Below are 54463 nucleotides of genomic sequence, written 5' to 3' on the forward strand. Positions count from 1 at the left end.
CTCTATGCGCGGGGCGGGCAGCGGGGGCGGGGCTAGACCGCGGCGCTGCCTGCGCCGGCAAGGCCGGCCCCTGTCGGCGCCGGCCTTGCCGGCGAAGGGCGCAACTCAATCCTCAAACTGGACCGGGCAATCAGCCGCCCCTTCCAGCTTCTGCAACTCCTCCACCACCTGCCCCCTCGCCCGCCGCAGCACCAGCTGACGCCCCTGCCGGCGCAGCCGCCGCGCCTCCTGGTGCAGCATCTCCACCCCCGAGTAATCGATGAAGTTGATCTGCCGCGCATCGATCACCACCACCGGTGCCTGGCACCGCTGCAGGCGCACCTGCAGATAATGGCTGGCGCCGAAGAAGATCGAGCCGAACACCCGCAGCACATCCGCTTCGCCTTCGCGCGACTGCTGTACCCGTGGCTGCGAAGTGCGCTTGAGGTAGAAGAACAGCGACGCCAGCACCCCGGCATAAATCGCCGTCTGCAGTTCCAGCAGCAAGGTGGCGACGCAGGTCAGCAGCATCACCAGAAACTCCGGCCGGCTGACCCGGTACAGCGCCCGAATCGCACGGTGATCCACCAGCCCCCAGCAGATCAGCAGGATGCTGCCGGCCATCGCCGGGATCGGGATGTGCGCGATCAGGCTGGCGCCCGCCACGGCGAACAGCGCCACCCACAGGGCCGAGAACACCCCCGCCAGCGGTGACTGCGCCCCGGCCTCATAGCTGAGCCCGGAACGGGTGAACGAGCCCGACGACAGGTAGCCGGAGAACCACGCACCGCCCAGGTTGGACAGGCCCTGGGCGCGGATCTCCTGGTTGGCGTCGATCAGCTGTTCGGAGCGGATCGACAGCGAGCGCGCAATCGACAGGCTGGTGACCAGCCCCAGCATGCCCACCGCCACGGCACTGGGCAGCAGGCGCAGGATCAGCTCCAGGTCCAGCAGCGGCAGCGGGCTCAGCGGTGGCAGCCGGCCAATGAACGCCGGCACCAGCGCCACATGGCCGAACAGTGCCGGCCACAGCCACACCAGCAGGCTGGCGCCGGCAAGGCTGATCAACAGCGCCGGCCAGCGCGGCCGTGCGAGCTTGATCGACAGCCCCAGCAGCAAGGTGCCCAGCCCCAGCAGCAGCGATGGCCAGTCGATGTCGCCGGCATGCTGCAGCAGGCCTTGCAGGGTTCTGAGGGCGGTGGCCTGGCTGGCGAGGTCGAGCCCCAGCAGGTTCGGCACCTGGCCCAGGGCGATCACCACTGCAGCGCCGAGGGTGAAGCCGAGCACCACCGAGTGCGAGACGAAATTCACCAGCGCGCCGAAGCGCAGCATGCCCAGCAGCCACTGGAACACCCCGGCCAGGAAGGTCAGCAGCAGGATCAGGCGGATGTAGTCGTCGCTGCCGGGCACCGCCACGGGGCTGATGCTGGCGTAGAGCACGATGGAGATGGCGGCGGTGGGCCCGCAGATCAGGTGCCACGACGAGCCCCACAGGCACGCGATCAGCACCGGCACGATGGCCGCGTACAGCCCGTACTCGGCGGGCAGGCCGGCGATCAGCGCATAGGCGATCGACTGCGGCAGGGCCAGGATCGCCCCGCTGAGCCCCACCAGCAGGTCGCGCCGCACGCTGGCACGGGTTTGCCGAGGCAACCAGGCGAGAAAGGGAAACAGACGGTGGCGCTCTAGCCAGGCCATGAAGCTCTCTATGCAGTGCGGTGAAGGCTCAGGGTGCAGGCTATGGCGGCCCGGTGCAAGTCAGGGGGCCTCGATGAAATTCACCTGTTCGCCAACATGCAGGTTCAGGTCCAGCAGGTCGGCAATGCCCGCAGCGATGCCTGCCAGGCTGTCCGGGTGCTCGCTCAGTGGCGTGTTGACCAACGTCCAGCGCAGGCCACCGGCCTGCAACAACTCCGCCAGCGGCGCCGCGCCGCCGCCAAACTGGCCCACCAGCACGATGCGACGCAGGGGCGTGCGGGCCATGCCCGCGAGCAGGGCCTGGGTCATCAGCCCCTGCCGCGAGAAGTCGCCGGGCGCCAGGCCGTCGAGCAGGCACACCACGGCCGAGCCGCCGGCGATGCTCTGTTCGGCCTGGTCTGCGCTGGCCAGGCCGCCGTTCTTGACGTGCAGGCCGGGGCGCGCCTGGGGCTGGTTGAGGTCGTCGAGGATCAGGGTCACCTCGTGCTGGCGCTGCAGCAGTTCGCTTACCAGCGCATCACCCAGGGTGCACTGGCCGCCGAGCAGGATCAGTTTGAAGACAGGTGTTTCGGCGTTTTTCACGATAGCGCTCCGGGGGTATCCTGATGGCCTTTGGACCTGCGGGAGCACCTGGGGGTTCGGTCGAATTCAGGAGGCAGCGTGCAACGGATAAAGGGGTATCACGCCCATGTGTATTACGACGCCGGTACGATGGAGCAGGCGCGGGCGCTGTGCGAGGAAGCCGCCACGCTGTTTGGCGTGAGCATGGGGCGCATGCATCAGAAACCGGTGGGGCCGCACCCGGACTGGAGCTGCCAGCTGGCATTCGGGCCGGAGATGGTGGGCGTGGTGCTGCCGTGGCTGGCGTTGTACCGCAAGGGGCTGGTGGTGTTTCTGCATCCGCTGACCGGCGATGAGCTGGCCGATCATCGGGACCATGCGATCTGGATGGGGGCCGTGCGGCCGCTGGATCTTTCGATGTTCGAAGGGGCCTGAAGCGGCGGTGAGGCTTTCGCCGGCAAGGCCGGCTCCTACAGGACTGCGGTGTCTGTAGGAGCCGGCCTTGCCGGCGAAAGAGGCGACGCGGTATCAGCCTTTGCGCGCGCCGCGCACACCTTCGGCCAGCGCCGAACACAGCGCCAGCACATCGCTTACCGCCTGCTCGCCCGTGCTGGCGTTGGCCACCTTGTCCACCAGCGCCGAACCCACGACCACACCATCGGCCAGCCGCGCAATGGCTGCCGCCTGTTCAGGCGTGCGAATGCCGAAGCCTACGCTGATCGGCAGGTCGGTGTGGCGGCGCAGGCGCTCGATGGCGCCGCTTACCTGATCGCTGGTCGCCGAGCCTGCGCCGGTCACGCCGGCTACCGACACGTAGTACACAAAGCCCGAACTGCGCTCCAGCACGCGCGGCAGGCGCGCGTCATCGGTGGTCGGGGTGGTCAGGCGGATGAAGTCGATGCCCGCGGCCTGGGCCGGGGTGGCCAGCTCGGCGTCGTGCTCCGGCGGCAGGTCGACGATGATCAGGCCGTCCACGCCCGCATCCCTGGCCTCGGCCACGAACTTCTCCACGCCGAAGCGGTGGATCGGGTTGTAGTAACCCATCAGCACGATCGGCGTGGTGGCATTGCCGGTGCGGAACTCGCGCACCATCTGCAGGGTTTTGGCCAGGGTCTGCCCGGCCTCCAGCGCACGCAGGGTGGCCAGCTGGATGGCCACGCCGTCGGCCATCGGGTCGGTGAACGGCATGCCCAGCTCGATCACGTCGGCACCCGCAGCCGGCAGGCCCTTGAGGATCGCCAGCGAAGCGTCGTAGCCCGGGTCACCGGCGGTCACGAAGGTCACCAGGGCAGCGCGGCCCTCGCGCTTGAGGTCGGCAAAACGTTGTTCAAGACGGCTCATGCCTGCTTCTCCTGCGCGGCCATATGGCTCATTACGGTTTGCATGTCCTTGTCGCCACGCCCCGAAAGGCACACCACCATCAGGTGGTCCCTGGGCAGGGTGGGCGCACGCTTGATGGCTTCTGCCAGCGCGTGGGAGGTTTCCAGCGCCGGGATGATGCCTTCAAGGCGGCAGGTGGCGTGGAACGCATCCAGCGCCTCGTCGTCGGTGATGCTCACGTACTCGACGCGCTTCACTTCGTGCAGGTAGGCGTGCTCCGGGCCGATGCCGGGGTAGTCCAGGCCGGCGGAAATCGAGTGGGCGTCGGTGATCTGGCCATCGGCGTCCTGCAGCAGGTAGGTGCGGTTGCCGTGCAGCACGCCGGGCACGCCGCCGTTGAGGCTCGCTGCGTGTTTGTCGGTGTCGACCCCGTGGCCGCCGGCCTCGACGCCGATGATCTGCACACTGGCGTCATCGAGGAAGTCATGGAACAGGCCCATGGCGTTGGAGCCACCACCCACGCAGGCGATCAGGCTGTCGGGCAGGCGCCCTTCCTTGGCCTGCAGCTGCTCGCGGGTTTCCTTGCCGATGATCGACTGGAAGTCGCGCACCATCGCCGGGTACGGGTGCGGGCCGGCCACGGTGCCGATCAGGTAGAAGGTGTCGTCGACGTTGGTCACCCAGTCGCGCAGCGCTTCGTTCATGGCGTCCTTGAGGGTGCCGGTGCCGGCGGTGACCGGCACGATCTCGGCGCCCAGCAGCTTCATGCGGAACACGTTGGCCTGCTGGCGCTCGATGTCGGTGGCGCCCATGTAGATCACGCAGGGCAGGCCGAAACGTGCGGCCACGGTGGCGGTGGCCACACCGTGCATGCCGGCGCCGGTTTCGGCGATCAGGCGCTTCTTGCCCATGCGCTTGGCCAGCAGCACCTGGCCGATGCAGTTGTTCACCTTGTGCGCGCCGGTGTGGTTGAGCTCTTCGCGCTTGAAGAAGATCTTCGCCCCGCCGCAGTGTTCGGTGAGGCGCTCGGCGAAGTACAGCGGGTTAGGACGGCCGATGTAGTCGCGCTGGAAGTACGCCAGTTGCTCGTTGAACTCGGGGTCGGCCTTGGCCGCTTCGTATTCACGGGCCAGGTCGAGCACCAGCGGCATCAGGGTTTCGGCCACGTAGCGGCCACCGAATGCGCCAAACAGGCCGTTGGCATCGGGGCCGCTGCGGAAGTTGGTCTGGGTCATGGGTCGCTCCAGGGCGTGGGTATGAGGTCGCAATGGGCCTACTCTACCCACGACACGCGCCGCTGAAAACCGATAAGATCGCCACAACCTGTCAGGAAAACTCACACGTCAATGGCCAGAGAACTGCCCCCGCTCAATGCCCTTCGGGCCTTTGAAGCCACCGCCCGGCTCAACAGCGTCAGCCAGGCTGCCGAGCAACTGCACGTGACCCACGGTGCGGTGAGCCGGCAGTTGAAGGTGCTCGAAGAGCACCTGGGCGTGAGCCTGTTCGTCAAGGAAGGGCGCGGCATTAAACTCACAGATGCAGGTGTGCGCCTGCGCGACGCCAGCAGCGACGCCTTCGAGCGCCTGCGCAGCGTGTGCGCCGAGCTGGGCCAGGACCGCGCCGACGCACCGTTCGTGCTGGGTTGTTCAGGCAGCCTGCTGGCGCGCTGGTTCATTCCGCGCCTTGGGCGCCTGCAGGCCGACCTGCCGGAGCTGCGTCTGCACCTGTCGGCGGGCGAAGGCGACCTGGACCCGCGCCGGCCGGGGCTGGATGCGCTGCTGGTATTCGCCGAGCCGCCGTGGCCGGCCGACATGCAGGTGCACGTGCTGGCACAGGAATGCATCGGGCCGGTGCTCAGCCCGCACTTTCCAGGGTTCGACCGCCTGCGTCAGGCGCCAGCCAGCGCCTTGCTGGGGGAAACCCTGCTACACACCACCTCACGGCCCCAGGCCTGGCCCGACTGGGCCCGCCAACAGCACATCGACCCGCAGGCAATGCGCTACGGGCAAGGTTTCGAGCATCTGTATTACTTGCTGGAGGCAGCTGTGGCCGGCCTGGGGGTGGCGATCGCCCCGCAGCCGCTGGTGGCCGATGACCTGCGTGCCGGCAGGCTGGCGGCACCGTGGGGCTTTGGTCCTACGCGGGCGTCATTGGCCCTGTGGGTGCCCCGGCGCGCCGCGGACGGGCGCGCCGAGCAGCTGGCGCACTGGTTGCGCGCCGAACTGGGGCGTCAGGCGCTTTAGTCGCCGCGCTTGCACAGCAGGTAGGCGGCCAGCAGGCCCAGTGCGCCCACGGCCACGCCGGCGGTGGTCCAGGGGTGTTGCTGGGCATAGTCACGGGTGGCGATGCCGGTTTCGCGGGTCTTGGTCTTGACCTCTTCATAGGCATCGGTGAGCAGGCTGCGCGAGTGACGCAGGGCATTTTCGGCATTGCCCTTGAGGCTCTTCAAGGTCTTGCGCGACTCGTCCGAAGCATCGTCTTTGAGGTTTTCCAGGGATTTGAGGAGACTTTCGATTTCCGCTTCCATGCTTTGCAACGAGGCTTTACGTAGCGAGCTATTGGCCATGGTGGCTCTCCTTCAGGGTTTGAGTGGCATGTGAAGAATGGGACTGCGCAGTGCCGCGAAAGTGCAGAGCAATCGAACTTTTGCCAGGTTTTTACCCACACAGGTAAACCTGCCTGGCGCTGCTAGGCTCAATGCACACCATTGATGGAGAGTAGTCATGTCTGATCACCACACGTACAAGAAGGTCGAACTGGTCGGCTCCTCGCCCAGCAGCATCGAGGACGCGATCAACAATGCCCTGGCCGAAGCGGCCAAGAGCATCAAGCACCTGGAGTGGTTCGAAGTGACCGAGACCCGGGGCCATATCAAGGATGGCAAGGCGGCGCATTTTCAGGTAACCATCAAGGTGGGCTTCCGTATCGCCAACAGCTGATGGCGGCCGGCTGGCCCTGAACCCTTTTTGATCTGAACAAGGAATGCGATCGATGAAGAAGCTGGTATTGGCGTTTGGCTTGATGACCCTGGCCGGGACTGCGCTGGCGGCAGGCAAGCCGTGTGAAGAATTGAAGAGCGAGATTGCCGCGAAGATCGACGCCAATGGCGTACCGCACTATTCGCTGGAAATCGTCGACAAGGGCGCTGCGACCGATGGCAAGGTGGTGGGGTCGTGTGAAGGCGGTACCAAGGACATCGTGTACAAGCGCGGCTGATCGGTGAGTCTTTTGCCAGCAAGGCTGGCTCCTACGTAGGAGCCAGCCTTGCTGGCAAAAGGGACTTCAGTTGCCCTTGATGACCTGAGACAGAATCTCGTAGGACCGGATCCGGTCCGCATGCTCGTACAGGTCGCAGGTAAAGATCAGCTCATCAGCACCGGTCTGCTCCAGCAGCACGTCCAGTTTGGCGCGGATCTTCTCTGGCCCGCCCACCATCGCCAGGCCCAGGAAACTTCCCACTGCCTCCCGCTCATGGGGCTGCCACAGGCCGTCCATGCTATCGACGGGCGGGCGCTGCACCAGGCTCTGCCCACGCATCAACGCCAGAATTCGCTGATACACCGAGGTGGCCAGGTACTCGGCCTGCTCGTCGGTATCGGCCGCCACCAGCGGTACACCCAACATCACGTAGGGCTTGTCGAGCACCGTCGAGGGCTTGAAGTGGTTGCGGTACACGCGGATCGCTTCATGCATCATGCGCGGCGCAAAGTGCGAGGCAAACGCATACGGCAAGCCGCGCATCCCCGCCAGCTGTGCACTGAACAGGCTCGAGCCCAGCAGCCAGATCGGCACCTCGGTGCCATACCCCGGCACGGCAATCACTTTCTGGTCGGGCGTGCGCGGGCCCAGGTAGCGCACCAGTTCCTCTACATCGTCCGGGAAGTCGTCGGCGCTGCCCGAGCGCTCGCGGCGCAGGGCGCGGGCGGTCATCTGGTCGGAGCCCGGCGCACGCCCCAGGCCCAGGTCGATACGGCCCGGGTACAGGCTGGCCAGGGTGCCGAACTGCTCGGCAATCACCAGCGGCGCGTGGTTGGGCAGCATCACCCCGCCTGCACCCACGCGGATCGTCGAGGTACCACCGGCCAGGTACCCCAGCAGCACCGAGGTGGCGGAGCTGGCAATGCCGTCCATGTTGTGGTGCTCGGCCACCCAGAAGCGGTTGTAGCCGAATTTCTCCACGTGTTGCGCCAGGTCCAGCGAGTTGCGCAGCGACTGGGCCGGGCCGCTGTCCTGGCGTACCGGTACCAGGTCGAGGGTGGAGTATTTGATGTCCGCGAGTCGCGTCATGGCGTGTACGCCTCCTGAATGGTTAGGCCGACAGCATGCCGCGACCTTTCTGACTCTGTATGGGCAGATCACAGGTATTCAATGCCTGCCCCTGCAATCGGGCTGAACTTGCCCGTGGTGACGCCCTCTGAATTGAACGCCAGGCGCGATCCCCCGCGCTCTCAGGCACTCAGGAGGCTTTATGAGTTCGATAAAAAAGACAGCATCGGCAATCTGGCAAGGCGACCTGAAGACCGGCAAGGGCCAGCTCTCCACCGAGAGTGGCGCCTTGAAGGCCAACCCCTATGGCTTCAACACCCGGTTCGAAGGCCAGCCTGGTACCAACCCTGAAGAACTGATCGGCGCTGCCCATGCAGGCTGCTTCTCCATGGCCTTTTCGATGATCCTCGGCGAAGCCGGCCTGACCGCCGAGCGTATCGACACCATCGCCGAAGTGACCCTGGACAAGCAGCCCGATGGTTTTGCCATCACCGCCGTGCACCTGATCCTCAAGGCCAAGGTGCCCGGTGCCGACAAGGCGAAATTCGAGGAGCTGGCCAACAAGGCCAAGGCGGGATGTCCGGTATCCAAGGTGCTCAAGGCCCAGATCAGCCTGGACGCCACCCTGGTGGACTGACGCCGGCGCAGATCAGAACGACGCACGGCTTCTTGTGGTCAAATGGCTGTCGGCAGATGGTCTGCCGCCACAAGGAGCTGTTCTGATGACTCGTATTGCATTCGCTGTGCTGACCTCGTTGCTGGCCACCAGTGCGCTGGCCGCGCCCAAGGACTGCGCCGAGCTCAAGGCCGAGATCGAAGCCAAGATCCAGGCCAACAATGTCTCTTCCTACACCCTGGAAATCGTGACCAACGATGAAGTCCATGACCAGAACATGGTGGTGGGCAGCTGTGAGAACGGCACCAAGAAAATCATCTACCAGAAAAACGATCGCTAGCCGTCACGGGATGCAGAAGATGTCGTTCTGTTCTTCGGCGACCAGCTTGCGCTGCGCGTCGTACAGATAGGCACTGGGCTGCATGGCCGGGGCGCGGGCTTCGATGCGGTAGCGCTGGCCGGCCTGGAAGTCGTCGTAGCGAATCTTCAGGTAGCAGGTGCGTTCGGTAGGGTCGGTGCTGAAACCGCCTGAATACACCTCGAAATCAAAGCGCACCACCAGTTCGTGTTTGCCCGGCGTGACCTGGAAGAAACGGCCGTCGTTCAGGCGCTGACCATCCAGGCGGTCGGCCATGAGCACCTTGCCCGGCGTGACGGTATACAGGTCGATCCAGGCCTGCTTGCTGTCGACCGGTGGCAGGGGACTGGCACAGGCCCCCAAGGTACTGATGGCAAGCAGCATCATGGGCTGGCGCATGGCAATCTCCGCTGGCGGGCTACAAGCTACAAGCATAGCGCCATTAGTCTGTTCAGGTACGCTGGCATCCGGCAGGCAAACCGGTGCCGACCAGTTTGCGCTGCTCGTCGTAGAGCTTGGCCCAGGGCCTGAAGCCGATACTGCCGGCCTGCAACTGATAGCGCTGGCCGGCATTGAAATCCTTGAATTTCACGTTCAGCTGGCAATCGCGCCACAGTGGTTCGTCCACCGGCCCGATATTGCCGGGCGCTACCGCGAACTGATAGCGCACCGTCAGCTCGTGACTGCCCGGCGTGACTTCGAAGTAGCGGGTGTCGGCCCAGCTGCGCTCGTCCACCTCCAGCGCGTGCAGGGTGTCGTCGGCAGCGGGCTGGAGGTCGACCCAGGCCTGGTTCGGGTCGGCGGCGGGCAGGCCGGCGCAGCCGGTCAGGGCCAGCACAGCGCTGGCGGCAAGCATCGTACGCATGGCAAAACTCCGGGCAGGCAGGATAGTCTTGGGCCGATGAGCACTTGAGCGAGACATCCCTGCACATGGTTCGAATTTTTTTCTGGTTGCGCTCAAGCCCCGGGGCACTCGACCGCGTTTTCCGCGGGTTGGTTCCCGTGCTGCTGCTCGGGCTGCTCAACGGTTGCACCAGCCTCGGCTACTACAGCCAGCTGGCCAGCGGGCAATGGCAGCTGCTGCGCGCGCGCGAGCCGGTGGCGGTGCTGGTGGCCGGCCCGGCCACCCCCCCTGCCCTGCGCCAGCACCTGGCGAAAGCGCAGCAGGCACGCGCTTTTGCCAGCAGCCACCTTAAGCTGCCGGACAACCGCAGCTACCGGGTGTACGCCGATATCGGGCGCCCGTTCGTGGTGTGGAACGTGTTCGCCACCCCGGAGTTTTCGCTGGAACCGCATACCTACTGCTTCCCCATCGCCGGTTGCGTGGCCTATCGCGGCTACTACAGCCAGGGTGCGGCGCGCGGGGCGGCGGCGTTGCAGAAGGCGCAGGGGCAGGATGTGTATGTGGGCGGGGTGGAGGCCTATTCGACCCTGGGCTGGTTCGACGACCCGATTCTCAATTCGATGCTGGGCTGGGGCGACGAGCGCCTGGCCACGGTGATCTTCCACGAACTTGCGCACCAGCGCGTGTACGTGAAGGACGACACGGCGTTCAACGAGTCGTTTGCCACCTTTGTGGAGCAGGAAGGTTCGCGCCAGTGGCGCGCGGCCCGCGGGCTGGCGCCCTTGCCGCAGGGTGGAGCGCGCCAGCGTGACGAGTTCGTGGGGCTGGTGCTGGCCAGCCGCGAGCGGCTCAAGACGTTGTATGCACAGCCGCTGGACGAGGCAGCGATGCGCGCGGGCAAGCAGGCCGAGTTCGAGCGCCTGCGCAGCGAGTACCGGGTGCTGCGCGATACAAGGTGGCAGGGCGACAAGCGCTATGACGCGTGGATCAACGCGCCGATGAACAACGCCAAGCTGCTGCCGTTCGGGCTGTATGACCAGTGGGTGCCTGCGTTTGCAGCGTTGTTCCGGGAGGTTGGCGGAGATTGGGCGGTGTTCTACCAGCGGGTCGAGGCCTGGGGGCGGTTGCCGTTCGAGCAGCGCCAGCAGGCCCTGGAAAGCTCCGCCGGCAAGGCCGGCTCCTACAACGCTTCGCACCCCCTGTAGGAGCCGGCATTGCCGGCGAAAAGGCCTTCAGGACCGCATGAAGGCCCGATGCAGCTCGCCCAGCGTGTCGAAATGATACGCCGGCTGCTCTGCGGTCAATTCCTCGCGGCTGCCAAACCCGTAGCCCACCGCCACTGCTTCCAGCCCGTTGCTGCGCGCGCCGATCAGGTCGTGCTTGCGGTCGCCGATCATCAGCGTCTGCGCCGGGTCCAGGTTTTCTTCGGCCAGCAGGTGCGCAATCAGCTCCACCTTGTTGGTGCGCGTACCGTCCAGCTCGCTGCCGTAGATGACCTTGAAATGCCGGGCAAAATCGAAGTGCCGGGCAATCTCGCGGGCGAACTCCCAGGGCTTGGAGGTGGCGATGTACAGCGTGCGCCCCTGCGCCTGCAGCCCTTCGAGCAGCTCGCTCACGCCTTCGAACACGCGGTTCTCGTACAACCCGGTGACCTTGAAGCGCTCACGGTAGAAGTTCACCGCCTGCCATGCCTTGGCCTCGTCGAAGCCGTAGAACTGCATGAACGCCTGCAGCAAGGGCGGGCCGATGAAGTGCTCCAGGCGGGCCAGGTCCGGCTCGTCGATGTCCAGCTTGGCCAGGGCGTACTGGATGGAGCGCGTGATGCCTTCACGGGGGTCGGTGAGTGTACCGTCGAGGTCGAACAGAATGGTTTGCTGGTGCATGACAGTCTCGAAAAAAGGGGGCTGTGGATAACTCACTCGGGCTGGTCGAAGCCTTCGGCCAGGTGCAGGTCCTTGAGCTTCACGTAGTTGGCGGCGCTGTAGGGGAAGAACGCGCGTTCCTTGTCGGTCAGCGCCCGTGCCTGCTTCACCGGGCTGCCCACGTACAGGAAGCCGCTCTCCAGCGTCTTGCCCGGCGGTACCAGGCTGCCGGCACCGATGATCACCTCGTCCTCGACCACCGCGCCGTCCATGATGGTGCTGCCCATGCCGACCAGAATGCGGTTGCCCAGGGTGCAGCCATGCAGCATGACCTTGTGGCCAATGGTCACGTCATCGCCGATCAGCAGCGGGTAGCCGTCGGGATTGAACGGCCCGGCATGGGTGATGTGCAGCACGCTGGCGTCCTGCACGCTGGTGCGCGCGCCGATGCGGATGCGGTGCATGTCGCCGCGGATCACCGTCAGGGGCCATACCGAGCTGTCCTCGCCGATCTCGACATCACCCAGCACCACTGCGCTGCGGTCGACGAAGGCGCGGGCGCCGAGACGCGGAATGTGTTGCTGGAAGCTGCGGATGGCCATGAATAGTGTCTCTCTGTAAGGCTGATAGCTGCGGTCAGCGTCGATTGTAATTAAGATGGAGCGGTGTTTCTTCTGCCAAGGTGTTTAACCGTGAGTGCGAACAACCCGCTTCTGCAGTCTTATGACCTGCCGCCCTTCTCGGCGATCCGTGCCGAGCATGTGCTGCCGGCGATCGAACAGATCCTGGCCGACAACCGCAGCGCCATCGCCTCGATCCTGAAAACCCAGGGCCAGAACCCCACCTGGGCCGGCCTGGTGCTGGCCATGGACGAACTCAACGACCGACTGGGTGCCGCCTGGAGCCCGGTCAGCCACCTCAACGCGGTATGCAACAGCGCCGAGCTGCGCGAGGCCTACGAGGCCTGCCTGCCGGCCCTGAGCGCCTACGCCACCGAAATGGGCCAGAACCGCGAGCTGTTCCAGGCCTATGAAGCGTTGATCGCCAGCCCCGAAGCCGCCGGCTTCGATGTGGCGCAGAAAACCATCCTCGAACATGCCCTGCGTGACTTCCGCCTGTCGGGTATCGACCTGCCGGCCGACCAGCAGAAGCGATATGCCGAGGTGCAGAGCAAGCTTTCGGAACTGGGCAGCCGTTTCTCCAACCAGCTGCTCGACGCCACCCAGGCCTGGACCAAGCACGTCACCGACGAGGCCGCACTGGCCGGCCTGACCGAATCGGCCAAGGCGCAGATGGCGGCCGCCGCGCAGGCCAAGGGCCTTGATGGCTGGCTGATCAGCCTGGAATTCCCCAGCTACTACGCCGTGATGACCTACGCCCACGACCGTGCCCTGCGCGAAGAACTGTACGCGGCCTACTGCACCCGCGCCTCGGACCAGGGCCCCAATGCCGGCCAGTTCGACAACGGCCCGGTGATGCGCGAGATCCTCGACCTGCGTCAGGAGCTGGCCGAGCTGCTGGGTTATGCCAACTTCGCCGAGCTGAGCCTGGCCACCAAGATGGCCGAGTCCAGCGACCAGGTGCTGAGCTTCCTGCGTGACCTGGCCAAGCGCAGCAAACCCTTCGCCGCCCAGGACCTGGCCCAGCTCAAGGCCTACGCCGCCGAGCAGGGCTGCCCGGACCTGCAGAGCTGGGACAGCGGTTTCTATGGCGAGAAGCTGCGCGAACAGCGTTACAGCGTGTCGCAGGAAGCCCTGCGTGCCTACTTCCCGATCGACAAGGTGCTGTCGGGCCTGTTCACCATCGTGCAGCGCCTGTACGGCATCGAGATCGCCGAGGTGAAAGGCTTCGATACCTGGCACCCGGACGTGCGCCTGTTCGAGATCAAGGAAAACGGCCAGCACGTGGGGCGCTTCTTCTTCGACCTGTACGCCCGCGCCAACAAGCGCGGCGGTGCCTGGATGGACGGCGCCCGCGACCGTCGCCGCACGGCCGATGGCAGCCTGCAGAGCCCGGTGGCCAACCTGGTGTGCAACTTCACCCCGGCCGCCCCGGGCAAGCCGGCACTACTGACCCACGATGAAGTCACCACCCTGTTCCACGAGTTTGGCCACGGCCTGCATCACCTGCTGACCCGCATCGAGCATGCCGGGGTATCCGGCATCAATGGCGTGGCCTGGGACGCGGTCGAGCTGCCGAGCCAGTTCATGGAGAACTGGTGCTGGGAGCCCGAAGGCCTGGCGTTGATCTCCGGTCATTACGAAAGTGGCGCTGCCCTGCCGCAGGACCTGCTGGAGAAGATGCTGGCGGCGAAGAACTTCCAGTCGGGCCTGATGATGGTGCGCCAGCTGGAGTTCTCGCTGTTCGACTTCGAACTGCACGCCAGCCACGGCGATGGCCGCAGCGTGCTGGAGGTGCTCGAAGGGGTGCGCGACGAGGTTTCGGTGATGCGCCCGCCGGCGTACAACCGCTTCCCCAACAGCTTTGCGCACATCTTCGCCGGCGGCTACGCGGCCGGTTACTACAGCTACAAGTGGGCTGAAGTGCTGTCGGCCGATGCCTTCTCGCGCTTCGAGGAAGAGGGTGTGCTCAACGCCGAAACCGGTCGCGCCTTCCGCGAGGCGATTCTGGCCCGTGGCGGCTCGCAGGCGCCGATGCGCCTGTTCGTCGACTTCCGTGGCCGTGAGCCGTCGATCGATGCGCTGTTGCGCCACAGTGGCCTGAGCGAGGACCTGGCGGCATGAGCAAGACCAAGAAGCGCTTCATTGCCGGGGCCGTATGCCCGGCGTGCAGCGAGCCGGACAAGCTGATGATGTGGAGCGAAGACGGCGTGCCACACCGCGAGTGCGTGGCCTGCGGGTTCTCCGACACGCTCAACGAACAGGGCCTGTCGGTGCCCAAGGAACTGGGCACCCGCGTCAACCAGGCCGAGGCCAAGGCGCCCCAGCCTGCGGTGCAGACGGTGCAGTTCTTCCCCAATCCGAAGCTGAAGAAGCCCTAGCGGGCCGTGTGGCTGGTGCAGGGGCATACATAGTTAGCCCCTGGCGCACCGGCAACCCTTGAAAGTGACGGGACCTTCCCGTCACTCAAGGAGCTGCCCATGACCAGCAATCCCCTGCTCGCCCCCCTCGATCCGCCAGCCTACGCCGACATCCGCCTGGAACACCTGACGGCGGGCATCGACCAGATCATCCTCGACAACCACAACGCCCTGGCCCGCATCATCCTGGCCCAGCGTGGCCTGCCTACCTGGGACGACCTGGTGATGGCCATCGATGCACTGGATGCACGCCTCAACAACGCCGTTCGCCTGATCGTGCCCCTGTACACCCGCGGCGAGGCCTGGAAGGCGGCCGTGGACGAGTGCTGGCTCAAGACCCAGGCCTATCATCAGGCAAAGCTGCAGAACGCCACGTTGCTGGCGCTCTATCAGCGTCTGGCCGACAGCGCCCACGGTGCGCTGTTCAGTCACGAACGCAGGATGTCGCTGCAGCAGTCGATCAAGGCCTTTCGCCTGAGCGGCGCCGAGCTCGGTGAAACCGAGCGTGCCCGCCTGATGGCCCTGCAAACCAGCATCAGTGCCCAGCGCAACCTGTTCCTCGACAACCTGGCACACGCCACCGGCGCCTGGACCCTGCTGATCACCGATGCCCGGCGCCTGCAGGGGGTCGACGCGCTGGAGACCGCCGCCATGGCGCGCAAGGCCCAGGCCAAGGGCCTCGAGGGCTGGCTGGTGACCTTGGAAGAGGCCCCGTGCCTGGCGATCCTGCAGCAGGCCACAGACCGTAGCCTGCGTGAAACCGTGTATCGGGCCTACCATGGCCGCGCGTCGGAGCTGGACGCAGGCCCCGACAACGGCCCGGTGCTGCTGGAGTTGCGACGACTGCGCCATGAGCAGGCGCAACTGCTGGGGTTTGCCAGCTTTGCCGAACTCAGCCTGCAGACCAAGACGGCAGAATCGACGCAACAGGTCACGCGGTTTCTGCAGGACCTGAGCACCCACAGCGCCGCCTGGCGTAGCGCCGAAACCGCGCGGTTGCGGGCCTTCGACCAGCAGGCGCGCCTGGGTGGCCTGCAACCCTGGGACATCGCCTTTTACGCGCAGCGTGCGCATCGGCACCCGCTGGCGCTGTCTGGCGAGGAAATGCGTGGCTACTTTCCGCTGGAGCAGGTGGTGCTGGCCATGACGCAACTGGCCGATACCCTGTTCGGCGTGCAGATCACACCGTCCAGCACGTTGCAGGCCTGGCATGCGGATGTGCGGTGCTTCGAGGTAACCCAGGGCCATGCGTTGGTGGGGTACCTGTACATGGATGCGATCACCCGCCCGGGCAAGGAGGACTACGCCTGGAGCCTGCGAGTATGGAACCGCCACGTGGATGCCGAGGGTCGGTTTCACAAGGGCGCGGCGGCGCTGTTCTGCGCAGTCGAGCGTGGCGACGGGGTTGCCCCACCGTTGCTGACCCACCTGGACCTGCGCAAGCTGTACCACGAGTTCGGTCACTGCCTGCACCAGCTGCTGGTGGCCACCACCGATTACCGCCTGTCCGATATCGACAGCCTGGGGCCGGACGGGATCGAGTTCTTCAGTGAGCTGCTGGAGCGCTGGTGCTGGTCGGCCGAGTACCTGGCCGGTATCTCCCATCACTACCAGACAGGCAAGGCACTGCCGCAGTCCACGGTGCAGGCGTTTCTCGACCAGCAGAAACAGCAGCAAGGGCTCACGTTTGCCCGAGACCTGGCCATGGCGCGCCTGGACCTGCACCTGCATGGCGAGACCTACCCGGCTGCTGCGCAAAGCCTGCAGCAGCAGGTGGTGGAACAGTTCGACGCAGTGCTGCCCTGGCCGCTGGGCGATTTCGAGCGCCCGGCCCAGGCCTTCGATCACCTGGCCAGCGGCTACGAGGCGGGCTATTACAGCTACCTGTGGTCGCGGGTCTACGCGATCGATGCCTTCGCCCGGTTCGAAGCCGAAGGCGTGCTCAACCCGGCCACCGGGCGTGCCCTGCTCGAGGCCATTGTTGCCCCGGGGGCCGGGCGCTCGATCACGGCAGGGTTCAAGGTGTTTCGCGGGCGTGAGGTGAGCCCCCTGCCGTTTCTGCAGTGGCATGGCCTTAACCCGTAGCCACGTCGGGCGCCGAGCGGTGCTGGAGGTCCTGGTGGCGATGAAGTACTGTATATAAAAACAGTACAGGGGCTCGCCATGTTCACTCCAGCGCCTGTGCGTGGTCGCGGTACCGCGCACAACCCGCACAACCGCTTCGCCCCTGCCCGCTCTGTGGCCGAGGATGATGGCTGGTACCAGGAGGTGCCGCTGACCCAGGGCACCGAAGTCCGCATCGAGACGGCCAAAACCATCATCACCCGTAACACCTCGGCCGACCTGCCCTTCGACCGCTCGATCAACCCCTACCGAGGTTGCGAGCATGGTTGCATCTATTGCTATGCCCGCCCCAGCCACGCCTACTGGGACCTGTCGCCGGGGCTCGATTTCGAGACCAAGCTGATCGCCAAGACCAACGCGGCGGCGGTGCTGGAACAACAGCTGTCGAAGAAAGGCTACGTGTGCGCCCCGATCAACCTGGGGTCCAACACCGACCCGTACCAGCCCATCGAGCGCGAACAGCAGCTGACCCGGCGCCTGCTCGAAGTGCTGCTGCGCTACCGTCACCCGGTCACCATCGTGACCAAGGGCTCGCTGATCCTGCGCGACCTCGACCTGCTGGCCGAACTGGCACAGCAGCGCCTGGTGTCGGTGATGATCAGCCTGACCACCCTCGACGACGAGCTCAAGCGCACCCTGGAACCGCGTGCCGCCGCGCCCAAGGCGCGGTTGCGGGCGATTCGGGTGATGCGCGAGGCGGGTGTACCGGTAGGTGTGCTGTGTTCGCCGATGATCCCGATGATCAACGACAGCGAACTGGAGCACCTGCTGGAGGCGGCCAAGCAGGCCGGCGCGCTGCACGCGGCCTACATGCTGCTGCGCCTGCCGCTGGAGGTGGCGCCGCTGTTCGAGCAATGGCTGCAGGATCATTACCCACAACGTGCGACCCATGTGCTGAGCCTGATCCGTCAGAGCCGTGGCGGCGAGCTGTACGACAGCCGTTTTGGCGCACGCATGCGGGGCGAAGGCGTGTTTGCCGACTTGCTGGCGCAGCGTTTCGACAAGGCCATGCGCCGCCTGGGACTGAACCGGCGTGAAGGCCATGCGCTCGATTGCAGCGCGTTCTGCCCGCCCGGTGGGCAGTTGTCGCTGCTGTAATGCATTAATGGGTAGTTGCCATTAATGCTTTTTTGCTAGTATTCGAGGCCCGCCCTTTTGTTCTGGAACGCCCGTTCTAGAGCCTCCAAATTCAGTTTGAGTTAAGTTTTTCCGCGTAGCGTGAAAAGCCAGGCAGCCGCACTGTGCTTTATTGAGCGTGAGCGACATCCAAGCTTCATTGCGTTGTCTGAATCTTGAACCGGTAAAATGGACTTACCTTCAAACCGTCAAAGAGGATCAACAATGAAAGACCAGGACCCCTCTCAAAACGGCCCGGCTGATCAAGCCGAAAGCGCCGATGCCGCACTGAAGCATATCGTCGACGGCTTTTTGCATTTTCATCATGAAGTCTTCCCGCAACAGGAAGAGCTCTTCAAGAAACTCGCCACTGCGCAGAAGCCGCGGGCGATGTTCATTACCTGCGCCGACTCGCGCATCGTGCCCGAACTGATTACCCACAGCTCCCCTGGCGACCTGTTCGTGACCCGCAATGTGGGTAACGTGGTGCCGCCCTACGGGCAGATGAACGGTGGTGTATCCACGGCCATCGAATACGCGGTGATGGCCCTGGGTGTGCAGCACATCATCGTGTGCGGGCATTCCGATTGCGGGGCCATGCGTGCCGTGCTCAACCCGCAGAGCCTGGAGAAGATGCCCACGGTCAAGGCCTGGTTGCGGCATGCCGAGGTGGCGCGCACGGTGGTCGAAGACAATTGCCATTGCCACAACGAACACGAAAGCATGCAGGTGCTGACCAAGGAAAACGTCATCGCGCAGTTGCAGCACCTGCGTACCCACCCTTCGGTCGCCTCGCGCCTGGCGGCCGGCCAGTTGTATATCCACGGCTGGATCTACGACATCGAAACCAGCGAAATCACCGCCTATGACGCGGTAAGTGACCGCTTCCTGCCCCTGCAGAGCGGCCAGCCGATTCCCTGCGCCACCCCGCGCGGGCGCTACTAGCCACACCTCATTCGCAACAGGGTGACTGAAGGCTGCACGTTCGCGTGCAGCCCAGGTAGTCGGCTGCCTTGAATTTCCATGAATGCCTTGCCGGCCTGCCGGCGGCTTGCGGCTGCCCGCGTGGCGGCGTTACTGCGGCGTGCGGGCCAGCGGAATGGCCCGGCGTGATCGATAGAGGGAGAATCAAGGTGAACATGACGCAATTGAAAGCGGCCCTGCCGCGTGAACTGCTGGCTTCGGTGGTGGTGTTTCTGGTGGCGCTGCCGCTGTGCATGGGCATTGCCATCGCTTCCGGCATGCCCCCGGCCAAGGGTCTGATCACCGGCATCGTCGGTGGCCTGGTGGTGGGGTTCATCGCCGGCTCGCCATTGCAGGTCAGCGGCCCGGCGGCGGGCCTGGCGGTGCTGGTGTTCGAGCTGGTACGCCAGCATGGCATGGCCATGCTCGGGCCGATCCTGCTGCTGGCGGGCCTGCTGCAACTGCTGGCAGGGCGCCTGCGCCTGGGCTGCTGGTTCCGGGTCACGGCGCCGGCGGTGGTGTACGGCATGCTCGCCGGTATCGGCGTGCTGATCGTACTGTCGCAGGCGCATGTGATGTTCGACGCCAGCCCGCAGCCTTCCGGGCTGGCCAACCTGACGGCGTTCCCACAGACCGTACTGCAGGCGCTGACCCCGGAAGGCCCCGGCAATGCCTGGCAGGCGGGTGCGTTGGGCCTGGGCACCATCGCGATCATGTGGGGCTGGGAGCGCCTGCGCCCGCAGCGTCTGCGCTTCGTTCCGGGGGCCTTGCTCGGGGTGGCGCTGATGACCCTGCTGAGCCTGTGGCTGGCGTTGCCGGTGAACCGCGTGGTGGTGCCCGCCAACCTGGCCGAGGCCATCGACTGGCTGCGCCCCGCCGACCTGCTGCAACTGGCCAACCCGCACCTGCTGGTGGCGGCGCTCGCCCTGGCATTCATCGCCAGTGCCGAGACGCTGCTGTCGGCGGCGGCGGTGGACCGCATGCACAGTGGCCAGCGTTCGGATTTCGACCGTGAACTGTCGGCCCAGGGGGTGGGCAACATGCTCTGCGGCGTGCTGGGGGCGTTGCCGATGACGGGGGTGATCGTACGCAGTTCGGCCAACGTGCAGGCCGGTGCGCAGACGCGGCTGTCGGCTATTCTGCATGGGGCATGGCTGCTGGCGTTCGTGGTGGTGCTGAGCAGTGTGCTGCAGCAGATCCCGGTGGCGAGCCTGGCAGGTGTACTGGTGTACACCGGCTTCAAGCTGGTGGACTTCAAGGCGTTCCGCGGGTTGGGGCGCTATGGGCGCATGCCGATGTTCACCTACGCGGCGACCGCACTGGCGATCATCTTCACCGACCTGTTGACCGGCGTACTGCTGGGTTTCGCCCTGACTTTGCTCAAGCTTGCGCTGAAGGCGGCGCGGTTGAAGATCAGCGTCAGCCACCTGGATACGCCGGGGCACCTGGAGCTTCGCTTGAGCGGTGCGGCGACGTTTCTCAAGGTCCCGGCACTCGCCCGGGCGCTGGATAACGTACCGGTATGTACCACGTTGCATGTACCGCTGGCCCAGCTCAGCTACATCGACCACGCGTGTCTCGAGCTGCTGGAGGACTGGGGCCGGGCGAATGCGGGCAATGGATCGGTGCTGGTGATCGAGCCGCGCGGGTTGAAGCGGCGCACCGAGGGGCGGGCGCGCATGGCGGCAGGGCTTGGCGCGTGAACGATTCGCCAGCAAGGCTGGCTCCTACACGGGGTGTAATCCTGTAGGAGCCAGCATTGCTGGCGAAGGCTGCGCCGCCGAGCCGATCAGGCCGACTGATCCAGCTCCAGCCCCACGCCCAGCTGGCGCGACAGGCACGGCCAGCGCTTCCACGCCGCGCCGGTGTCCGGGCTGCTCAGCTTGTCGCGGTAGGCCTCTACCGATTCAAGCGCGAAGCTTTCGTCGTTGAGCATTTCGTCCACCGAGTGGTGCACCACCTCATCCAGCTGGTTGGCGAATGCCTCGCCGATCAGCTGGTGCGCGATCAGGTTGGCCACGGTGGTATCCAGTGGGATCAGTGGCTGCTTGAAATGCTTGATGTACAGGTCGTTCACTTCCTCCACCAGGCGGTGCGCCAGGTAGGCCTCATCCAGCAGGCAGCCCAGGCCGACCTGGCCTTGCATGATCGCCGGCGGCTGCAGGAAATAGGCTTCGGCAATTTTCAGTACCGGTTTGATCTGCGACTCGATGCCCGCCTCGCGCGCCACCGCATTGGCGGCCTCCAGCAATTCGGGTACCTGATCGATGTACGCATCGACAAACCCCACAAGCGCCGCATGCGGGTCTTGCTCAGGCAGGTTGATCGAGGGATGCAGGTGGGGCAGTTGCACTTCAAGTTGCTTTTTCAACTGGCCGGTTTGGACCTCATGTTGACGGGCACGGGTGATCTGCTCGCGCAAAGCGGCGATGTTCATGACAACTCCAGGGACAAGGGAAACACACGGATGACATAAGGTAGCTCGGTTCGAAAAAGAGTTAAGACGGATTTGTCATAAACGATGTGCGTTTATGTCGCTGTAAGGCATATCAAATGGCCATCAACCCCCTCTCGGCGATTTTTTGCGCGGTCCGGGCGGCTGTCTATACTCCGCTTTGAAAGTGATTGGTTGATGAGGCCCGCCTGCTGTCCAGCAGGGGCTCGCCGTCGAAGTTCGCCGTCTTGACGCCGTACCCTTAGCCGTAGGCCCTGCCTCCGGGATAACAAGAATCATAAGGGGAACCCGCAATGATGCGACATCCACATGCCTGGATGGGCCTGCTGTTGTGGTCACTGTTCACGCCGGCACACGCCGCCTGGACCGTGAATATGGCGCCGGGGGCGACTGAAGTCAGCAACGCCGTGTTCGACCTGCACATGACCATCTTCTGGATCTGCGTGGTGATCGGCATCGTGGTGTTCGGCGCGATGTTCTGGTCGATGATGGTGCACCGTCGCTCCACCGGCCAGCAGCCGGCGCATTTTCATGAGCACACCTGGGTCGAGATCATGTGGACGGTGGTGCCGTTCCTGATCCTGGTGGCCATGGCCATCCCCGCCACCAAGACCCTGGTGGACATCTACGATGCCAGCGAGTCGGACGTGGATATCCAGGTCACCGGCTACCAGTGGAAGTGGCACTACAAGTACCTGGGCCAGGACGTGGAGTTCTTCAGCAACCTGGCCACCCCCGCCGATCAGATCCACAACAAGGCACCCAAGGACGAGCACTACCTGCTGGAGGTCGATCAGCCGCTGGTGATCCCGGTGGGTGCCAAGGTGCGCTTTCTGGTGACTGCCGCCGACGTCATCCATTCCTGGTGGGTGCCGGCGTTCGCGGTCAAGCGCGATGCCATCCCCGGTTTCGTCAACGAGGCCTGGACCCGTGTCGAGAAGCCGGGCATCTACCGCGGCCAGTGCACCGAACTGTGCGGCAAGGACCACGGCTTCATGCCGGTGGTGGTGGAGGTCAAGTCCAGGGCCGACTACGACACCTGGCTGGCCGAACGCAAGGCCGAGTCGGCCAAGCTCAAGGAGCTGACCAGCAAGGAGTGGACCCTGCAGGAGCTCAGCGAGCGCGGCGACAAGGTCTACCACACCACCTGCGTGGCCTGTCACCAGGCCGAAGGCCAGGGCCTGCCGCCGATGTTCCCGGCGCTCAAGGGTTCGAAGATCGCCACCGGCCCGATCAAGGATCACCTGAACATCGTCTTCCACGGCAAGGCCGGCACGGCCATGGCGGCGTTCGGCAAGCAGCTCTCGGAAGTGGATATCGCCGCCGTGATCACCTACGAGCGCAACGCCTGGGGCAACAACAAGGGCGACATGGTCACGCCGAAGGATGTGCTGGCGCTCAAGCAGGCCGACAGCCAATGAACCGGGGAGACAGGACATGAGTACAGTCATCGACGACCACGGTCATGCCGCCCATGACCACGCCCACGGCCCGGCCAAGGGCCTGATGCGCTGGGTGCTGACCACCAACCACAAGGACATCGGCACGATGTACCTGTGGTTCGCCTTCGCCATGTTCCTGCTCGGCGGCTCGTTCGCCATGGTGATCCGCGCCGAGCTGTTCCAGCCCGGCCTGCAGATCGTGGAGCCGGCATTCTTCAACCAGATGACCACCATGCATGGCCTGATCATGGTGTTCGGTGCGGTGATGCCGGCCTTCGTCGGCCTGGCCAACTGGATGATCCCGCTAATGATCGGCGCGCCGGACATGGCCCTGCCGCGCATGAACAACTTCAGCTTCTGGCTGCTGCCGGCAGCGTTCCTGCTGCTGGTATCGACCCTGTTCAGCCCCGGCGGCGGGCCGAATTTCGGCTGGACCTTCTATGCCCCGCTGTCGACCACCTACGCACCGGCCAGCGTGACCTTCTTCATCTTCGCCATCCACCTGATGGGCATCAGCTCGATCATGGGCGCGATCAACGTGATCGCCACCATCCTCAACCTGCGCGCCCCCGGCATGACCCTGATGAAGATGCCGCTGTTCGTCTGGACCTGGCTGATCACCGCGTTCCTGCTGATCGCGGTGATGCCGGTGCTGGCCGGGGTGGTGACCATGATGCTGATGGACATCCATTTCGGCACCAGCTTCTTCAGCGCCGCCGGTGGTGGCGACCCGGTACTGTTCCAGCACGTGTTCTGGTTCTTCGGTCACCCCGAGGTGTACATCATGATCCTGCCGGCGTTCGGCGCGGTCAGCTCGATCATCCCGGCGTTCTCGCGCAAGCCGCTGTTCGGCTACACCTCGATGGTCTACGCCACCGGGGCCATCGCCTTCCTGTCGTTCATCGTGTGGGCGCACCACATGTTCGTGGTCGGCATCCCGGTGGTGGGCGAGCTGTTCTTCATGTACGCCACCATGCTCATCGCGGTGCCCACCGGGGTGAAGGTGTTCAACTGGGTGAGCACCATGTGGGAAGGTTCGCTGACCTTCGAGACGCCGATGCTGTTCGCCATCGCCTTCGTCATCCTGTTCACCATCGGTGGCTTCTCGGGGTTGATGCTGGCCATCGCCCCGGCCGACTTCCAGTACCACGACACCTACTTCGTGGTGGCGCACTTCCACTACGTGCTGGTGCCGGGGGCGATCTTCGGCATCTTCGCCTCCGCCTACTACTGGCTGCCCAAGTGGACCGGGCACATGTACGACGAAACCCTCGGCAAGCTGCACTTCTGGCTGTCGTTCATCGGCATGAACATGGCGTTCTTCCCGATGCACTTCGTCGGCCTGGCGGGCATGCCGCGCCGGGTGCCGGACTACAACCTGCAGTTCGCCGACTTCAACATGGTGTCGTCGATCGGCGCGTTCACCTTCGGCGTCACGCAGATCTTCTTCCTGTTCATCGTGATCAAGTGCATCCGTGGCGGCAAGCCGGCCCCGGCCAAGCCATGGGATGGCGCCGAAGGGCTGGAATGGTCGGTGCCCTCGCCCGCGCCCTACCACACCTTCCAGACCCCGCCGGAAGTGAAATGAGGGTGCTGCCATGAACGAGCGCACGTCGCTGCGGCGACTGGTGACGCGGCTGATGCTGCTGACCGTGGTGATGTTCGCCTTCGGCTTTGCCCTGGTGCCGATCTACGACGTGATGTGCAAGGCCTTCGGCATCAACGGCAAGACCGGCGGGCAGTACGCAGGCAGCCAGGTCAGCGACCCGACGCGCTCGGTGAAGGTGCAGTTCCTGTCGACCAATGCCAGCGACATGGTCTGGGACTTCTACTCCACCGCCGACCAGATCGACGTCAACCCGGGCGCGGTGAACCAGATGATCTTCGTGGCGCGCAACCCCACCGACAAGCCGATGACCGCCCAGGCCATCCCCAGCATCAGCCCGGCGGAGGCAGCCGCATACTTTCACAAGACCGAATGCTTCTGCTTCAGCCAGCAGGTGCTGCAGCCGGGTGAGCGCATCGAGATGCCGGTGCGCTTCATCGTCGATCGCGACCTGCCCAAGGATGTGAAACACCTGACGCTTGCCTACACGCTGTTCGATATCACCGCTCGCCAGCCGCCGGTGGCCCACGTGGCCACCCAGACCGTACAGAGCGCCCGATAAGGAGAACGATCCATGGCTGCTCATCAGCACTACTACGTACCGGCGCAGAGCAAGTGGCCGATCATCGCCACCCTCGGCATGCTGATCACGGTGTTCGGCCTGGGCACCTGGTTCAACGACATGAAGGCCGGCCACGAGGACTCCCATGGCCCGCTGATCTTCTTCGTCGGCGCACTGTGCCTGGCCTACATGCTGTTCGGCTGGTTCGGCGCGGTGATCAAGGAAAGCCGCGCCGGGCTCTACAGCCCGCAGCTGGACCGCTCGTTCCGCTGGGGCATGTCGTGGTTCATCTTTTCGGAGGTGATGTTCTTCGTGGCCTTCTTCGGTGCGCTGTTCTACGTGCGCCACCTGGCAGGCCCGGCGCTGGGTGGGGAAGGTGCCAAGGGCGTGGCGCACATGCTATGGCCGAACTTCCAGTTCGCCTGGCCGCTGCTGCATACCCCCGACCCCAAGCTGTTCCCGCCGCCCAGCGATGTGATCGACCCGTGGCACCTGCCGCTGATCAACACCATTCTGCTGGTCAGCTCCAGCGTGACCATCACCATCGCCCACCATGCCCTGCGCAAGGATCACCGCGGCGCGCTGAAATTCTGGCTGGCGCTGACCATCGTGCTGGGCGTGGCGTTTCTCATCCTGCAGGCCTACGAGTACCACGAGGCCTACACCGAACTGGGCCTGACCCTGCATTCGGGGATCTACGGTGCCACCTTCTTCATGCTCACCGGGTTCCACGGGGCCCACGTGACCATGGGCACGATCATCCTGTTCGTGATGCTGATGCGCATCCTGCGCGGGCATTTCAGCGCCGACAAGCACTTCGGCTTCGAGGCGGCCAGCTGGTACTGGCACTTCGTGGATGTGGTGTGGGTGGGGTTGTTCATCTTCGTGTATGTGCTGTAGCCGCGCCTAGAACGGCGCGTGGGACACCAGTTGGCCGCTGTAGAAACCCCAGGCGACCAGCGCCAGGGTGATGGCGGCCAGGCTGACACGGATTTTCAGGGCGGTGAGCAGGCGGGTCGAGTTGTCATCGTCCTTGACCAGAAAGAACAGGCCGCTGAACAGGCTGATCACGGTCGCCAGCAGCATCAGGACAATCGCGGCTTTGAGCATGGCGGTACTCCGGGGGATGCGATGACTACAACAAGTATAGCGACAGCCGTTGCGGGGCCCCGATGAGGCCGTTCCGCCCCGGCCGGGTGCCGACCCTGGTGGTGATGTTGCTGCTGCCGGGGCTGATTGCGCTGGGCTGCTGGCAGTTGGGGCGCGCCGCCGAAAAGCGCGAGTTGCTGGCCACCTATGCAGAGCGCCGGGTGGCAGCGCCCCTGGCCAGCGAGCAGCTGGCGCAGGCGAGCGACCCGGCCTATCGCCGGGTGCACCTGTATGGCCGTTTCGACCGCACCCACAGTGTGCTGCTCGACAACCGCCTGCGCGACGGCCAGGCCGGGGTCGAGCTGCTGCAACCCTTTCACGACCAGGCCAGCGGCCTGTGGCTGCTGGTCAATCGCGGCTGGCTGCCCTGGCCCGACCGGCGTGTGGCGGTGCAGTTCAGCACCCCCGAGACACCGCTTGCCCTGCAGGCCTGGGTCTATGTGGCGCCGGGCAGCACCTTCCAGTTGCACGCCGACCCGCAAGGGGGCCGCTGGCCGCACCTGCTCACGGCGGTGGATGCCGCGCAGCTGTGGCCGCAGCTGGGCCGCGAGGGCTTTGCCCATGAACTGCGCCTGGAACCGGGCCCGGCCAGCTACCGGCTGGACTGGCCAGTGGTAGCGATGGGCCCGGAGAAACACCTGGGCTACGCCGTGCAATGGTTTGCCCTGGCTGCGGCGCTGGTTGCGCTGTACCTCTATTTCGGCTGGCACAACGACAAGGAGAACCACCATGGGCGCCGTCATGCATCCATCCGGCACGTCTGAAGTGCCGCGCCGTCGTTGGCGCGGGCGGTTGCAGCTGATTCTGATCCTGCTGGTGGTGGTGGGGCCGATGATGCTCGCCACCGGCATGTACAAGCTGCAGTTCTGGGTGCCGGAAAGCCGCAGCTACCACGGCGAACTGATCGGCAACGGCCAGGGCCGCGCCGAGCTGGGGGTCGCGACCGACGAGGCGCGCTGGCAGCTGCTGGTCAGCACCCCTGGTGACTGTGACGCAGACTGCCAGCAACTGGTGTACCTGGCGCGCCAGGTACAGATCGGCCTTGGCCGCGACGCCGCCCGTGCCAGCCACGCGCTGGCCGCCGGGCAACCGTTGAGCGAGGCGTATCAGGCCAGGCTTGCGCGCGAGTACCCGCAACTGCAGCGCTATGCGCTGGAGCTGGCGCAGTACAGCAGGGCCGCCGGGGGCCTGAAGGGCGCGCAGCTGTGGATCGTCGACCCCCACGGCAACCTGGTGTTGCGCTACGACGCACGGGTCAAGGGCAAGGACCTGCTCAACGACCTGCGCCATCTGCTCAAGCTGTCCAACATCGGCTAGGAGGCACGCACCATGGCCAGACCTGGATACCGCCTCGCCGTGTTCGCCACCTTCCTCGCGCTGGTGGTGGTGCTGCTGGGGGCCTATACCCGTCTGACCCACGCCGGCCTGGGCTGCCCCGACTGGCCGGGCTGCTACGGCTTCATCAGCGTGCCCAAGACCGAGGCGCAACTGGCACATGCCGAACGCCACTACCCGGACACGCCGGTCGAGGCCCACAAGGGCCGCAACGAGATGGTGCACCGTTATTTTGCCGGCACCCTGGCGCTGGTGATCGCCATGCTGGCGGTGCAGGCGCTGCGTCGGCATGGGCACAACGGCCAGCCGTACCGCCTGCCGCTGCTGCTGTTGGCGGTGGTGTTCTTCCAGGCCGCGTTCGGCATGTGGACGGTCACCCTCAAGCTGTGGCCGCAGGTGGTCACTGCGCACCTGCTGGGCGGCTTTGCCACCCTGAGCCTGCTGTTTCTGCTGAGCCTGCGCCTGTCGCGCGCGTTCATGCCCCTGCCCGGCCTGCCGCTGCGGCTAAGGCGCCTGGCGGCACTGGCGTTGCTGCTGGTGATCGGGCAAGTCGCCCTGGGCGGCTGGGTGAGCGCCAACTATGCCGCGGTGGCCTGCGTCGACCTGCCGACCTGTCACGGCCAGTGGTGGCCCGAGGCGGATTTTGCCAACGGCTTTCACCTCACCCAGCACATCGGCCCCAACTACCTGGGCGGACAGCTCGACAGCGAGGCGCGCACCGCCATCCATATCACCCACCGCCTGGGGGCGCTGCTGGTCACGCTGGTGTTGCTGACCCTGGCCTGGCAGCTGCACGCTATCGGTCTGCGGCGCCTGGCCAGGCTGGTGCTGCTGGCGCTGGCGGTGCAGGTGGGGCTGGGCATCAGCAATGTGGCGTTCGGGCTGCCGCTGGCGGTGGCGGTGGCGCACAACGCCGGTGGCGCGGCGCTGCTGCTGACGCTGGTGCTGGTCAACTACCGCACGCGCCTGGCCACGCAGCCCAAGGCGCGCAGGGTCAGCCAGGGCTGGCGCCTGACGCCGCTGCGCCCGGTGGGCGTGGTGCATTATCTGGGAGAGAACCCATGGCAACGCTTCTGAACCCCGCTCGCCAGCAGGCGCTGTGGCGCGACTACCTGGAGCTGACCAAGCCCAAGGTGGTGGTGCTGATGCTCATCACCTCGCTGGTGGGGATGTTCCTGGCCACCCGCGCGGGCGTGCCATGGACGGTGCTGGTGTTCGGCAACCTGGGCATCGGCCTGTGTGCGGGCGCAGCGGCGGCGGTCAACCATGTGGTGGACCGGCGCATCGACGCACTGATGGCGCGCACCCACAAGCGGCCGCTGGCCGAGGGGCGCGTCGCACCGCTGGCGGCGCTGGCGTTCGCCTTGCTGCTGGCGGTGCTGGGCATGGTGCTGCTGATGAGCTTCACCAACGCACTGACCGCCTGGCTGACCCTGGCCTCGCTGCTGGGCTATGCGGTGCTCTACACCGGCTTTCTCAAGCGGGCCACGCCGCAGAACATCGTGATCGGCGGGCTGGCCGGGGCGGCGCCGCCGCTGCTGGGCTGGGTGGCGGTGACCGGGCATGTGGGAGCCGAGCCCCTGTTGCTGGTGCTGATCATCTTCGCCTGGACCCCGCCGCACTTCTGGGCCCTGGCCATCCATCGCAAGGAGGAGTACGCCAAGGCCGATATCCCGATGCTGCCGGTGACCCACGGCGAGCACTACACCAAGCTGCACATTCTGCTGTACACCGCCGCCCTGCTGGCGGTGAGCCTGTTGCCTTACGTGATCCACATGAGCGGGCCGCTGTACCTGGCCTGCGCCGTGGTGCTGGGCGGGCGCTTCCTGCACTGGGCCTGGGTGTTGTACCGTGGCAGTCGGCCGCACGCGGCGATCAGGACCTTCAAGTACTCTATCGCGTACCTGTTCCTGCTGTTCATCGCGCTGCTTGTTGACCATTACCTACTGTTGAACCTATGACTCGAACCCAGAAAACCGTTTTCATCCTCGTTGCCCTGGTCGCACTGATTCTCGGGCTTACCATCAACAAGGTGCTGAGCAATCGCAGCCAGGGCGACCCCACGGCGCTGATCGATGCCGGGATCATCCTGCTGCCGCAGAGCCGCCAGGTGCCGGCGCTGCAGATGACCGACGAGAACGGCCAGCCGGTGGTGCTGGACCAGCTCAAGGGCAAGTGGTCGCTGCTGTTCTTCGGCTACACTTTCTGCCCGGACATCTGCCCGACCACGCTGGCGCAACTGCGGCAGGTCAAGAGCGAGCTGCCCAAGGAGGCGGTGGACCGTTTGCAGGTGGTGCTGGTGAGCGTCGACCCGAACCGGGATACACCGGCGCAGTTGAAGACGTACCTGGGCTACTTCGACAAGGATTTTCGCGGGGTGACGGGGTCGCTGGAGGATACGCAGAAGCTGGCCAATGCGGTGAGCATCCCGTTCATTCCGGCCGATACCAGCAAGCCGAACTACACGGTCGATCACAGTGGCAACCTGGCGCTGCTCGGGCCGGATGGTACCCAGCGCGGGTTCATTCGGGCGCCGTTCAACAACCAGAAGCTGGTGGCGCAGTTGCCGGGGCTGGTCAAGCGCGACTGAAAGCTTCGCGGGTCAAGCCCGCTCCCACAGGTACAACCCTGGTTTCAAGGGCGGTGGAGAACTTGTGGGAGCGGGCTTGACCCGCGATGGGCTGCGTAGCAGCCCTTGGCATTTCTGAATCAGAACGCTGGCTTGACCGCGCCCTTGTACTTCTCTTCGATGAACTTCTTCACTTCAGGCGTGTGCAGGGCTGCTACCAGCTTCTTCACCGCGTCCGAATCCTTGTTGTCCTCGCGGGTCACCAGGATGTTCACATAAGGCGAATCGCTGCCTTCGATGACCAGGGCGTCCTTTTCAGGGTTGAGCTTGGCTTCCAGCGCATAGTTGGTGTTGATCAGCGCCAGGTCGACCTGGGTCAGCACGCGCGGAATGGTGGCAGCTTCCAGCTCACGGAATTTCAGGCCCTTGTCGTTACCGGTGATGTCCTTCACGGTCGACAGGATGTTGGTGTTGTCCTTGAGCTTGATCACGCCAGCCTTGTCCAGCAGCAGCAAGGCACGGCCGCCGTTGGTGGCGTCGTTGGGGATGACCACGGTGGCGCCCGATGGCAGTTCGTCGAGCTTCTTGAGCTTGTTCGAATAGGCGCCCAGCGGCTCCAGGTGCACGCCGGCAACGCTGACCAGGTGAGTGCCCTTGGCCTTGTTGAACTCGTCCAGGTACGGCTGGTGCTGGAAGAAGTTGGCATCCAGGCGCTTCTCGGCCACCTGCACGTTGGGCTGGACGTAGTCGGTGAACACCTTCACCTTCAGGTCCACGCCTTCCTTGGCCAGCGCCGGTTTGACGAACTCGAGGATCTCGGCGTGCGGTACCGGGGTGGCGGCAACGGTCAGGGTCTCGGCCGCGTGGGCAGAGAAGGCCGCGACGGCGGCAACAGCAGCAAGCAGTCTTTTCATCTAATCGCTCCTTGTGAGGGCCGTTCCGGCCCCCGGCGCGTCGGCGTGGCCGACCCTTGGTTACTTACGGGAAAAATGCACAACCAGTTTGTCGCCGACACTCTGCAGAACTTGAACCAGCACCAGCAGCAGTACCACGGTGACTACCATCACGTCGGTCTGAAAGCGTTGGTAGCCGAAGCGGATGGCCAGGTCACCCAGCCCGCCGGCACCCACCACACCCGCCATCGCGGTGTACGACACCAGGGTGATGGCCGTCACGGTGATGGCTGCGAAGATGCCCGGCCGCGCTTCGGGCAGCAGGGCGTTCATGATGATCTGGCGCGTGGTGGCCCCCATCGACTGGGTGGCCTCGATGATGCCGCGGTCGACCTCGCGCAGGGCGGTTTCCACCAGTCGCGCGAAGAACGGCGTGGCACCGACCACCAGTGGCGGGATGGCCCCGGCCACGCCCAGCGAGGTGCCGGTGATGAGCACGGTGAACGGGATCATCACGATCAGCAGGATGATGAACGGCAGCGAACGCAGCACGTTGACCACCAGCGACAGCAGCGCATACACGCGCTTTTCTTCGAACAGCTGGCGCGGGCCGCACAGAAACAGCAGCACGCCCAGTGGCAGGCCCAGCAGTACGGTGAACAGCAGCGAGCCGAACAGCATGATCATGGTATCGATCGTGGCCAGCCAGATTTCGGCCCAGTCGATGTTGGCAAAGAAACTCAGGGCGTCCATCAGCGCAGTACCTCCATATGAACATCTGCCGCAATGAAGCGGGCAAATGCCGCCTCGATGTCGCCACCGGTGATGGCCAGGGTCAGTTGACCGTAGGGGGTGTCCTTGATGCGGTCGATACGCCCGGCGAGGATGCTGTAGTCCACCCCGGTTTCACGGGCCACGGTGCCCAGCAGCGGCGCATAGGTGGCGTCGCCCTGGAAGGTCAGGCGCACGATGCGCCCCGGTACATGGGCAAAATCGTCGCGCTGTTCGCTTTCGTCGACCTGCTCGTCTTCCTGCACGAAACGCTTGGTGGTCGGGTGCTTGGGGTGCAGGAACACCTGCGCCACCGGGCCCTGTTCGACGATCTGCCCGGCGTCCATCACTGCCACCTGGTCGCACACGCGGCGGATCACGTCCATCTCGTGGGTGATGAGCACGATGGTCAGCTTCAGCTCGCGGTTGATCTCGGCCAGCAATTGCAGCACCGAGGCGGTGGTTTGCGGGTCCAGGGCGCTGGTGGCTTCGTCGCACAGCAGGATCTTGGGCTTGGTGGCCAGGGCGCGGGCGATGCCGACGCGCTGCTTCTGGCCGCCGGACAGCTGTGCCGGGTATTTCCTGGCATGCTCGCTCAGCCCTACCCGGGCCAGCAGCTCGCCGACGCGCTGGTCGATCTCGGCGCGCGACATGCGCCCGGCCAGGGTCAGCGGCAGCGCCACGTTGTCGGCCACGGTCTTGGAGGCCAGCAGGTTGAAGTGCTGGAAGATCATCCCGACCTGCTGGCGGAAGCGGCGCAGGTCGTTGGCGTTGAACGCCGTGACGTCTTCGCCGTCGACGATGATCTTGCCGCCGCTGGGGGCCTCGAGGCGGTTGATCAGGCGCAGAAGGGTACTTTTGCCGGCACCGGAATGGCCGATCAGACCGAACACCTGGCCGTCTTCGACGCGCAGGCTGGTCGGGTGCAGTGCGGGGATGTCCCTACCGGCGACGCGGTAGGTTTTATGGACTTGTTGAAACTCGATCACGTAGCGAACCTTGTGGGGCGCATGAAATAGGGTCAGCTGTTAGCCGGGGGCGCATTTTAGCCTGTTCGTATATAGGTTCTTAGCATTTATTTCGTGTTTGACCAACGCTTGAGGAATAACGCGATCAGTGGTTGCTCGCTGGTCATTCGAAAGGAACGCCCGGCACTCCTGTCAGTCACTACCTGAAGAGCCCCATCCAGGGGCCCCGCGTACGATGATGAGGAGTTGCAGACCCATGCCCAGCAAGAAGAATGCGCCCCAGGAAAGTCAACTCGCCGGCGCCCAGACGCCCGACAAGGCCAACACCAACGCCAAGCTGCAGAGCCTGGAGCCGTTTCGCAGCGATGCCACCGGCCAGGCGCTGCGCACCAACCAGGGGGTCAAGGTTGCCGACAACCAGAACACCCTCAAGGCCGGTGACCGCGGCCCCTCGCTGCTTGAAGACTTCATCATGCGCGAGAAGATCACGCATTTCGACCATGAGCGCATTCCCGAGCGCATCGTGCATGCCCGCGGCACCGGCGCGCATGGCTACTTCCAGGCTTACGAGTCGCATGCCGCACTGACCAAGGCCGGCTTCTTGCAGGACCCGGACAAGATCACCCCGGTGTTCGTGCGCTTCTCCACCGTGCAGGGGCCGCGTGGCTCGGGTGACACGGTGCGCGACGTGCGCGGCTTTGCTGTCAAGTTCTTTACCGATGAGGGCAACTTCGACCTGGTTGGCAACAACATGCCGGTGTTCTTCATTCAGGACGCGATCAAGTTTCCCGACTTCGTGCATGCGGTCAAACCCGAACCGCACAACGAGATCCCCACCGGCGGTTCGGCCCACGACACCTTCTGGGACTTCGTCTCGCTGGTGCCCGAGTCGGCGCACATGGTGATATGGGCGATGTCCGACCGCGCGATACCGAAAAGCCTGCGCACCATGCAGGGCTTTGGCGTGCACACCTTCCGCCTGATCAACGCCGAAGGCGTGGCCAGTTTCGTCAAGTTCCACTGGAAGCCCAAGCAAGGTGTGCATTCGCTGCTGTGGGACGAGGCGCAGAAGCTGGCGGGCAAGGACACTGACTATCACCGCCGCGACCTGTGGGAAGCGATCGAGACCGGCAACTACCCGGAATGGGAACTGGGCGTGCAGATCGTGCCCGAGGCCGACGAGCATAAGTTCGAGTTCGACCTGCTCGACCCGACCAAGATCATCCCCGAAGAGCTGGTACCGGTGACGCCGCTTGGCAAGATGGTGCTCAACCGCAACCCGGACAACTTCTTTGCCGAAATCGAGCAGGTGGCGTTCTGCCCCGGTCATATCGTGCCGGGCATCGACTTTTCCAACGACCCGCTGCTGCAGGGCCGGCTGTTCTCCTACACCGACACGCAGATCAGCCGCCTGGGTGGCCCGAACTTCCACGAGATCCCGATCAACCGGCCCGTGGCACCCAACCACAACGGCCAGCGCGATGCCCAGCACCGTACCACCGTGCACAAGGGCCGGGCGTCCTACGAGCCCAACTCCATCGATGGTGGCTGGCCGAAGGAAACCCCGCCGGCGGCGCAGGATGGCGGCTTCGAGACCTACCCCGAGCGCATCGAGGCGCACAAGGTGCGCCAGCGCAGCCCCTCGTTCGGCGATCACTTCTCCCAGGCGCGGCTGTTCTTCCAGAGCATGAGCCCGACCGAGCAGGAGCACATCATCAGTGCCTACAGCTTCGAGCTGGGCAAGGTGGAGCGCGAGCATATCCGTGCCCGCGAGGTGAACGAGATTCTCGCCAACATCGACCTCAAGCTGGCGGCGCGGGTAGCGCAGAACCTTGGCCTGCCGGCGCCCAAGACCGGCACCGTGGACGTCAAGCCACAGTCGCTCAAGGCTTCGCCGGCGCTGAGCCAGATGAACCTGCTGGGCGAAGGCATCAAGGGGCGCAAGGTGGCGATTCTGGTGGCCGATGGCGTGGATGCCACGCTGGTGGACCCGCTGGTGAAGGCGTTGCAGGCCGAGAGCGCCCAGGGCGTGCTGCTGGGGCCGACCTCGGCACCGGTGAAGACCGCTGCCGGCAAGACCCTGGCGGTGGATGCCTCGATGGAAGGCATGCCGTCGGTGGTGTTCGATGCGGTATGGATCGCCGGTGGCAAGGCCAGCCTGCAGGCCCTGAGCGGCGATGGCGTGGCGCTGCACTTCGTGCTGGAGGCCTACAAGCACCTCAAGCCGCTGGGCACCGACAGCGATGCCAAGGCCGTGCTCGACAAGCTGGGCCTCAAGGCGGATGAAGGCATGGTGGTGGGCAGCGATCAGAAGGCCTACAAGGCGTTGATCGCGGCGATTGCCAAGCACCGGGTGTGGTCGCGGGAAGCGGCCGCCAAGGCCATTCCGGCGTAGTCAAAAAGGCCGGCTCCTGCAGGAGCCGGCCTTGCCGGCAAAGAAGGCAACGCCGACATCACTCGGCGCGCCGCGGCGTAAGCACCACCTGCGCCGGCTGGTTGCGATGAATCTCGTGGGCCTGCTGCAAGGCGAAGCTCGCATCGCGCTTGCTTACCCGCTTGGCCAGCAAGGTCTGTAGCCACGGCGCGTCATCACGGCGCGGCACCTGGAACACCACGTCACACTGGTAATTCACTACATCGGTGGCGATGTCATCCAGTTGTCGGCGAAGTTCTTCTATTTTCGTGATTTTCAACGCCACTACGGTGCTCGGCGCCGTGGGGTCGATGACTTTTGCCGGCGGCTTGGCTTCCGCCGCCTTGAGCGCGGCCTCGGCCTTGTCCAGCTCGGCCTTGCGCGCCTGGGTGATGGCACCATTCACGCCGCCGGTCAGCGCCGGGGCCTTGGGCATCAGCGCACGGGCACGTGCCAGCGCGGTGGCTGCGGCATTCACATCGCCCTTCTGCAGCACGATCTGGCTGCGCTGCAGGTAGGCTTCGGCCAGCTGGCGCTGCATGGGTTCGAGGCGTGCATCGTCCGGCGACTGGGCCTGCAAGGTGGCCAGCTGGTCTTCGGCGGTGGCCAGCTCGCTGCTGGCGATGTTCTGCTCCAGCAGCTGCCAGGCATCGGGCTGCGCGGGCGGCGGCGGGTCGACCGGCGCGCTGGAACAGGCGGCCAGCAACACGGAAAACGCGGCAAGGAGCAGATAACGGGAGGCGAACGGCTTCATTCCTGCGACTCTCTATTTGCGCAAAAAGCGAGCAAGTCTACACCCAGCGCGCTGGCGCGAAAATAACTCTTCAGGATGTAGCGGCGATTAAAATGTCGCAGGGCGCGACCCTGTCGGCCGCACCCTGCCCATGGGGCTGCGCGCTCAGCGCCGGGGCAGCGCCAGGCTCACCAAGAATAGCACTGCCGCACACACCACGATGGATGGGCCGGCCGGGGTGTCCTTGAACCACGACAGGGCCAGCCCGCCACACACCGCCACTACGCCGATCAGGCTGGCGCCCAGGGCCATCTGTTCCGGCGAGCGCGCATGCCGCTGTGCGGCTGCGGCGGGGATGATCAGCAGCGAGGTGATCAGCAGCACGCCGACGATCTTCATCGCCACCGCGATCACCACCGCGATCAGCAGCATCAACGCCAGGCGCAGCGCAGCCACCGGCAGGCCTTCGACCCGGGCCAGTTCCTCGTGCACGGTCACCGCCAGCAGCGGGCGCCACAGCGCCACGATCAGCAACAGGACCAGCGCACTGCCGCCCAGGATCCACGCCAGGTCGCCCGGGCTGATCGCCAGCAGGTCGCCGAACAGGTAGGCCATCAGGTCGATGCGCACATCGTGCATGAAGCTCAGCACCACCAGGCCCAGCGACAGCGTGCTCGGCGCGAGAATCCCCAGCAGGGTGTCGGAGGCCAGCGGCTGGCGCTGCTGCAGGGTCACCAGCAACAGCGCCAGCAACAGGCAACCGACGGTCACCGCCAGCGTCGGGCTGACGTCCAGCACGAAGCCCAGGGCCACGCCCAGCAGCGCCGCGTGGGACAGCGTGTCGCCGAAATACGCCATGCGCCGCCACACCACGAACGAGCCCAGCGGGCCCGCCACCAGCGCCAGGGCCAGGCCTGCAAGCAGGGCATACAACAGAAAATCAGCCATGCTTGCAGTGGTCTCCGTGCACATGCCCGCCAGGGGCCGGGGTGACCACCGACCCGTGCAGGTCGTGGGCGTGGTCGTGATGATGGTGGTAGATCGCCAGGCTTGGCGCGTTGTTGCCGAACAGCTCGACGAAGGCCGGGTCGCCGCTGACCTGCTCCGGGTGGCCCGAGCAGCACACGTGGCGGTTGAGGCACACCACCTGATCGGTGGTGCTCATCACCAGGTGCAGGTCGTGGGAGACCATCAGCACGCCGCAGCCGTAGCGGTCGCGCAGGCGCGTGATCAGGCTGTAGAGCTCGGCCTGACCGGCCACGTCGACGCCCTGTACCGGCTCGTCGAGCACCAGCAGTTCTGGCTTGCGCAGCAGCGCGCGGGCCAGCAGCACCCGCTGCATCTCGCCGCCGGACACGGTCTGGATGGGGCTGTCGATGACGTGTTCGGCGCCCACTTCGTTGAGGGCCGCCAGTGCTGTCTTGCGGTCCACGCCCGGCACCAGGCGCAGAAAGCGCAGTACCGACAGCGGCAAGGTGGCGTCCACCTGGATCTTCTGCGGCATGTAGCCGATGCGCAGTCGCGGCTTGCGCCATACGCTGCCGGTATGCGGCGCCAGCAGGCCGAGTACGGCGCGCACCAGGGTGGTCTTGCCGGCGCCGTTGGGGCCGATCAGGGTCACGATCTGCCCGGGCTCCACGCACAGGTCGATGCTGTCGAGCACGGCCTGGCCGCCGAAGGTGACGCCCACCTGCTCGAGGCGGATCAACGCGTTGCTCATCAGGCGCTCCGGCAGGTGCCGCACAGACCGACCACTTCGACGGTCTGGGTCTCGACACTGAAACCCACATCATTGGCGCTGGCCACGATGGCGTCGCTGATGGAGGCTTGCTCCAGTTCGATTGCCACGTGGCATTGGCGGCAGATCAGGAACTGGCCCTGGTGGGCATGCTCGGGGTGGCTGCAGCCCATGAAGGCATTGAGCGACGCAATGCGGTGCACCAGGCTGTTTTCCAGCAGGAAATCCAGTGCGCGGTACACGGTGGGCGGTGCGGCGCGGCGGCCGTCCTGCTCGCTGAGCACGGCAAGGATGTCGTAGGCGCCCAGCGGCTTGTGGCTTTGCCATACCAGCTCCAGCACGCGGCGGCGCAGGGCGGTCAGGCGCAGGCCCTGACGCGCGCACAGCGCATCGGCCTCGGCCAGCGCGCTGTGCACGCAGTGGGAGTGGTCGTGGGGACGGTTGGCCAGCGGGGTATTGGGCATGGGCAGCGACGGTTCTGTTGAGAGACGTTATTATGTTACCCGTTCCTGCCCCGATGAGTGCCTATCGTGTCCCGATTTTTTGCCCTTTTTGTCGCTTTTGTCACAAGCAGCCTGTTGATGACCCCGGCGCAGGCCGAGGTTCAGGTGCTGACCAGCATCAAGCCGCTGCAGCTGATCGCCGCAGCGGTGCAGGACGGTGTCGGTACGCCGGATGTGCTGCTGCCACCGGGCGCTTCGCCGCACCATTACGCCTTGCGCCCTTCCGATGTGCGCAAGGTGGGCCAGGTGGACTTGCTGTACTGGATCGGCCCGGACATGGAGGGTTTTCTGCCCCGTGTGCTGGGTAGCCGCAGCAAGCCGACGGTGGCGGTGCAGAGCCTGCCGGGCCTGACCTTGCGCCATTTTGGCGAGGACAGCCATTCCCACGCGCAAGACGCCGACGAGCACGACCATGACCACCGCCCAGGCAGCCTGGATGCGCATCTGTGGTTATCGTCGGTGAACGCGCGGGTGATTGCGGCGAAGATGGCGGCTGACCTGGGCGCGGCCGATCCGCAGAACCAGGCGCGCTACACCGCCAACGCCAAGGCATTCGGCGAGCGCCTGGATGCCTTGGATGCGCGACTCAAGGCGCGGGTGAGCGCTGTTGCGGGCAAGCCGTACTTTGTCTTCCATGAAGCCTTCGATTACTTCGAGGCGGCCTACGGGCTCAAGCACACCGGCGTGTTCAGTGTGGCGGCGGAGGTGCAGCCGGGCGCGCAGCACGTGGCCGCGATGCGCAAGCGCCTGCAGGAAGTGGGCAAGACCTGTGTATTCAGCGAGCCGCCGCTGCGCCCGCGGCTGGCCGAGACGCTGACAGCGGGGTTGCCGGTGACGCTGGCCGAGCTGGATGCGCTAGGCGGCACGATGCCAGCGGATGCCAATGGCTATGAGCGGTTGCTGGAGAACCTGGGCAATGGGTTGGCGGGGTGCCTGGAAAAGCTCTGACCCACCGATCTGTAGGAGCCGGCCTTGCCGGCGAAGGGCTGCGCTGCAGCCCAACGGCTCCGCCGGCAAGGCCGGCTCCAACCTCGAGTGGCTCAGTTACAACGCGAACGGCAGGGCGATGTCCACCTGCTGACGCGCCGCCAGGCGCACCTCGAAATCCGCCGGGTCGTGAATCAGCACGTCCATCCCGGCAAACGACTCGGCCGCAATCAGCCGCGACAGCCAGAACCGCACGCAGGCCACCCGCAACATCACCGGCCACAGGTGTGCCTCGGCTGCGGTGAACGGGCGCAGCGCCGCATACGCACCCAGCAACGCCCGCGCCCGCGGCGGGTCGATCTGCCCGGCATCGTCGCAGCACCAGTCGTTCAGGGTGATCGCCAGGTCATATAGCATCGGCCCGGAGCACGCATTGTAGAAATCGATCAGCCCGGTCAGGTGGGTGCCTTCGAACAAGGCGTTGTCGCGGAACAGGTCGGCGTGCAGGTTGGCCCGCGGCAGCGCCATGATCTGGCCCTGGTGCGCGACGATCTCGTCCAGGCAGCCCTGCAGCAGCGCCTGTTGCGTCGGGTTCAGGCGCGGCATCAGTTCGGCGCCGGTCGCCAGCATCCAGTCCAGGCCACGGTCGGTCTTGCGCTCCAGCACCTTGTGCTGGGTCGCGGTGTGCAGGTGGCCGAGCAGTTCGCCCACCTGTACGCAATGCTGGTTGTTCGCCACCTTGATGTGCTTGCCCGGCAGGCGCGGCTGCAGCAGCGCCGGCTTGCCGGCCAGCTCGCGCAGGGCCACGCCGTCGCGGGTGCGCAGCGCATAGGGCACCGGCAGGTCGGCCTCGTGCAGCACGTCGAGCAGTTCGATGAAGAACGGCAGGTCCTGGATCGGCCCGCGTTCGACCAGTGTCAGCACGAACTCACCCTGTTCGAGGCTGACGAAGAAGTTGCTGTTCTCGGTGCCGGCGGCAATTCCCTGGAAGTCCCGCAGGCGACCCAGTCCATAGGGCGCCAGAAAGGTTTCCAGCTCGGGCCGGGTCAGTGGGGTGAAGACAGACATGGTCAAAAACTGCTCATTCGGGCACTTCCCGCAGGAAGTGCCAGGTGGATGGTAGGGGCCCGCATTACCACTCGAAGATTTTCCAGGAAGGAATCAGCATGTCGGGTTGGTCGGAACGGATGAAGTTGCCTTCCGAGCCGTCTGCGCGCACCAGAAAGTAAGGCTTGCCCCCTTTGGGGGTGACCTTGATGGCATACAGGAAACCGTTCTGGCGGTATTCCTGGATGGTCTTGTCGCCTTCCGTGCGAATGGTTACATCCGGATCGGCCGAAGGCGCTTCATCCGCCGCATTGGCTACCAGTGGAGCGGCAGCCAACACACCGAGCAGCAACAGGCGATTTAGTCTACGCATGATAACCTTGTCCCTTTGTCGTCAATGTTCCGGACATTCTAGCGCCGGGCCCGTTGAAAAGGTTGATTCTGCTCATGAGCCAAGCTCCCCTCGTCCTGGTGGACGGTTCGTCCTACCTGTACCGCGCGTTCCACGCGCTGCCACCGCTGACCAACTCCAAGGGCATGCCCACCGGCGCGGTGAAGGGTGTGCTGAACATGCTCAGGAGCCTGCGCAAGCAGTACCCGGACAGCCCCTTCGCGGTGGTGTTCGACGCCAAGGGCGGCACCTTTCGCGACGAGATGTACGCCGAGTACAAGGCCAACCGGCCGAGCATGCCCGACGACATGCGTGTGCAGATCGAGCCGCTGCACGCCAGCGTCAAGGCGCTGGGCTTCCCGCTGCTGTGCGTGGAGGGGGTCGAGGCCGACGACGTGATCGGCACCCTGGCCCGCAGCAGCGCCGCGGCGACCCGCCCGGTGGTGATCTCCACCGGTGACAAGGACATGGCCCAGCTGGTGGATGCGCACATTACCCTGGTCAATACCATGTCGGGCTCGTCGATGGACATCGAGGGCGTGAAGGAGAAGTTCGGCGTCGCACCCGAGCAGATCATCGACCTGCTGGCGCTGATGGGCGACTCATCCGACAACATCCCCGGGGTCAAGGGCGTGGGCGAGAAGACCGCCGTCGGCCTGCTGGTGGGCGTCAATGGCGGTATCAAGGAGCTGTACGAGAATCTCGACCTGGTGCCGAGCCTGCCGATCCGCGGGGCCAAGACCCTGCCGGCCAAGCTGCTGGAGCACAAGGAGCTGGCGTTCCTGTCGTACCAGCTGGCCACGATCAAGGTCGACGTGCCGCTGGAGGTCGGGCTGGACGACCTGCACCTGGGCGAACCTGACCGCGAAACGCTGCTGCAGCTGTACACCGAACTCGAGTTCAAGGGCTGGATCGACGAAGTTCAGCGCGAGAACAAGCGCCTGGAGCTCGCCCCGCCCCCTGCCGCCACACCCGACGCCGAGGCGCCCCCGGTGGCCGTTGCCGAGCCGGTAGCCCCTGTCGAGGCCGCCTATGAAACCATTCTGGACAAGGCACGTTTCGACGTGTGGCTGCAAAAGCTCAAGGACGCCGAGCTGTTCGCATTCGATACCGAAACCACCGGGGTCGATGCACAGCAGGCCCAGCTGGTCGGCCTGTCGTTTGCGGTCAAGCCCCATGAGGCCGCCTACATCCCGCTGGCACACGACTACGAAGGCGCCCCGCAGCAGCTGGACCGCGAGCTGGTGCTGAACGCGCTCAAGCCGCTGCTGGAAGACCCGAACAAGGCCAAGGTCGGGCAGCACGCCAAGTACGACATCAACATCCTGGCCAACTGCGCGGGCATCACCGTGCGTGGGGTGGCCTTCGACACCATGCTCGAATCCTATGTGCTGAATTCCACGGCCACCCGCCACGACATGGACAGCCTGGCCAAGAAGTACCTGGACCACACCACCATCGGCTTCACCGACATTGCCGGCAAGGGTGCCAAGCAGCTGACCTTCAACCAGATCCACCTGGACAAGGCCGGCCCCTACGCCGCCGAAGATGCCGACATCACTCTGCGCCTGCACCACAAGCTGCACGCCGAGCTGGCGGCGCTGCCAAGCCTGGCCAGTGTGCTGAGCGATATCGAGATGCCGCTGGTGCCGGTGCTGGCGCGTATCGAGCGCGAGGGCGCGCTGGTGGATGCCGACCTGCTCAGGATCCAGAGCGGCGAGCTGGGCGACAAGATGGACGCGCTGGAGCGCGAAGCCATCGAGCTGGCGGGCGAGCCGTTCAACCTGGGTTCGCCCAGGCAGCTGGGCGCCATCCTTTATGACAAGTTCGGCCTGCCGGTACTGAAGAAGACCCCCAAGGGCCAGCCGTCGACGGCTGAAGAAGCCCTTGAGGCGCTGGCCGAGGAAGGCTTCCCGCTGCCCAAGGTGCTGATGCAGTACCGCTCCATGAGCAAGCTCAAGAGCACCTACACCGACCGCCTGCCCGAGCAGATCAACCCGCGTACCGGGCGTATCCACACTTCCTACCAGCAGGCGGTGGCTGCCACCGGCCGCCTGTCGTCCAGCGACCCGAACCTGCAGAACATCCCGGTGCGTACCGCCGAGGGCCGGCGCATTCGCCAGGCCTTCATCGCGGCGCCCGGCTACAAATTGCTGGCGGCGGACTACTCGCAGATCGAGCTGCGCATCATGGCCCACCTGGCCAAGGACGAGGGCCTGCTCAGCGCCTTCCGCAACGGCCTGGACGTGCACACTGCCACCGCGGCCGAAGTGTTCAAGGTGGAGCTTGGCGACGTGACCTCCGACCAGCGGCGCAGCGCCAAGGCGATCAACTTCGGCCTGATCTACGGCATGGGCGCAAAGAAGCTGGGCAAGGATATCGGCGTCGACAGCAAGACGGCCAAGGCCTACATCGACGTGTACTTTGCCCGCTACCCGGGCGTGCGCGACTACATGGAGCGCACCCGCAAGCAGGCGGCCGACCAGGGCTACGTGGAAACGCTGTTCGGGCGGCGCCTGTACCTGCCGACCATTCACTCCAACCGTCCGCAGGAGCGCGCTGGCGCGGAGCGTACCGCGATCAACGCGCCGATGCAGGGCACCGCAGCTGACATCATCAAGCGCGCCATGGTCACGGTGGACAACTGGCTGGCGAGCACTGCGCTGGATGCCCGGGTGATCCTGCAGGTGCACGACGAACTGGTGCTGGAAGTGCGCGAGGACCTGGTGGAACAGGTGGCGCAGGAGATTCGCGTGCACATGAGCGGTGCCGCGCAGCTGGATGTACCGCTGGTGGTGGATGTGGGCGTGGGGGCGAACTGGGACGAGGCGCACTGAAAAGCGTGCTTGGCGCCTACCAGAAACAGAAATTTGCTGCGGCATAAGGTCGCGGCAATTTCTGCTTTTTCGGCCTATGGAAAATAGTTTCCCGCGCCGAGGAACTAAACCGGTGAACCACGACTCAGAGTAACTGAATGGCTGGTGAAGCCCTTCGATGCTCCTATGTTGTGTTAAGTGTTGGCAGATATCTGGACCCCGCCCTAGCGGTCCGGAACTTGAACCCCGAACTTCCCCCTCCCCATACGAAGTCCGGGGTTTTTTTTGCCCGGCATTTGCCGGGCAGCCCTTATTCTGTGGGCTTGTCCGGCAGTTGCAGCCAGCGAGCCAGTACCGTGTAGGCCTCTTCCAGCCCCTGGCGCTTTGGCGCCGAGAACAGCTGGATAGTCACGCTGTCGCCCCACCCCTTGCGGATTTCGGCCTGTACCTTGAGCAGCGTGCCCTTGGCCGCGCCGAAGGTCAGCTTGTCGGCTTTGGTCAGCAGGATGTGCATCGGCATGCCGCTGGCCACGGCCCAGTCGAGCATCATCTTGTCGAAGTCGGTCATGGGATGGCGCACGTCCATCATCAGGATCAGGCCCTTGAGGCTCTCCCGGCTGCCCAGGTAGGCCTCCAGGTGGCGCTGCCAGTGCTGCTTGAGCGGGATCGGCACCTTTGCATAACCGTAGCCCGGCAGGTCGACCAGACGCCGATCGTCGTCCAGACTGAAGAAATTCAACAGCTGGGTACGCCCCGGGGTTTTCGAGGTGCGCGCCAGGCTCGCGTGGGTCAGGGTGTTGAGGGCGCTGGACTTGCCGGCGTTGGAGCGGCCGGCAAAGGCCACTTCGAAACCTTCGTCGTCCGGGCACTGGTCGACTTTGGCGGCACTGAGGGCGAATTTGGCCTGCTGGCAGAGTCCGAGGATGGGGTTTTTGACTTGCATGGTATTTCCGATTGGGCGTTGCTCGAGGGGGTCTCGGCAAGCGGTGTCGTTTCCGTTTCAGGCACGGGAGTATATAATGCCCCAGTTTTTGTGTGCGCATTATCCCAGCGTAGGAGGATGTGCACGGGAGCTGCTTGACCAAGCTTGCGCAGTAGACGCAGTGCAGCCCCAACCCTGAAAGGGTCGTATTCGGCGCTCAGGCTACACAGGATCCCTACAGCGTGGAAGTCACGCCTGACATAAGGGACCGCAGAGGCTGTCGAAGCAGCTCCCCAGGGTTTCAAGGCTATGCCGCCGCGTGGTTTGTGCATGGACTGCAGTAACGAGGACGATCAGGCCACCCTGACTGGGTGAGTCAACAAGACAGGTTGCCTCGATACATAACTCTTTCACCCTTAGCCGTAGTTGGATTAGCTGATGAACAAACTATTCGTGAGTCTGCTGTTGACCTTAGGCATCACCGGGGCTGCCAACGCTGCCGGCAATATCGTTGGGGATGCTGCTGCCGGTCAGGCAAAAACCGCTGTATGTGGCGCGTGTCACAACCCCGACGGCAACAGCATGGCGCCGAATTTCCCGAAACTGGCCGGCCAGGGCGAGAAATACCTGGAGAAGCAACTGCACGACATCAAGTCGGGCAAACGTACCGTGCTGGAAATGACCGGCATGCTGGCCGCGTTCAACGATCAGGACCTGGCCGATATCGCGGCCTATTTCGCCAGCCAGAAAGGCAGCGTGGGCGCCGCCGACCCGGCGCTGGTCGAGCGTGGTCGCGCACTGTTCAACGGCGGTGATCTGGAAAAAGGCCTGCCGGCCTGCACCGGTTGCCACTCGCCCAACGGCGCGGGCATTGCCGCCGCCGGCTTCCCGCACCTGGGTGGTCAGCACGCAAGCTACGTGGCCAAACAGCTGACGGACTTCCGTGAAGGCAACCGCACCAACGATGGCGATGCCACCACCATGCGCACCATCGCCAGCAAGCTGAGCAACAAGGACATCGACGCGTTGTCCAGCTACATCCAGGGCCTGCACTGAGCCCCGGTTTAACGCTGGGTTAATACAGCGGCGCAAAAATGAAAAGGGTGGCCCGGGCCACCCTTTTTTGTGCCCGCTGCCGTTACACTAACGAACTCGGGCCTGCCCCGGCCTGTCTGAACCCAGGTCGCGACGAGGCGACACATCACTGCTCAGGAGTAACGCATGCGTAATCTGATTCTCGGCGCCGCGCTGGTCGCCGCCAGCGCCTTCGGTATGACGGTCCAGGCCGCAGACCCTGTGATCGCCGGCAAGGAATATGTCGAGCTGAGCAACCCGGTACCGGTGTCCCAGCCTGGCAAGATCGAAGTGGTCGAACTGTTCTGGTATGGCTGCCCGCATTGCTACAGCTTTGAACCGACGATCAACCCGTGGGTCGAAAAGCTGCCCGACGACGTGAACTTCAAGCGTATTCCCGCCATGTTCGGCGGCCCATGGGACGCCCACGGGCAGATGTTCCTGACCCTGGAAGCCATGGGCGTGGAGCACAAGGTGCATGCGGCCGTGTTCGATGCCATCCAGAACCAGCGCAAGCACCTGACCAAGCCTGAAGAGATGGCCGACTTCCTGGCCACCCAGGGTGTGGACAAGGACAAGTTCCTGGCCACCTTCAACTCGTTCGCCATCAAGGGACAGGTCAACCAGGCCAAGGAACTTGCCAAGCAGTACAACATCAAGGGCGTTCCGAGCATGGTCGTCAACGGCAAGTACACCTTCGACCTGGGCACCGCAGGTGGCCCGAACGGCGTACTGAACGTTGCTGACCAACTGATTGCCAAGGAACGCGCCGCCAAATAAGAGGCGAAACTATGCGCCGCTGGAAATCCGAGCGCCTCGTCGGCCTGCACGAACCGCAGGTCAACGAGCACCATATCGATGCAAGTGGTCTACCGTCCGACGGTCGCTTGCGTCTGCTCAGCTTCAACATCCAGGTAGGCATCAGCACCGAGCGTTACCGGCACTACCTGACCCGCAGCTGGCAGCACCTGCTGCCGCACATGGGGCGTGCCGGCAACCTGCAGAAGATCGGCAACCTGCTGGGCGACTTCGACCTGGTGGCCCTGCAGGAAGCCGACGGCGGCAGCCTGCGCTCGGGCTACGTCAACCAGGTGGAACACCTGGCGCAACTGGGTGCTTTCCCCTACTGGTACCAGCAGCTCAACCGCAACCTCGGGCGCCTGGGCCAGCACAGCAACGGCGTGCTCAGCCGCCTCAAGCCGCAACTGCTCGAAGACCACCCGCTGCCCGGCCCGGCCGGCCGCGGTGCGATCCTGGTGCGGTTCGGTGAAGGCGAGGATGCGCTGGTGGTGGTGATGATGCACCTGGCGCTTGGCGCGCGAACCCGTGCGTTGCAGCTGGGCTACATCCGCGAGCTGATCGGCGGCTATCGTCACCAGGTGCTGATGGGCGACATGAACACCCATGCCACCGACCTGTTGCAGCACTCCCCGCTGCGCGACCTGGGCCTGATTGCGCCGCAGGTCGAAGCGACCTTCCCCAGCTGGCGACCACAGCGTTGCCTTGATCATATTCTGCTCAGCCCGAGCCTCACCCTGGAACGGGTCGAGGTGCTGTCCCAGCCGATTTCCGACCATCTCCCCGTGGCGGTCGAGATTCGTTTGCCTGATGCCCTGACTGTCGATACCCTTCCGGCCTTGCGTTAGTCCCCTTATCTGCGGACCTTGGCATGACCGACGAAGCTCAACGCTGGAAAGAAAAATACCTCAAGAGCATCGAGCAGCAGGAAAAGCTCGAACGCCGGTGGGACGCCCGTCTCGACCTGCTGCGCCGCGGCCTGGTGCGCAGCACCCTGGCGGCCGAAGGCAGCGACCGCGCGGTAGACCAGTGCATGAAGGAAATGCGCGAGGTCATCCGTACCGACAACATGGACGCCGCCCTGGCCGGGTTGATCCCGCGTCTGGAAAAGGCCGTGCTCGATTCCGAGCAGCGCCGTGAAACCCGGATCGCCCAGGTAGGCACCGCGCTCAACGCGCTGGTGGCCCAGTTGCAGAAGCTGCCGTTGCCCAGCGAGGTCAGCCGACCGCTGAAGAAATTTGCCAAGCAGCTGGATGCGCGGGCCAGCCAGTCACGCGAGATGCCGTTGCTGCTGAGCGAGCTCAGTGGCTTGCAGGGCAAGGCGCTGGCGGTGCTGGAGCACCCAGAAGAGGCGAGCAAGCCGGGGTTTCTGCAGCGCTTGTTTGGCGGGCGTGAAGAAGAGACGCAGGTCGCTCAACCCGAGGCGCAGGCCCTGGAGCCGGTGGCGCAAGCAGTGGTCGAACCTGTGCATGAGCAGCCTGCGCCGGCTGCGGCGGATGTGGATGAACTGCAGCCGTTGCCCGAGCCCCAAGCCTTGGTCGACACAGAGGACGCCGAGGCTGCTGCGCAGCCCATCGCCGGCAATGCCGGCTCCTACACTGTAGGCGCCAGCCTTGCTGGCGAAGAGGCCCCAGCGCTCACACCGCCACCCACGCCTGCCCCGGTGCTGACCGAGCACGCGGACGCTGTCGAAGTCGATGGGGCACCCGAACCCACCCCCGAAGAACTCCTCTACGCCCTCCCCGACGGCACCGAGCCTTCCTATAGCTCCGTCGCCACCCATATCGAGCAGACCCTGCTCGGTTTGCTCGACGACCTGACCCTGCCCGAACGCCACAAGCCCCAGGCCCTGGCGGTGCGTCAGCGCCTGGAGCACGGGCTGAACTGGTACGAGCTGCTGCCGGTGCTGGATGACCTGGCGGTACTGATGCTGGCCATCACCGACACCGGCCAGCATGAATTCGAAGCCTACCTGCAACAGCTCAACGAGCGCCTCGAGACGTTCCAGAGCCACCTGCAGGAGGCCAGCGAAGGGCATGCCGACAACAGCTCCGTCGCCCGCGACCTCAATACCCAGCTGCGCGAACAGGTCGACGGCCTGCAAAGCAGCGTGCAGGGCGCTGCCGACCTCGACAGTCTCAAGCACATCCTCGAGAACCGCCTCGAGGGCCTGCTCGGCACCATGGACGAGCACCAGCATCAGCGTGACCTGCGCGAGCAGGAACTGGCCAGCCGCCTGCAAGGCCTGGCCGAGCGGGTCGCGAGCATGGAGCAGGAAGCCCTGGGCTACCGCGAGCACCTTGAAGAACAGCGCCAGAAGGCCCTGATCGACCCGCTCACCGGCTTGCCCAACCGCGCCGCCTGGGCCGAGCGCCTGGAGCAGGAAATGCTCGCCTGGCAGGAAAACGGCGGCCACCTGCTGATGGCCATGCTCGACCTCGACCACTTCAAGCGCATCAACGACAGCTACGGCCACCAGGCCGGCGACAAGGTGCTCAAGATCGTTGCCAACGAGCTGCGCAAGCGTCTGCGCAGCCGCGATTTCATCGCCCGCTTCGGCGGCGAGGAGTTCGTCCTGCTGGTGCCGCAGACCGCGCTGGGTAGCGGCATCGAGCTGGCCGAGACGCTGCGCGGCGCCATCGAAGCCTGCCCGTTCCACTTCAAGGGCGAACGGGTGACCATCACCCTGTCCATCGGCATCACCGCGTTCCGCTCCGGCGAGCGCAGCGACGCAGTGCTCAAGCGCGCCGACGAGGCGCTGTACCGCGCCAAGCACCTGGGTCGCAACCGCGTCGAACAGGGGTGAACGGGTTTGCGCAGGATACGTTATGCTATTGCATTACCGACTGCCCAGGCCCTGCCCCATTTCCATGAAAGCCTTCCTTACCGCGCTTGTGATGCTGACATTGGCCGGTTGCGCCACCGGCCTGAAGATCGACCGTAGCCACCCCTCGGTCAACCAGGACAACCGCATCCAGTTCGTGGTGCTGCATTACACCAATGCCAACCTCGAGCGCTCGCTGGCCCTGCTGACCCACGGTGAGGTCAGCAGCCATTACCTGATCGGCGACAACCCGGCGACCATCTATCAGCTGGTGGATGAAAGTCGTCGCGCCTGGCATGCCGGCGACAGCCAGTGGGAGGGCCGGACCTGGCTCAACTCCACTTCCATCGGCATCGAGATCGTCAACCCGGGCTTCACCGACACCCCCACCGGGCGCGTGTGGCACCCCTACAGCGAGGCGCAGATCCAGGCGCTGATCGTACTGCTCAAGGACATCGTGCAGCGCAACGGCATCCAGCCGCGACACATCATCGGCCACAGCGACATCGCGCCCCTGCGCAAGCTCGACCCGGGCCCGATGTTCCCCTGGAAACGCCTGGCCGACGCCGGCCTTGGCGTCTGGCCCAACGCTCAGGCGGTGGCGCAGCAGCGCGCGCGCTTTGACGTCAACCCGCCAAGCATCACCTGGTACCAGCAGCAACTGGCGCGCTTTGGCTACGCCATCGAGCAGACCGGCGAGCTGGACGTGAGCACCCGGCATGTACTGGCAGCGTTCCAGATGCGCTTTCGGCCACAGCTGTTCGACGGCCAGCCGGATGCCCAGACTGCCGCGATTCTGCAGGTGCTGAACAGCCAGCGCTGAGCGGTACCGCCCAACGGGCAGGCTGATTCGTCCGGCAGTTGCTATACCTCATGGTATTCAACGGGATGATTCTTGATGTCGCCTGCCCTTGCCACGTTGCGTCGCCTCCTCTATCGACCCTGGCTGCTGGCCACGCTTGCGGCCACGGCGAGTGCAACCCTGTTGCTGCTGGCCAGCCTCGGCGTGGCCATGCACCAGGTGCAGCAGCGCGAAAGCGCGCAGATGAACGCCAAGGGCGAGCGCTTTCTCGAACGCCTGGAGCAGATCTTCGGCCAACTGCGCGAAAGCGTCGACGCCCTTCAGGCACAGCCCCTGCGCGGGTGCAGCAGTGCGATGCAGGCAGCCTTGCAGCAGGTGACCTTCGACAACCGCTTCGTGTTCGAGGCCACTTACCTCGACGGCACGCAGTCGTGCTCCAACCGGCTGGGCAGCAGCAACTTCGACCCGCTGCGGGCACCGGACATCCAGGGCCCCACCTACAGCTACTGGCTCAATACCACCACCGAACCCGACGACAACCGCGCCGCACTGGTGCTGGGGCGTGGGCACTTTCGCGTGTCGACGTCGCGCGGGCACCTGACCGACGTGGTCGACCTGCCGCCCGGTGGCAGCCTGCTGGTGGTGCTCGACCACGGCGCGCGTGCCGTGCCGGTACTGGGCCCGGAGCAGCCGTGGCCGCCCGGCGACCAGTGGCCGCCACCGCCCAGGGTGGACCTGATGGAACTGCCTGATCGCCTGGTATACCGCATGCCCACCAAATCGCCTGACTACCAGCTGGTGCTGATCACCCCGCGCGAAAGCCTGTCGCTGAAGATGAACGGCGTGCTCTGGCTGCTGTTCCCCGGCAGCCTGCTGTTGGCCTGGTGCATCGGCTGGCTGGTGCTGCAGCTGGTGCGCCAGAGCCGTTCGATGAGCTCGGAGCTGCAGGGCGCGCTGCGCCGTGGCGAAATGCAGGTGCTGTATCAGCCGATCTTCGAGCTGGCCAGCCGGCGCTGCGTGGGCGCCGAGGCCCTGGTGCGCTGGCGTCGCCCCGACGGCACGCTGACCAGCCCCGACCTGTTCATCCCGCTGGCGGAGAACACCGGGCAGATCCGCCAGATCACCGACTTCGTGCTGCAGCGTGTGCTCGAACAGCTGGGCCAGCTGCTGCGCGCCAACCGCCAGTTGTATATCTCGGTGAACCTGGCGGCGTGCGATGTGATGGTGCCGCGCATCGGCCGGGTGGCGGCGCGCCTGCTGGCCTTGCACCATGTGTCGGCCAGCCAGATCGCCTTCGAGGTCACCGAGCGCGGGCTGATCGACGTGGTGGTGGCGCGGGACAACCTGCAGGCCTTGCGGGCGGTGGGGCACCAGGTGCTGATCGACGACTTCGGTACCGGCTATTGCAGCCTGGCCTACCTGCAGACCTTGCCGGTGGACTGCCTGAAGATCGACAAGGCGTTCATCGATGCCCTGGGGCACGACGCGGCCAGCAGCGGCGTGGCCCCGCACATCATCCGCATGGCCCACGCCCTGCAGTTGCGGGTGATCGCCGAGGGTATCGAGTACGAGGACCAGGCGTTGCTGCTCAACAGCGAGGGGGTCAACTATGGCCAGGGCTGGTTGTTCGCGCACCCGCTCAGTGCGCGCCAGTTCGTCGAGCTGGTGACCCGGGGGCGGCGGCTGGGGCCGCGGCGGATCGATGACGAGGCGTAGCGCCCCTTCGCCAGCAAGGCTGGCGCCTGCAGGCGAAGGCGGTTACACCGGCAGCGCCATGTAGAACTGCGTGCCCTGCCCTGGCCGTGAGTACACGCCCATGCGCCCGCCATGCAACTGCACGATCTCCTTGCACAGTGCCAGGCCCAGCCCGGCACCGCCTTTCTTGCGCCCAACCTGCACGAAGGGCTCGAAAATCCGCCCCTGCTGGCCATAGGCAATGCCTTCGCCATTGTCCTCGATACTGATGATCACCCGTTCGGCATGCCGCCGGGCATTGAGGCGGATACTGCCCGCCACCGGCGTATGGCGGATGGCATTGTCCAGCAGGTTGTCCAGCACCCGGTCCAGTTGCGCCGGGTCGGCTTGTATGCGCGGCAGTGGCGCGGCAAGCTCCACGCGCAACTCGATCTGCTTGTCGGCCAGCGCCGTTGCGAAGCGCTCGCGGGCCCGCGACAGCAACTCGTCGATCGCGCAGGGTTGCAGTTCGAGCTTCTGCAAGCCGCTCTGGTAGCGCGAAAAGTTGAGCAGGTCGTTGATCAGCTGGGTCAGCCGCTGCATCTCCTCGCCAATGGTGTCGAACAGGTCCGCCTCGCGGCTCTCGGCTGGAAACGTCAGGCGCTCGCGCAACAGGCCGAAGGCCATATGCATGCCGGTCACCGGGGTGCGCAACTCGTGGGAGGCGCGCAGCACGAACTCGCTGCGCACCCGTTCGAAAGCGCGCTGCTCGGTGACGTCGTGCAGCACCATCACCGCGCCCAGGATCTGCCCCTGTGGATGGCACACCGGGGTCAGGCTGTAGGCCAGCAGGCGGGTTTCTTCATCTATTTCCAGGCTCAGGTCGTCCGGCACGCGGTCCAGGCTGCCGCCCCGCAATATCAGGCGCAGCTGGTCGTCCAGCTCCGGGCGTTGCAGCGCCTTGCCCAGGCCCTGGCCCAGGCGGCTGGCGTCCCAGCCCAGCTGGCGCTGGGCCACCGGGTTGAGGTGTTCCAGATGGCCTTCGCGGTCGATGATCAGCAGGCCGTCGTCGATGCTGTCGAGCACCGCCTGCAGGCGCTGCTGGCCGGCCAGCAGTTCGTCGACATTGGTGGCCTGATGCTTGCGCAGCGCCTCGGCCATCAGCCCGAAACGGCGGGTGAGCTGGTTGATCTCCACGGCTGGGGTTACCGGCAGGGTGACCTCGAAATTGCCCTGGCCGATCTGGTCGGCGGCCTTGGCCAGCGCCTCGATCGGCTGGCCGAAGCGGCGTGCGATGCCGTGGGCAGTGATGAAACCCAGCACCAGCACGGCAAGCCCGAGCAGGCCCAGCATGCTGGAGACCAGCAGGGCACGTTCGCGGGCCTTCTGTTCACTGTGGTTGATATGCGCCAGGGCCTGCTTGTGCGAGTCGATCAGGTCGGTGCGCAACTGGTTGAAGGCTTCGCCCAGGGGTTGGTCCGGGCCCAGGTTGCGGCTGGGCTCGGGGCTGTCGCGAAAGGCCTTGAGGAAGGCCTGGTAATCACGGTTGGCGGTACTGAAACCCGCAAACCCCTCGGCCTGGCGTTCATGGCTCAGGCCCTCGTCGAGCAGTTGCTGAAACTTGTCCTGCAGCGGTTGCAGCGCCTGCACCTCGCTGTCCGGGTCCAGCAGCAGGGACAGCTGTTCACCCAGGTTCTGACGCAGCTTCAGGCCCAGGTCGAGGATGTAGGAGTTGTCGCTGATCAGCTTCTGCTGCGAGCTGGCCATCTGCTGCACGCTGACCAGGCCCAGAATCAGGCCCAGCAGGGCCACGGTGATCAGCGCCGAGATGCTGAGAAAAAGCCGCGTGCGCAGCTTCATTGCCAGCTTCACAGGTTGTACTGCTTGCGCTTGCGGTACAGCGTCGAGGCATCGATGCCCAGTGTCTTGGCGGCCTGGTCAAGGGTGTCGCTGGTGGCCAGCACTGCACCGATGTGCGCGCGCTCCAGCTCGTCGAGGCTCAATGCAGCCCCCACCCGCGGCGCGTTGCTGGTGGGTTGTTCGGCCATGCCCAGGTGGCTGACCTCGACCCGCTCCTGCGGGCAGATGATGCTCGCCCGTTCGATCACGTTGCGCAGCTCGCGAATGTTGCCCGGCCAGCGGTAGTTGAGCAGCGCGGCGCGGGCCTCGTCGCTGAAACCGCGGGCGGGGCGCGCGTATTCCTTGACGAAGCGGGCCAGGAAGCGGTCGGCCAGGGTCAGGATGTCTTCGCTGCGTTCGCGCAGCGGCGGCAGGTGCAGGGTAATCACGTTCAGACGGTACAGCAGGTCTTCGCGAAAACGCCCGTCGCGCACCATGTCCTCCAGGTTGAGGTTGGTGGCTGCCAGAATCCGCACGTCGGCGCGGCGCGTGACCGGGTCGCCGACCCGCTCGTATTCCTTGTCCTGGATGAAGCGCAGCAGCTTGGGTTGCAGGGTCAGCGGGAAGTCGCCGATCTCGTCGAGAAACAGCGTGCCGCCGTCGGCCTGGTTGACCCGGCCCAGGGTGCTTTCGCTGGCCCCGGTAAATGCCCCGCGACTATGGCCGAACAGCTCGCTTTCCATCAGTTCGGCCGTCAGCGACGGGCAGTTGATGGTCACGCAGGCCTTGCGCGAGCGCTTGCTCCAGCCATGAATGGCGCGTGCCAGCTCGCCCTTACCGGTACCGGACTCGCCAAGGATCAGAATGTTGGCGTCGGTGTTGGCCACCTGGCGCGCGGTTTCGAGTACCACCATCATGGCCGGGCTGTGGGAATCCAGGCCGTCCTTGGGTTTGCGCACTTCCCCTTCCAGGGCCTCCAGACGCGCCGAGAGCTGGCGCACCTCCAGTTGTTTGGCAGTGGCCAGGCGCAGCTGGTCAGGGCTGCACGGTTTGACCAGGTAATCGGCGGCGCCGGCCTGGATAGCATCGACAGCGGTGTCGACCGCCGAATGCGCGGTCACTATGACCACGCGCATCCACGGCGCCTGGATACGCATCTGCGCCAGTACGTCCAGGCCGTTGTCCTCGCCCAGGCGCAGGTCCAGAAAGCACAGGTCGAACACCTGGCGCTGCAACAGGGTTTCGGCCTGGGCGGCGCTGTTGGCCGTGGCCACGCTGTAGCCTTCATCTTCCAGGCAATAGCGGAAGGTACGCAGGATTGCGGACTCGTCGTCTACCAGCAGAATGCGGCCCTGATGTTCCGTGGCAGATTCCATTTTCCTACGCTCCTTTAAGAATGTTCTTGGTTAGTCTCGGAAAAATCGGGCAAGTTGCATGGTCGATTCTGATTGATTCCGCGCCCTGC

Annotated in this window: 55 protein-coding genes; 31 read left to right on the forward strand and 24 right to left on the reverse strand. The window is 65.1% G+C overall.

Going from position 1 to position 54463, the window contains the following annotated elements; translation table 11 throughout:
- Positions 1–105: 105 nt before the first annotated feature.
- Together QMX96_RS10805 and QMX96_RS10810 are read right to left on the reverse strand one after the other, a co-directional pair.
- Positions 106–1677, reverse strand: a complete 1572-nt coding sequence (locus tag QMX96_RS10805) for a SulP family inorganic anion transporter (protein WP_100634904.1) — start codon at positions 1675–1677, stop codon at positions 106–108.
- Between the two features lie 60 nt (positions 1678–1737).
- Entirely contained in the window at positions 1738–2259 is a 522-nt protein-coding gene (locus QMX96_RS10810) for an NAD(P)H-binding protein (protein WP_058541986.1), read from the reverse strand.
- Positions 2260–2337: 78 nt separating this feature from the next.
- Between QMX96_RS10810 and QMX96_RS10815 the strand changes: the two genes are divergently transcribed.
- Positions 2338–2673 carry a DOPA 4,5-dioxygenase family protein gene (locus QMX96_RS10815; protein ID WP_043862256.1) on the forward strand — a complete coding sequence of 112 codons (336 nt, stop codon included), beginning with the start codon at positions 2338–2340 and terminating at the stop codon, positions 2671–2673.
- A gap of 93 nt (positions 2674–2766) precedes the next feature.
- Here the strand turns inward: QMX96_RS10815 and trpA are convergent, their stop codons facing one another.
- Positions 2767–3579, reverse strand: coding sequence for a tryptophan synthase subunit alpha (gene trpA / locus QMX96_RS10820; RefSeq protein ID WP_043862257.1), 813 nt, complete (start codon positions 3577–3579; stop codon positions 2767–2769).
- Positions 3576–4793 (reverse strand): tryptophan synthase subunit beta, encoded by a 1218-nt coding sequence (gene trpB / locus QMX96_RS10825; protein WP_043862258.1) that lies wholly within the window; start codon positions 4791–4793, stop codon positions 3576–3578. Before trpB ends, trpA begins: the two co-directional genes overlap by 4 nt.
- Positions 4794–4904: 111 nt before the next feature.
- Between trpB and QMX96_RS10830 the strand changes: the two genes are divergently transcribed.
- Positions 4905–5801: a LysR family transcriptional regulator gene (locus QMX96_RS10830; protein WP_043862259.1), complete on the forward strand. Its 897-nt coding sequence runs from the start codon at positions 4905–4907 to the stop codon at positions 5799–5801.
- Here the strand turns inward: QMX96_RS10830 and QMX96_RS10835 are convergent.
- The gene (locus tag QMX96_RS10835; RefSeq protein WP_043862260.1) at positions 5798–6124 is read right to left on the reverse strand and encodes a DUF883 family protein; all 327 of its coding nucleotides are present in this window, start codon (positions 6122–6124) and stop codon (positions 5798–5800) included. The two genes, QMX96_RS10830 and QMX96_RS10835, sit on opposite strands and share 4 nt — an antisense overlap.
- 157 nt (positions 6125–6281) lie before the next feature.
- Here QMX96_RS10835 and QMX96_RS10840 point away from each other — a divergent pair, with 157 nt between their 5' ends.
- Together QMX96_RS10840 and QMX96_RS10845 are read left to right on the forward strand one after the other, a co-directional pair.
- Positions 6282–6497: a dodecin gene (locus tag QMX96_RS10840; protein ID WP_043862261.1), complete on the forward strand. Its 216-nt coding sequence runs from the start codon at positions 6282–6284 to the stop codon at positions 6495–6497.
- A gap of 52 nt (positions 6498–6549) precedes the next feature.
- Entirely contained in the window at positions 6550–6774 is a 225-nt protein-coding gene (locus QMX96_RS10845; RefSeq protein ID WP_043862262.1) for a DUF1161 domain-containing protein, read from the forward strand.
- Positions 6775–6840: 66 nt separating this feature from the next.
- On the opposite strand, the gene QMX96_RS10850 is transcribed toward QMX96_RS10845, so the two are convergent.
- Positions 6841–7845: an LLM class flavin-dependent oxidoreductase gene (locus tag QMX96_RS10850; RefSeq protein ID WP_043862263.1), complete on the reverse strand. Its 1005-nt coding sequence runs from the start codon at positions 7843–7845 to the stop codon at positions 6841–6843.
- Between the two features lie 181 nt (positions 7846–8026).
- Here QMX96_RS10850 and QMX96_RS10855 point away from each other — a divergent pair, with 181 nt between their 5' ends.
- Together QMX96_RS10855 and QMX96_RS10860 are read left to right on the forward strand one after the other, a co-directional pair.
- Complete coding sequence (locus QMX96_RS10855; RefSeq protein ID WP_088514205.1) at positions 8027–8461, forward strand: OsmC family protein; 435 nt, start codon at positions 8027–8029, stop codon at positions 8459–8461.
- A gap of 85 nt (positions 8462–8546) precedes the next feature.
- A complete protein-coding gene (locus tag QMX96_RS10860) occupies positions 8547–8780 on the forward strand; it encodes a DUF1161 domain-containing protein (protein ID WP_043862264.1) in 234 nt (77 codons plus the stop codon).
- Between the two features lie 3 nt (positions 8781–8783).
- On the opposite strand, the gene QMX96_RS10865 is transcribed toward QMX96_RS10860, so the two are convergent.
- Both QMX96_RS10865 and QMX96_RS10870 read right to left on the reverse strand, forming a co-directional pair.
- On the reverse strand, positions 8784–9197 hold the full coding sequence (locus tag QMX96_RS10865) for a hypothetical protein (RefSeq protein ID WP_043862265.1): 414 nt from the start codon (positions 9195–9197) through the stop codon (positions 8784–8786).
- A gap of 52 nt (positions 9198–9249) precedes the next feature.
- The gene (locus tag QMX96_RS10870) at positions 9250–9663 is read right to left on the reverse strand and encodes a hypothetical protein (protein ID WP_054916040.1); all 414 of its coding nucleotides are present in this window, start codon (positions 9661–9663) and stop codon (positions 9250–9252) included.
- Between the two features lie 65 nt (positions 9664–9728).
- On the opposite strand from QMX96_RS10870, the gene QMX96_RS10875 reads away from it, so the two are divergent.
- Entirely contained in the window at positions 9729–10847 is a 1119-nt protein-coding gene (locus QMX96_RS10875; RefSeq protein ID WP_282361781.1) for an aminopeptidase, read from the forward strand.
- A 27-nt stretch (positions 10848–10874) separates the two neighbouring features.
- Here QMX96_RS10875 and QMX96_RS10880 read toward each other — a convergent pair whose 3' ends face one another.
- Together QMX96_RS10880 and QMX96_RS10885 are read right to left on the reverse strand one after the other, a co-directional pair.
- On the reverse strand, positions 10875–11525 hold the full coding sequence (locus tag QMX96_RS10880; RefSeq protein ID WP_054916038.1) for an HAD family hydrolase: 651 nt from the start codon (positions 11523–11525) through the stop codon (positions 10875–10877).
- Positions 11526–11557: 32 nt separating this feature from the next.
- Entirely contained in the window at positions 11558–12106 is a 549-nt protein-coding gene (locus QMX96_RS10885; protein WP_043862269.1) for a gamma carbonic anhydrase family protein, read from the reverse strand.
- Positions 12107–12196: 90 nt separating this feature from the next.
- Here QMX96_RS10885 and prlC point away from each other — a divergent pair, with 90 nt between their 5' ends.
- The 6 genes from prlC to QMX96_RS10915 all read left to right on the forward strand — a co-directional run bounded on the left by prlC (position 12197) and on the right by QMX96_RS10915 (position 20450).
- Positions 12197–14248, forward strand: a complete 2052-nt coding sequence (prlC, locus tag QMX96_RS10890; protein ID WP_043862270.1) for an oligopeptidase A — start codon at positions 12197–12199, stop codon at positions 14246–14248.
- Positions 14245–14505, forward strand: a complete 261-nt coding sequence (locus QMX96_RS10895) for a YheV family putative zinc ribbon protein (protein WP_043862271.1) — start codon at positions 14245–14247, stop codon at positions 14503–14505. The genes prlC and QMX96_RS10895 overlap by 4 nt, the downstream gene beginning before the upstream one ends.
- Positions 14506–14604: 99 nt before the next feature.
- The gene (locus tag QMX96_RS10900) at positions 14605–16629 is read left to right on the forward strand and encodes a M3 family metallopeptidase (protein ID WP_282361782.1); all 2025 of its coding nucleotides are present in this window, start codon (positions 14605–14607) and stop codon (positions 16627–16629) included.
- A 78-nt stretch (positions 16630–16707) separates the two neighbouring features.
- A complete protein-coding gene (locus QMX96_RS10905) occupies positions 16708–17766 on the forward strand; it encodes a PA0069 family radical SAM protein (RefSeq protein ID WP_282361783.1) in 1059 nt (352 codons plus the stop codon).
- A gap of 243 nt (positions 17767–18009) precedes the next feature.
- Positions 18010–18729: a carbonic anhydrase gene (locus QMX96_RS10910; protein ID WP_043862274.1), complete on the forward strand. Its 720-nt coding sequence runs from the start codon at positions 18010–18012 to the stop codon at positions 18727–18729.
- A gap of 194 nt (positions 18730–18923) precedes the next feature.
- On the forward strand, positions 18924–20450 hold the full coding sequence (locus QMX96_RS10915; protein WP_162484874.1) for a SulP family inorganic anion transporter: 1527 nt from the start codon (positions 18924–18926) through the stop codon (positions 20448–20450).
- An 86-nt stretch (positions 20451–20536) separates the two neighbouring features.
- Here the strand turns inward: QMX96_RS10915 and QMX96_RS10920 are convergent, their stop codons facing one another.
- Complete coding sequence (locus tag QMX96_RS10920) at positions 20537–21184, reverse strand: hypothetical protein (RefSeq protein WP_054916034.1); 648 nt, start codon at positions 21182–21184, stop codon at positions 20537–20539.
- Positions 21185–21495: 311 nt separating this feature from the next.
- On the opposite strand from QMX96_RS10920, the gene coxB reads away from it, so the two are divergent.
- The 4 genes from coxB to QMX96_RS10940 are packed head-to-tail and all read left to right on the forward strand — an operon-like array spanning position 21496 to position 25712.
- Complete coding sequence (coxB, locus tag QMX96_RS10925) at positions 21496–22623, forward strand: cytochrome c oxidase subunit II (RefSeq protein ID WP_043862277.1); 1128 nt, start codon at positions 21496–21498, stop codon at positions 22621–22623.
- A gap of 16 nt (positions 22624–22639) precedes the next feature.
- On the forward strand, positions 22640–24232 hold the full coding sequence (gene ctaD, locus QMX96_RS10930) for a cytochrome c oxidase subunit I (RefSeq protein WP_054916033.1): 1593 nt from the start codon (positions 22640–22642) through the stop codon (positions 24230–24232).
- A 10-nt stretch (positions 24233–24242) separates the two neighbouring features.
- Positions 24243–24812 (forward strand): cytochrome c oxidase assembly protein, encoded by a 570-nt coding sequence (locus tag QMX96_RS10935; RefSeq protein WP_043862279.1) that lies wholly within the window; start codon positions 24243–24245, stop codon positions 24810–24812.
- A gap of 12 nt (positions 24813–24824) precedes the next feature.
- The gene (locus QMX96_RS10940) at positions 24825–25712 is read left to right on the forward strand and encodes a cytochrome c oxidase subunit 3 (RefSeq protein WP_043862280.1); all 888 of its coding nucleotides are present in this window, start codon (positions 24825–24827) and stop codon (positions 25710–25712) included.
- A 6-nt stretch (positions 25713–25718) separates the two neighbouring features.
- On the opposite strand, the gene QMX96_RS10945 is transcribed toward QMX96_RS10940, so the two are convergent.
- Complete coding sequence (locus QMX96_RS10945) at positions 25719–25922, reverse strand: twin transmembrane helix small protein (RefSeq protein ID WP_043862281.1); 204 nt, start codon at positions 25920–25922, stop codon at positions 25719–25721.
- A 62-nt stretch (positions 25923–25984) separates the two neighbouring features.
- Between QMX96_RS10945 and QMX96_RS10950 the strand changes: the two genes are divergently transcribed.
- Genes QMX96_RS10950 through QMX96_RS10970 form a run of 5 tightly spaced genes read left to right on the forward strand, consistent with a single transcriptional unit; the run spans position 25985 to position 29886 of the window.
- A complete protein-coding gene (locus QMX96_RS10950) occupies positions 25985–26725 on the forward strand; it encodes an SURF1 family protein (RefSeq protein WP_054916032.1) in 741 nt (246 codons plus the stop codon).
- Positions 26691–27278, forward strand: coding sequence for a hypothetical protein (locus QMX96_RS10955; protein ID WP_058541993.1), 588 nt, complete (start codon positions 26691–26693; stop codon positions 27276–27278). The genes QMX96_RS10950 and QMX96_RS10955 overlap by 35 nt, the downstream gene beginning before the upstream one ends.
- 12 nt (positions 27279–27290) lie before the next feature.
- Positions 27291–28373, forward strand: a complete 1083-nt coding sequence (locus QMX96_RS10960; protein ID WP_054916030.1) for a COX15/CtaA family protein — start codon at positions 27291–27293, stop codon at positions 28371–28373.
- Positions 28358–29257, forward strand: a complete 900-nt coding sequence (gene cyoE, locus QMX96_RS10965) for a heme o synthase (protein WP_282361784.1) — start codon at positions 28358–28360, stop codon at positions 29255–29257. The genes QMX96_RS10960 and cyoE overlap by 16 nt, the downstream gene beginning before the upstream one ends.
- The gene (locus tag QMX96_RS10970; RefSeq protein ID WP_043862286.1) at positions 29254–29886 is read left to right on the forward strand and encodes an SCO family protein; all 633 of its coding nucleotides are present in this window, start codon (positions 29254–29256) and stop codon (positions 29884–29886) included. Before cyoE ends, QMX96_RS10970 begins: the two co-directional genes overlap by 4 nt.
- A gap of 119 nt (positions 29887–30005) precedes the next feature.
- Here QMX96_RS10970 and QMX96_RS10975 read toward each other — a convergent pair whose 3' ends face one another.
- The 3 genes from QMX96_RS10975 to QMX96_RS10985 are packed head-to-tail and all read right to left on the reverse strand — an operon-like array spanning position 30006 to position 32518.
- Positions 30006–30779 (reverse strand): MetQ/NlpA family ABC transporter substrate-binding protein, encoded by a 774-nt coding sequence (locus tag QMX96_RS10975; protein ID WP_043862287.1) that lies wholly within the window; start codon positions 30777–30779, stop codon positions 30006–30008.
- A gap of 60 nt (positions 30780–30839) precedes the next feature.
- Positions 30840–31511, reverse strand: coding sequence for a methionine ABC transporter permease (locus QMX96_RS10980; protein WP_043862288.1), 672 nt, complete (start codon positions 31509–31511; stop codon positions 30840–30842).
- Positions 31511–32518, reverse strand: coding sequence for a methionine ABC transporter ATP-binding protein (locus tag QMX96_RS10985; RefSeq protein WP_054916029.1), 1008 nt, complete (start codon positions 32516–32518; stop codon positions 31511–31513). Before QMX96_RS10985 ends, QMX96_RS10980 begins: the two co-directional genes overlap by 1 nt.
- 217 nt (positions 32519–32735) lie before the next feature.
- Between QMX96_RS10985 and katE the strand changes: the two genes are divergently transcribed.
- The gene (katE, locus tag QMX96_RS10990) at positions 32736–34892 is read left to right on the forward strand and encodes a catalase HPII (RefSeq protein WP_116055263.1); all 2157 of its coding nucleotides are present in this window, start codon (positions 32736–32738) and stop codon (positions 34890–34892) included.
- Between the two features lie 58 nt (positions 34893–34950).
- Here katE and QMX96_RS10995 read toward each other — a convergent pair whose 3' ends face one another.
- From QMX96_RS10995 to zur, 4 genes are all read right to left on the reverse strand, one after another.
- On the reverse strand, positions 34951–35664 hold the full coding sequence (locus QMX96_RS10995; RefSeq protein WP_043862291.1) for a PA5502 family lipoprotein: 714 nt from the start codon (positions 35662–35664) through the stop codon (positions 34951–34953).
- Positions 35665–35808: 144 nt separating this feature from the next.
- A complete protein-coding gene (gene znuB, locus QMX96_RS11000) occupies positions 35809–36591 on the reverse strand; it encodes a zinc ABC transporter permease subunit ZnuB (RefSeq protein ID WP_043862292.1) in 783 nt (260 codons plus the stop codon).
- Positions 36584–37363: a zinc ABC transporter ATP-binding protein ZnuC gene (gene znuC / locus QMX96_RS11005; RefSeq protein WP_043862293.1), complete on the reverse strand. Its 780-nt coding sequence runs from the start codon at positions 37361–37363 to the stop codon at positions 36584–36586. The genes znuB and znuC overlap by 8 nt, the downstream gene beginning before the upstream one ends.
- Positions 37363–37845, reverse strand: coding sequence for a zinc uptake transcriptional repressor Zur (gene zur / locus QMX96_RS11010; protein WP_043862294.1), 483 nt, complete (start codon positions 37843–37845; stop codon positions 37363–37365). The genes znuC and zur overlap by 1 nt, the downstream gene beginning before the upstream one ends.
- A 66-nt stretch (positions 37846–37911) precedes the next feature.
- Here zur and QMX96_RS11015 point away from each other — a divergent pair, with 66 nt between their 5' ends.
- Complete coding sequence (locus tag QMX96_RS11015; RefSeq protein WP_088514213.1) at positions 37912–38832, forward strand: zinc ABC transporter substrate-binding protein; 921 nt, start codon at positions 37912–37914, stop codon at positions 38830–38832.
- Between the two features lie 96 nt (positions 38833–38928).
- Here QMX96_RS11015 and QMX96_RS11020 read toward each other — a convergent pair whose 3' ends face one another.
- Positions 38929–39879 carry a homoserine kinase gene (locus tag QMX96_RS11020; RefSeq protein WP_043862339.1) on the reverse strand — a complete coding sequence of 317 codons (951 nt, stop codon included), beginning with the start codon at positions 39877–39879 and terminating at the stop codon, positions 38929–38931.
- Positions 39880–39943: 64 nt separating this feature from the next.
- Positions 39944–40231, reverse strand: coding sequence for a DUF2782 domain-containing protein (locus tag QMX96_RS11025; RefSeq protein WP_043862296.1), 288 nt, complete (start codon positions 40229–40231; stop codon positions 39944–39946).
- A 74-nt stretch (positions 40232–40305) separates the two neighbouring features.
- Between QMX96_RS11025 and polA the strand changes: the two genes are divergently transcribed.
- Positions 40306–43086: a DNA polymerase I gene (gene polA / locus QMX96_RS11030; protein WP_100634941.1), complete on the forward strand. Its 2781-nt coding sequence runs from the start codon at positions 40306–40308 to the stop codon at positions 43084–43086.
- 289 nt (positions 43087–43375) lie between these two features.
- Here polA and yihA read toward each other — a convergent pair whose 3' ends face one another.
- Positions 43376–44008, reverse strand: a complete 633-nt coding sequence (gene yihA / locus QMX96_RS11035; RefSeq protein WP_282361785.1) for a ribosome biogenesis GTP-binding protein YihA/YsxC — start codon at positions 44006–44008, stop codon at positions 43376–43378.
- Positions 44009–44425: 417 nt separating this feature from the next.
- On the opposite strand from yihA, the gene QMX96_RS11040 reads away from it, so the two are divergent.
- From QMX96_RS11040 to QMX96_RS11065, 6 genes are all read left to right on the forward strand, one after another.
- Entirely contained in the window at positions 44426–45043 is a 618-nt protein-coding gene (locus QMX96_RS11040; RefSeq protein ID WP_043862299.1) for a c-type cytochrome, read from the forward strand.
- 165 nt (positions 45044–45208) lie between these two features.
- Positions 45209–45841 (forward strand): thiol:disulfide interchange protein DsbA, encoded by a 633-nt coding sequence (dsbA, locus tag QMX96_RS11045; RefSeq protein WP_043862300.1) that lies wholly within the window; start codon positions 45209–45211, stop codon positions 45839–45841.
- A gap of 11 nt (positions 45842–45852) precedes the next feature.
- Positions 45853–46707 carry an endonuclease/exonuclease/phosphatase family protein gene (locus tag QMX96_RS11050; RefSeq protein ID WP_043862301.1) on the forward strand — a complete coding sequence of 285 codons (855 nt, stop codon included), beginning with the start codon at positions 45853–45855 and terminating at the stop codon, positions 46705–46707.
- 23 nt (positions 46708–46730) lie between these two features.
- Positions 46731–48665 (forward strand): diguanylate cyclase, encoded by a 1935-nt coding sequence (locus QMX96_RS11055; protein WP_282361787.1) that lies wholly within the window; start codon positions 46731–46733, stop codon positions 48663–48665.
- 64 nt (positions 48666–48729) lie between these two features.
- The gene (locus tag QMX96_RS11060) at positions 48730–49506 is read left to right on the forward strand and encodes an N-acetylmuramoyl-L-alanine amidase (protein ID WP_043862303.1); all 777 of its coding nucleotides are present in this window, start codon (positions 48730–48732) and stop codon (positions 49504–49506) included.
- A 75-nt stretch (positions 49507–49581) separates the two neighbouring features.
- Positions 49582–51201 carry an EAL domain-containing protein gene (locus QMX96_RS11065; RefSeq protein WP_043862304.1) on the forward strand — a complete coding sequence of 540 codons (1620 nt, stop codon included), beginning with the start codon at positions 49582–49584 and terminating at the stop codon, positions 51199–51201.
- A gap of 42 nt (positions 51202–51243) precedes the next feature.
- Here QMX96_RS11065 and QMX96_RS11070 read toward each other — a convergent pair whose 3' ends face one another.
- A complete protein-coding gene (locus tag QMX96_RS11070) occupies positions 51244–53019 on the reverse strand; it encodes a KinB sensor domain-containing domain (RefSeq protein WP_173925029.1) in 1776 nt (591 codons plus the stop codon).
- 8 nt (positions 53020–53027) lie between these two features.
- Entirely contained in the window at positions 53028–54374 is a 1347-nt protein-coding gene (algB, locus tag QMX96_RS11075; RefSeq protein WP_043862306.1) for a sigma-54-dependent response regulator transcription factor AlgB, read from the reverse strand.
- Positions 54375–54463 lie beyond the last annotated feature (89 nt).

Origin of the sequence: Pseudomonas sp. PS01300, assembly GCF_029960155.1 — a bacterium.
GTDB lineage: Bacteria > Pseudomonadota > Gammaproteobacteria > Pseudomonadales > Pseudomonadaceae > Aquipseudomonas > Aquipseudomonas palmensis.

What these genes read in the sequence shown, in the direction of transcription:
- QMX96_RS10805 (WP_100634904.1), bottom strand. Translation starts at nt 1,677, where the DNA reads ATGGCCTGGCTAGAGCGCCACCGTCTGTTTCCCTTTCTCGCCTGGTTG.
- trpA (WP_043862257.1), bottom strand. Translation starts at nt 3,579, where the DNA reads ATGAGCCGTCTTGAACAACGTTTTGCCGACCTCAAGCGCGAGGGCCGC.
- trpB (WP_043862258.1), bottom strand. Translation starts at nt 4,793, where the DNA reads ATGACCCAGACCAACTTCCGCAGCGGCCCCGATGCCAACGGCCTGTTT.
- QMX96_RS10830 (WP_043862259.1), top strand. Translation starts at nt 4,905, where the DNA reads ATGGCCAGAGAACTGCCCCCGCTCAATGCCCTTCGGGCCTTTGAAGCC.
- QMX96_RS10835 (WP_043862260.1), bottom strand. Translation starts at nt 6,124, where the DNA reads ATGGCCAATAGCTCGCTACGTAAAGCCTCGTTGCAAAGCATGGAAGCG.
- QMX96_RS10840 (WP_043862261.1), top strand. Translation starts at nt 6,282, where the DNA reads ATGTCTGATCACCACACGTACAAGAAGGTCGAACTGGTCGGCTCCTCG.
- QMX96_RS10845 (WP_043862262.1), top strand. Translation starts at nt 6,550, where the DNA reads ATGAAGAAGCTGGTATTGGCGTTTGGCTTGATGACCCTGGCCGGGACT.
- QMX96_RS10850 (WP_043862263.1), bottom strand. Translation starts at nt 7,845, where the DNA reads ATGACGCGACTCGCGGACATCAAATACTCCACCCTCGACCTGGTACCG.
- QMX96_RS10855 (WP_088514205.1), top strand. Translation starts at nt 8,027, where the DNA reads ATGAGTTCGATAAAAAAGACAGCATCGGCAATCTGGCAAGGCGACCTG.
- QMX96_RS10860 (WP_043862264.1), top strand. Translation starts at nt 8,547, where the DNA reads ATGACTCGTATTGCATTCGCTGTGCTGACCTCGTTGCTGGCCACCAGT.
- QMX96_RS10865 (WP_043862265.1), bottom strand. Translation starts at nt 9,197, where the DNA reads ATGCGCCAGCCCATGATGCTGCTTGCCATCAGTACCTTGGGGGCCTGT.
- QMX96_RS10870 (WP_054916040.1), bottom strand. Translation starts at nt 9,663, where the DNA reads ATGCGTACGATGCTTGCCGCCAGCGCTGTGCTGGCCCTGACCGGCTGC.
- QMX96_RS10875 (WP_282361781.1), top strand. Translation starts at nt 9,729, where the DNA reads ATGGTTCGAATTTTTTTCTGGTTGCGCTCAAGCCCCGGGGCACTCGAC.
- QMX96_RS10880 (WP_054916038.1), bottom strand. Translation starts at nt 11,525, where the DNA reads ATGCACCAGCAAACCATTCTGTTCGACCTCGACGGTACACTCACCGAC.
- QMX96_RS10885 (WP_043862269.1), bottom strand. Translation starts at nt 12,106, where the DNA reads ATGGCCATCCGCAGCTTCCAGCAACACATTCCGCGTCTCGGCGCCCGC.
- QMX96_RS10895 (WP_043862271.1), top strand. Translation starts at nt 14,245, where the DNA reads ATGAGCAAGACCAAGAAGCGCTTCATTGCCGGGGCCGTATGCCCGGCG.
- QMX96_RS10900 (WP_282361782.1), top strand. Translation starts at nt 14,605, where the DNA reads ATGACCAGCAATCCCCTGCTCGCCCCCCTCGATCCGCCAGCCTACGCC.
- QMX96_RS10905 (WP_282361783.1), top strand. Translation starts at nt 16,708, where the DNA reads ATGTTCACTCCAGCGCCTGTGCGTGGTCGCGGTACCGCGCACAACCCG.
- QMX96_RS10910 (WP_043862274.1), top strand. Translation starts at nt 18,010, where the DNA reads ATGAAAGACCAGGACCCCTCTCAAAACGGCCCGGCTGATCAAGCCGAA.
- QMX96_RS10915 (WP_162484874.1), top strand. Translation starts at nt 18,924, where the DNA reads ATGACGCAATTGAAAGCGGCCCTGCCGCGTGAACTGCTGGCTTCGGTG.
- QMX96_RS10920 (WP_054916034.1), bottom strand. Translation starts at nt 21,184, where the DNA reads ATGAACATCGCCGCTTTGCGCGAGCAGATCACCCGTGCCCGTCAACAT.
- coxB (WP_043862277.1), top strand. Translation starts at nt 21,496, where the DNA reads ATGATGCGACATCCACATGCCTGGATGGGCCTGCTGTTGTGGTCACTG.
- ctaD (WP_054916033.1), top strand. Translation starts at nt 22,640, where the DNA reads ATGAGTACAGTCATCGACGACCACGGTCATGCCGCCCATGACCACGCC.
- QMX96_RS10935 (WP_043862279.1), top strand. Translation starts at nt 24,243, where the DNA reads ATGAACGAGCGCACGTCGCTGCGGCGACTGGTGACGCGGCTGATGCTG.
- QMX96_RS10940 (WP_043862280.1), top strand. Translation starts at nt 24,825, where the DNA reads ATGGCTGCTCATCAGCACTACTACGTACCGGCGCAGAGCAAGTGGCCG.
- QMX96_RS10945 (WP_043862281.1), bottom strand. Translation starts at nt 25,922, where the DNA reads ATGCTCAAAGCCGCGATTGTCCTGATGCTGCTGGCGACCGTGATCAGC.
- QMX96_RS10950 (WP_054916032.1), top strand. Translation starts at nt 25,985, where the DNA reads ATGAGGCCGTTCCGCCCCGGCCGGGTGCCGACCCTGGTGGTGATGTTG.
- QMX96_RS10955 (WP_058541993.1), top strand. Translation starts at nt 26,691, where the DNA reads ATGGGCGCCGTCATGCATCCATCCGGCACGTCTGAAGTGCCGCGCCGT.
- QMX96_RS10960 (WP_054916030.1), top strand. Translation starts at nt 27,291, where the DNA reads ATGGCCAGACCTGGATACCGCCTCGCCGTGTTCGCCACCTTCCTCGCG.
- cyoE (WP_282361784.1), top strand. Translation starts at nt 28,358, where the DNA reads ATGGCAACGCTTCTGAACCCCGCTCGCCAGCAGGCGCTGTGGCGCGAC.
- QMX96_RS10970 (WP_043862286.1), top strand. Translation starts at nt 29,254, where the DNA reads ATGACTCGAACCCAGAAAACCGTTTTCATCCTCGTTGCCCTGGTCGCA.
- QMX96_RS10975 (WP_043862287.1), bottom strand. Translation starts at nt 30,779, where the DNA reads ATGAAAAGACTGCTTGCTGCTGTTGCCGCCGTCGCGGCCTTCTCTGCC.
- QMX96_RS10980 (WP_043862288.1), bottom strand. Translation starts at nt 31,511, where the DNA reads ATGGACGCCCTGAGTTTCTTTGCCAACATCGACTGGGCCGAAATCTGG.
- katE (WP_116055263.1), top strand. Translation starts at nt 32,736, where the DNA reads ATGAGGAGTTGCAGACCCATGCCCAGCAAGAAGAATGCGCCCCAGGAA.
- QMX96_RS10995 (WP_043862291.1), bottom strand. Translation starts at nt 35,664, where the DNA reads ATGAAGCCGTTCGCCTCCCGTTATCTGCTCCTTGCCGCGTTTTCCGTG.
- znuB (WP_043862292.1), bottom strand. Translation starts at nt 36,591, where the DNA reads ATGGCTGATTTTCTGTTGTATGCCCTGCTTGCAGGCCTGGCCCTGGCG.
- znuC (WP_043862293.1), bottom strand. Translation starts at nt 37,363, where the DNA reads ATGAGCAACGCGTTGATCCGCCTCGAGCAGGTGGGCGTCACCTTCGGC.
- zur (WP_043862294.1), bottom strand. Translation starts at nt 37,845, where the DNA reads ATGCCCAATACCCCGCTGGCCAACCGTCCCCACGACCACTCCCACTGC.
- QMX96_RS11020 (WP_043862339.1), bottom strand. Translation starts at nt 39,879, where the DNA reads ATGTCTGTCTTCACCCCACTGACCCGGCCCGAGCTGGAAACCTTTCTG.
- QMX96_RS11025 (WP_043862296.1), bottom strand. Translation starts at nt 40,231, where the DNA reads ATGCGTAGACTAAATCGCCTGTTGCTGCTCGGTGTGTTGGCTGCCGCT.
- polA (WP_100634941.1), top strand. Translation starts at nt 40,306, where the DNA reads ATGAGCCAAGCTCCCCTCGTCCTGGTGGACGGTTCGTCCTACCTGTAC.
- yihA (WP_282361785.1), bottom strand. Translation starts at nt 44,008, where the DNA reads ATGCAAGTCAAAAACCCCATCCTCGGACTCTGCCAGCAGGCCAAATTC.
- QMX96_RS11040 (WP_043862299.1), top strand. Translation starts at nt 44,426, where the DNA reads ATGAACAAACTATTCGTGAGTCTGCTGTTGACCTTAGGCATCACCGGG.
- dsbA (WP_043862300.1), top strand. Translation starts at nt 45,209, where the DNA reads ATGCGTAATCTGATTCTCGGCGCCGCGCTGGTCGCCGCCAGCGCCTTC.
- QMX96_RS11050 (WP_043862301.1), top strand. Translation starts at nt 45,853, where the DNA reads ATGCGCCGCTGGAAATCCGAGCGCCTCGTCGGCCTGCACGAACCGCAG.
- QMX96_RS11055 (WP_282361787.1), top strand. Translation starts at nt 46,731, where the DNA reads ATGACCGACGAAGCTCAACGCTGGAAAGAAAAATACCTCAAGAGCATC.
- QMX96_RS11060 (WP_043862303.1), top strand. Translation starts at nt 48,730, where the DNA reads ATGAAAGCCTTCCTTACCGCGCTTGTGATGCTGACATTGGCCGGTTGC.
- QMX96_RS11065 (WP_043862304.1), top strand. Translation starts at nt 49,582, where the DNA reads ATGTCGCCTGCCCTTGCCACGTTGCGTCGCCTCCTCTATCGACCCTGG.
- QMX96_RS11070 (WP_173925029.1), bottom strand. Translation starts at nt 53,019, where the DNA reads ATGAAGCTGCGCACGCGGCTTTTTCTCAGCATCTCGGCGCTGATCACC.
- algB (WP_043862306.1), bottom strand. Translation starts at nt 54,374, where the DNA reads ATGGAATCTGCCACGGAACATCAGGGCCGCATTCTGCTGGTAGACGAC.